At 61.6% G+C, this 56,977-nt stretch carries 53 protein-coding genes (1 of these 53 only partly in view); 21 read left to right on the forward strand and 32 right to left on the reverse strand.

Annotated elements, in window-relative coordinates:
* From NTD80_RS08385 to NTD80_RS08425, 9 genes are all read left to right on the forward strand, one after another.
* A protein-coding gene (locus tag NTD80_RS08385; RefSeq protein WP_262133099.1) for an aldehyde dehydrogenase family protein crosses the window boundary here: on the forward strand, positions 1–1,362 show its 3' portion. The gene continues 129 nt to the left of window position 1, outside the view; the window shows 1,362 of its 1,491 coding nt (coding positions 130–1,491); its start codon lies beyond the left edge, outside the window; it ends in the stop codon at positions 1,360–1,362.
* Between the two features lie 168 nt (positions 1,363–1,530).
* Positions 1,531–2,814, forward strand: coding sequence for an NAD(P)/FAD-dependent oxidoreductase (locus NTD80_RS08390; RefSeq protein WP_262133100.1), 1,284 nt, complete (start codon positions 1,531–1,533; stop codon positions 2,812–2,814).
* Between the two features lie 374 nt (positions 2,815–3,188).
* Positions 3,189–4,325: a branched-chain amino acid ABC transporter substrate-binding protein gene (locus tag NTD80_RS08395; RefSeq protein ID WP_262133102.1), complete on the forward strand. Its 1,137-nt coding sequence runs from the start codon at positions 3,189–3,191 to the stop codon at positions 4,323–4,325.
* Positions 4,326–4,557: 232 nt separating this feature from the next.
* Entirely contained in the window at positions 4,558–5,472 is a 915-nt protein-coding gene (locus NTD80_RS08400; protein ID WP_003236186.1) for an ABC transporter permease subunit, read from the forward strand.
* A gap of 2 nt (positions 5,473–5,474) precedes the next feature.
* A complete protein-coding gene (gene livM, locus NTD80_RS08405; protein ID WP_065900168.1) occupies positions 5,475–6,752 on the forward strand; it encodes a high-affinity branched-chain amino acid ABC transporter permease LivM in 1,278 nt (425 codons plus the stop codon).
* Positions 6,749–7,624: an ABC transporter ATP-binding protein gene (locus NTD80_RS08410; protein WP_065900169.1), complete on the forward strand. Its 876-nt coding sequence runs from the start codon at positions 6,749–6,751 to the stop codon at positions 7,622–7,624. The genes livM and NTD80_RS08410 overlap by 4 nt, the downstream gene beginning before the upstream one ends.
* Positions 7,621–8,337: an ABC transporter ATP-binding protein gene (locus NTD80_RS08415; protein ID WP_065900171.1), complete on the forward strand. Its 717-nt coding sequence runs from the start codon at positions 7,621–7,623 to the stop codon at positions 8,335–8,337. The genes NTD80_RS08410 and NTD80_RS08415 overlap by 4 nt, the downstream gene beginning before the upstream one ends.
* A gap of 823 nt (positions 8,338–9,160) precedes the next feature.
* Positions 9,161–9,925: an SDR family oxidoreductase gene (locus tag NTD80_RS08420; protein WP_065900173.1), complete on the forward strand. Its 765-nt coding sequence runs from the start codon at positions 9,161–9,163 to the stop codon at positions 9,923–9,925.
* 173 nt (positions 9,926–10,098) lie between these two features.
* On the forward strand, positions 10,099–11,004 hold the full coding sequence (locus NTD80_RS08425) for a cation diffusion facilitator family transporter (protein WP_262133107.1): 906 nt from the start codon (positions 10,099–10,101) through the stop codon (positions 11,002–11,004).
* Positions 11,005–11,124: 120 nt separating this feature from the next.
* Here NTD80_RS08425 and NTD80_RS08430 read toward each other — a convergent pair whose 3' ends face one another.
* The 5 genes from NTD80_RS08430 to ureE all read right to left on the reverse strand — a co-directional run bounded on the left by NTD80_RS08430 (position 11,125) and on the right by ureE (position 14,814).
* On the reverse strand, positions 11,125–12,234 hold the full coding sequence (locus NTD80_RS08430) for an AGE family epimerase/isomerase (protein WP_262133109.1): 1,110 nt from the start codon (positions 12,232–12,234) through the stop codon (positions 11,125–11,127).
* A gap of 175 nt (positions 12,235–12,409) precedes the next feature.
* A complete protein-coding gene (locus NTD80_RS08435) occupies positions 12,410–12,982 on the reverse strand; it encodes a HupE/UreJ family protein (protein WP_106805307.1) in 573 nt (190 codons plus the stop codon).
* Positions 12,983–13,004: 22 nt separating this feature from the next.
* Positions 13,005–13,619: an urease accessory protein UreG gene (gene ureG, locus NTD80_RS08440; protein ID WP_065900180.1), complete on the reverse strand. Its 615-nt coding sequence runs from the start codon at positions 13,617–13,619 to the stop codon at positions 13,005–13,007.
* 23 nt (positions 13,620–13,642) lie between these two features.
* On the reverse strand, positions 13,643–14,317 hold the full coding sequence (locus tag NTD80_RS08445) for an urease accessory protein UreF (protein WP_262133111.1): 675 nt from the start codon (positions 14,315–14,317) through the stop codon (positions 13,643–13,645).
* Positions 14,314–14,814 carry an urease accessory protein UreE gene (gene ureE, locus NTD80_RS08450; protein ID WP_065900182.1) on the reverse strand — a complete coding sequence of 167 codons (501 nt, stop codon included), beginning with the start codon at positions 14,812–14,814 and terminating at the stop codon, positions 14,314–14,316. The genes NTD80_RS08445 and ureE overlap by 4 nt, the downstream gene beginning before the upstream one ends.
* Before the next feature lie 276 nt (positions 14,815–15,090).
* Here ureE and NTD80_RS08455 point away from each other — a divergent pair, with 276 nt between their 5' ends.
* On the forward strand, positions 15,091–15,588 hold the full coding sequence (locus NTD80_RS08455; RefSeq protein WP_262133178.1) for a C40 family peptidase: 498 nt from the start codon (positions 15,091–15,093) through the stop codon (positions 15,586–15,588).
* Between the two features lie 5 nt (positions 15,589–15,593).
* On the opposite strand, the gene NTD80_RS08460 is transcribed toward NTD80_RS08455, so the two are convergent.
* Entirely contained in the window at positions 15,594–16,226 is a 633-nt protein-coding gene (locus tag NTD80_RS08460) for a TetR family transcriptional regulator (protein WP_065900186.1), read from the reverse strand.
* Positions 16,227–16,379: 153 nt separating this feature from the next.
* On the reverse strand, positions 16,380–16,751 hold the full coding sequence (locus NTD80_RS08465; protein WP_065900187.1) for a hypothetical protein: 372 nt from the start codon (positions 16,749–16,751) through the stop codon (positions 16,380–16,382).
* Between the two features lie 347 nt (positions 16,752–17,098).
* Between NTD80_RS08465 and NTD80_RS08470 the strand changes: the two genes are divergently transcribed.
* The 3 genes from NTD80_RS08470 to NTD80_RS08480 all read left to right on the forward strand — a co-directional run bounded on the left by NTD80_RS08470 (position 17,099) and on the right by NTD80_RS08480 (position 20,681).
* Positions 17,099–19,168 (forward strand): AsmA family protein, encoded by a 2,070-nt coding sequence (locus NTD80_RS08470; RefSeq protein WP_262133114.1) that lies wholly within the window; start codon positions 17,099–17,101, stop codon positions 19,166–19,168.
* A gap of 178 nt (positions 19,169–19,346) precedes the next feature.
* The gene (locus NTD80_RS08475; protein ID WP_262133115.1) at positions 19,347–20,321 is read left to right on the forward strand and encodes a hypothetical protein; all 975 of its coding nucleotides are present in this window, start codon (positions 19,347–19,349) and stop codon (positions 20,319–20,321) included.
* Positions 20,322–20,324: 3 nt separating this feature from the next.
* Positions 20,325–20,681: a hypothetical protein gene (locus NTD80_RS08480; RefSeq protein WP_262133117.1), complete on the forward strand. Its 357-nt coding sequence runs from the start codon at positions 20,325–20,327 to the stop codon at positions 20,679–20,681.
* 63 nt (positions 20,682–20,744) lie between these two features.
* Here the strand turns inward: NTD80_RS08480 and NTD80_RS08485 are convergent, their stop codons facing one another.
* Positions 20,745–21,275 (reverse strand): bacterioferritin, encoded by a 531-nt coding sequence (locus tag NTD80_RS08485; protein ID WP_034105637.1) that lies wholly within the window; start codon positions 21,273–21,275, stop codon positions 20,745–20,747.
* Between the two features lie 202 nt (positions 21,276–21,477).
* On the opposite strand from NTD80_RS08485, the gene NTD80_RS08490 reads away from it, so the two are divergent.
* On the forward strand, positions 21,478–22,368 hold the full coding sequence (locus NTD80_RS08490) for an esterase/lipase family protein (RefSeq protein WP_262133118.1): 891 nt from the start codon (positions 21,478–21,480) through the stop codon (positions 22,366–22,368).
* Positions 22,369–22,464: 96 nt separating this feature from the next.
* Here NTD80_RS08490 and NTD80_RS08495 read toward each other — a convergent pair whose 3' ends face one another.
* On the reverse strand, positions 22,465–23,352 hold the full coding sequence (locus tag NTD80_RS08495; protein WP_120447511.1) for a DMT family transporter: 888 nt from the start codon (positions 23,350–23,352) through the stop codon (positions 22,465–22,467).
* Positions 23,353–23,450: 98 nt separating this feature from the next.
* Here NTD80_RS08495 and NTD80_RS08500 point away from each other — a divergent pair, with 98 nt between their 5' ends.
* The 4 genes from NTD80_RS08500 (at position 23,451) to NTD80_RS08515 (ending at position 26,432) form a co-directional block, all read left to right on the forward strand.
* Positions 23,451–24,239, forward strand: a complete 789-nt coding sequence (locus tag NTD80_RS08500) for an AraC family transcriptional regulator (protein WP_262133119.1) — start codon at positions 23,451–23,453, stop codon at positions 24,237–24,239.
* A gap of 71 nt (positions 24,240–24,310) precedes the next feature.
* The gene (locus tag NTD80_RS08505) at positions 24,311–24,619 is read left to right on the forward strand and encodes a PsiF family protein (protein WP_262133121.1); all 309 of its coding nucleotides are present in this window, start codon (positions 24,311–24,313) and stop codon (positions 24,617–24,619) included.
* 177 nt (positions 24,620–24,796) lie between these two features.
* Positions 24,797–25,810: an AI-2E family transporter gene (locus NTD80_RS08510; protein WP_065900195.1), complete on the forward strand. Its 1,014-nt coding sequence runs from the start codon at positions 24,797–24,799 to the stop codon at positions 25,808–25,810.
* A gap of 43 nt (positions 25,811–25,853) precedes the next feature.
* A complete protein-coding gene (locus NTD80_RS08515) occupies positions 25,854–26,432 on the forward strand; it encodes a hypothetical protein (protein ID WP_262133124.1) in 579 nt (192 codons plus the stop codon).
* Between the two features lie 358 nt (positions 26,433–26,790).
* Here NTD80_RS08515 and NTD80_RS08520 read toward each other — a convergent pair whose 3' ends face one another.
* On the reverse strand, positions 26,791–28,059 hold the full coding sequence (locus tag NTD80_RS08520; RefSeq protein WP_262133126.1) for an Hsp70 family protein: 1,269 nt from the start codon (positions 28,057–28,059) through the stop codon (positions 26,791–26,793).
* A gap of 238 nt (positions 28,060–28,297) precedes the next feature.
* Here NTD80_RS08520 and NTD80_RS08525 point away from each other — a divergent pair, with 238 nt between their 5' ends.
* Positions 28,298–29,236 carry a DnaJ C-terminal domain-containing protein gene (locus NTD80_RS08525; RefSeq protein ID WP_262133127.1) on the forward strand — a complete coding sequence of 313 codons (939 nt, stop codon included), beginning with the start codon at positions 28,298–28,300 and terminating at the stop codon, positions 29,234–29,236.
* Between the two features lie 334 nt (positions 29,237–29,570).
* Complete coding sequence (locus NTD80_RS08530; RefSeq protein WP_262133129.1) at positions 29,571–34,460, forward strand: NEL-type E3 ubiquitin ligase domain-containing protein; 4,890 nt, start codon at positions 29,571–29,573, stop codon at positions 34,458–34,460.
* On the opposite strand, the gene ureC is transcribed toward NTD80_RS08530, so the two are convergent.
* The 22 genes from ureC to NTD80_RS08640 form a co-directional block, all read right to left on the reverse strand.
* On the reverse strand, positions 34,457–36,157 hold the full coding sequence (gene ureC / locus NTD80_RS08535) for an urease subunit alpha (RefSeq protein ID WP_262133131.1): 1,701 nt from the start codon (positions 36,155–36,157) through the stop codon (positions 34,457–34,459). The genes NTD80_RS08530 and ureC overlap by 4 nt on opposite strands.
* 70 nt (positions 36,158–36,227) lie before the next feature.
* Positions 36,228–36,533, reverse strand: a complete 306-nt coding sequence (locus NTD80_RS08540; RefSeq protein ID WP_065900216.1) for an urease subunit beta — start codon at positions 36,531–36,533, stop codon at positions 36,228–36,230.
* Positions 36,530–37,063 (reverse strand): GNAT family N-acetyltransferase, encoded by a 534-nt coding sequence (locus tag NTD80_RS08545; protein WP_262133133.1) that lies wholly within the window; start codon positions 37,061–37,063, stop codon positions 36,530–36,532. The genes NTD80_RS08540 and NTD80_RS08545 overlap by 4 nt, the downstream gene beginning before the upstream one ends.
* A 5-nt stretch (positions 37,064–37,068) precedes the next feature.
* Complete coding sequence (locus NTD80_RS08550; RefSeq protein WP_065900222.1) at positions 37,069–37,590, reverse strand: GNAT family N-acetyltransferase; 522 nt, start codon at positions 37,588–37,590, stop codon at positions 37,069–37,071.
* Positions 37,591–37,600: 10 nt separating this feature from the next.
* Complete coding sequence (gene ureA / locus NTD80_RS08555; RefSeq protein WP_262133135.1) at positions 37,601–37,903, reverse strand: urease subunit gamma; 303 nt, start codon at positions 37,901–37,903, stop codon at positions 37,601–37,603.
* Positions 37,904–38,049: 146 nt separating this feature from the next.
* Positions 38,050–38,889, reverse strand: coding sequence for an urease accessory protein UreD (locus NTD80_RS08560; protein ID WP_262133137.1), 840 nt, complete (start codon positions 38,887–38,889; stop codon positions 38,050–38,052).
* A gap of 31 nt (positions 38,890–38,920) precedes the next feature.
* Positions 38,921–39,619, reverse strand: coding sequence for an urea ABC transporter ATP-binding subunit UrtE (urtE, locus tag NTD80_RS08565; RefSeq protein WP_262133139.1), 699 nt, complete (start codon positions 39,617–39,619; stop codon positions 38,921–38,923).
* 568 nt (positions 39,620–40,187) lie between these two features.
* Positions 40,188–41,021 (reverse strand): urea ABC transporter ATP-binding protein UrtD, encoded by an 834-nt coding sequence (gene urtD, locus NTD80_RS08570; protein ID WP_162946058.1) that lies wholly within the window; start codon positions 41,019–41,021, stop codon positions 40,188–40,190.
* Positions 41,018–42,085 carry an urea ABC transporter permease subunit UrtC gene (gene urtC / locus NTD80_RS08575; protein ID WP_065900235.1) on the reverse strand — a complete coding sequence of 356 codons (1,068 nt, stop codon included), beginning with the start codon at positions 42,083–42,085 and terminating at the stop codon, positions 41,018–41,020. The genes urtD and urtC overlap by 4 nt, the downstream gene beginning before the upstream one ends.
* A complete protein-coding gene (urtB, locus tag NTD80_RS08580; RefSeq protein WP_065900236.1) occupies positions 42,085–43,587 on the reverse strand; it encodes an urea ABC transporter permease subunit UrtB in 1,503 nt (500 codons plus the stop codon). Before urtB ends, urtC begins: the two co-directional genes overlap by 1 nt.
* Positions 43,588–43,722: 135 nt before the next feature.
* Entirely contained in the window at positions 43,723–44,988 is a 1,266-nt protein-coding gene (gene urtA / locus NTD80_RS08585) for an urea ABC transporter substrate-binding protein (protein ID WP_262133143.1), read from the reverse strand.
* Between the two features lie 274 nt (positions 44,989–45,262).
* The gene (locus tag NTD80_RS08590; protein ID WP_262133144.1) at positions 45,263–46,273 is read right to left on the reverse strand and encodes a FecCD family ABC transporter permease; all 1,011 of its coding nucleotides are present in this window, start codon (positions 46,271–46,273) and stop codon (positions 45,263–45,265) included.
* Positions 46,270–47,217, reverse strand: a complete 948-nt coding sequence (locus NTD80_RS08595; RefSeq protein WP_213550426.1) for an ABC transporter substrate-binding protein — start codon at positions 47,215–47,217, stop codon at positions 46,270–46,272. The genes NTD80_RS08590 and NTD80_RS08595 overlap by 4 nt, the downstream gene beginning before the upstream one ends.
* Positions 47,214–48,002 (reverse strand): ABC transporter ATP-binding protein, encoded by a 789-nt coding sequence (locus NTD80_RS08600; RefSeq protein ID WP_262133145.1) that lies wholly within the window; start codon positions 48,000–48,002, stop codon positions 47,214–47,216. Before NTD80_RS08600 ends, NTD80_RS08595 begins: the two co-directional genes overlap by 4 nt.
* A gap of 128 nt (positions 48,003–48,130) precedes the next feature.
* Complete coding sequence (locus NTD80_RS08605; RefSeq protein ID WP_262133146.1) at positions 48,131–50,239, reverse strand: TonB-dependent receptor; 2,109 nt, start codon at positions 50,237–50,239, stop codon at positions 48,131–48,133.
* A gap of 152 nt (positions 50,240–50,391) precedes the next feature.
* On the reverse strand, positions 50,392–51,774 hold the full coding sequence (locus NTD80_RS08610; protein WP_262133147.1) for a PepSY-associated TM helix domain-containing protein: 1,383 nt from the start codon (positions 51,772–51,774) through the stop codon (positions 50,392–50,394).
* A gap of 85 nt (positions 51,775–51,859) precedes the next feature.
* The gene (locus tag NTD80_RS08615; RefSeq protein WP_065900248.1) at positions 51,860–53,920 is read right to left on the reverse strand and encodes a TonB-dependent copper receptor; all 2,061 of its coding nucleotides are present in this window, start codon (positions 53,918–53,920) and stop codon (positions 51,860–51,862) included.
* A 93-nt stretch (positions 53,921–54,013) separates the two neighbouring features.
* The gene (locus NTD80_RS08620; protein ID WP_262133150.1) at positions 54,014–54,415 is read right to left on the reverse strand and encodes a DUF2946 domain-containing protein; all 402 of its coding nucleotides are present in this window, start codon (positions 54,413–54,415) and stop codon (positions 54,014–54,016) included.
* A gap of 11 nt (positions 54,416–54,426) precedes the next feature.
* On the reverse strand, positions 54,427–54,909 hold the full coding sequence (locus NTD80_RS08625; RefSeq protein ID WP_262133152.1) for a copper chaperone PCu(A)C: 483 nt from the start codon (positions 54,907–54,909) through the stop codon (positions 54,427–54,429).
* Between the two features lie 47 nt (positions 54,910–54,956).
* Entirely contained in the window at positions 54,957–55,352 is a 396-nt protein-coding gene (locus tag NTD80_RS08630) for a DUF2946 domain-containing protein (RefSeq protein ID WP_262133154.1), read from the reverse strand.
* Positions 55,353–55,447: 95 nt separating this feature from the next.
* The gene (locus NTD80_RS08635) at positions 55,448–55,735 is read right to left on the reverse strand and encodes an addiction module antidote protein (RefSeq protein ID WP_120447525.1); all 288 of its coding nucleotides are present in this window, start codon (positions 55,733–55,735) and stop codon (positions 55,448–55,450) included.
* Between the two features lie 3 nt (positions 55,736–55,738).
* Complete coding sequence (locus tag NTD80_RS08640) at positions 55,739–56,041, reverse strand: type II toxin-antitoxin system RelE/ParE family toxin (RefSeq protein ID WP_262133155.1); 303 nt, start codon at positions 56,039–56,041, stop codon at positions 55,739–55,741.
* A 520-nt stretch (positions 56,042–56,561) separates the two neighbouring features.
* On the opposite strand from NTD80_RS08640, the gene NTD80_RS08645 reads away from it, so the two are divergent.
* Positions 56,562–56,813 carry a DUF6124 family protein gene (locus NTD80_RS08645; protein WP_262133156.1) on the forward strand — a complete coding sequence of 84 codons (252 nt, stop codon included), beginning with the start codon at positions 56,562–56,564 and terminating at the stop codon, positions 56,811–56,813.
* Positions 56,814–56,977 lie beyond the last annotated feature (164 nt).

Here is a 56,977-nt window from a genome sequence, read left to right on the forward strand (position 1 = left end):
GAGCAGCAGGTCAGTCGCGCCGAGCATGCATTCGAGGCCTGGCGCAAAGTGCCGGCACCGCGTCGTGGTGAGCTGGTGCGCCAGTTCGGCGACGTGCTGCGCGAATACAAGGCCGACCTTGGCGAACTCGTCTCGTGGGAAGCCGGCAAGATCACCCAGGAAGGCCTGGGCGAAGTGCAGGAAATGATCGACATCTGCGACTTCGCCGTCGGCCTGTCCCGCCAGCTGTATGGCTTGACCATCGCCTCCGAGCGCCCCGGCCATCACATGCGTGAGACCTGGCACCCGCTGGGCGTGGTCGGCGTGATCAGCGCCTTCAACTTCCCGGTGGCGGTGTGGGCGTGGAACACCACCCTGGCGCTGGTGTGCGGCAACGCGGTGATCTGGAAACCTTCGGAAAAGACCCCGCTCACCGCCCTGGCCTGCCAGGCGCTGTTCGAGCGTGTGCTGAAAAAATTCACTGACGCCCCGCAATACCTCAGCCAAGTCATCATCGGCGGCCGCGACGCTGGCGCCGCGCTGGTGGAAGATCCGCGCGTGGCCCTGATCAGCGCCACCGGCAGCACGCGCATGGGCCGTGAAGTCGCCCCGAAAGTCGCCGCGCGTTTCGCGCGCAGCATCCTCGAACTGGGCGGCAACAACGCAATGATCCTCGGCCCGAGCGCCGACCTGGACATGGCCGTACGCGCCATCCTGTTCAGTGCGGTGGGCACCGCCGGCCAGCGTTGCACGACACTGCGCCGCCTGATCGCCCATGAATCGGTCAAGGCAGAAATTGTCACCCGTCTCAAGGCCGCCTATTCCAAGGTGCGCATCGGCCATCCGCTGGAAGGCAACCTGATCGGCCCGTTGATCGACAAGCACGGCTTCGACAACATGCAGGACGCCCTGGAACAAGCCCTGAGCGAAGGCGGCAAGGTATTCGGCGGCACGCGCCAACTGGAAGACACCTTCCCCAACGCCTACTACGTATCGCCGGCGATTGTGGAAATGCCCGAGCAAAGCGACGTGGTGTGCACCGAGACCTTCGCGCCGATTCTGTACGTGATCGGCTACACCGACTTCGCCGAAGCCCTGCGCCTGAACAACGCCGTGCCGCAAGGCTTGTCGTCGTGCATCTTCACCACCGACGTGCGTGAAGCCGAGCAGTTCATGTCGGCGGTCGGCAGTGACTGCGGGATCGCCAACGTCAACATCGGCCCGAGTGGTGCGGAAATCGGCGGCGCGTTTGGCGGTGAGAAAGAGACTGGCGGCGGACGTGAGTCGGGTTCGGATGCGTGGCGCGGGTATATGCGTCGCCAGACCAATACCGTGAACTACTCGTTGGAATTGCCGCTGGCCCAAGGCATTACTTTCGACTAAATACCTGCTTGAAATGAGGTCAATGTGGGAGCTGGCTTGCCTGCGATAGCATCACCCCGGCGTAACTGATGCACCGAGGTGCCTGCATCGCAGGCAAGCCAGCTCCCACATTTGATCGGGTTCGCACAGCAACAATAGTGGTTTGTTAGGTCTCATCGGAGTCTGGCAATGGCATTGCGCGAAACATGTTTGTGGGAACACCTCACCCCCGGCCGGCCGGAGCGTGCGGCGCTGGCGGGCGAGGTCAAGGTGGATGTGTGCGTGATCGGCGCCGGGATCACCGGTTTGTCGGCCGCCATTCACTTGTTGGAACAAGGCAAAAGCGTCGCCGTGCTCGAGGCCCATCGCACCGGCCACGGCGGTTCGGGGCGCAACGTCGGGCTGGTGAATGCCGGCATGTGGATTCCACCGGACGAGATCGAAGCCGGTTTCGGCGAGGCGGTGGGCAGCCAGCTCAACCGCATGTTGGGCGCCGCGCCGTCGCTGGTGTTCAGCCTGATCGACAAATACAACATCGATTGCCAATTGCGCCGCGAGGGCACCTTGCACATGGCGCACAACGCCCGGGGCGAGGCGGATCTGCGCAGTCGCGAAGAGCAGTGGAAGCGCCGTGGGGCGCCGGTCGAATTACTCACCGGCCAGGCCTGCGAGCAAGCCACCGGCACCCAGAAGATCGCCGCCGCCCTGCTGGATAGACGCGCCGGCACCCTCAACCCGATGGCCTACACCAGTGGCCTGGCCACTGCGGCGGCGGGGTTGGGCGGACAACTGTTCGACCATTCCCCCGTCACCCAACTGGAGCGCCAAGGCGCGCACTGGTCGGTGCAGACCGCCAACGGTGCGGTGCAGGCTGCACAGGTGGTGATCGCTTCCAACGCCTACACCGAAGGCGAATGGACCGAACTGCGCCGCAACTTTTTCCCCGGCTATTACTACCAGGTGGCCTCGGCGCCCCTCACCGACGACGCCGCCCAGCAAATCCTGCCCGGCGGCCAGGGTTCCTGGGACACGCGCCAGGTATTGAGCAGCATCCGCCGCGATGCCGATGGCCGCCTGTTGCTCGGCAGCCTGGGCAACGGGAACCAGAAACCGGCCTGGTTCCTCAAGGCGTGGGCCGATCGGGTGCAGCAGCATTACTTCCCGTACCTCAAATCGGTGCAGTGGGAGTACACCTGGACCGGCTGCATCGCCTTCACCCCGGATCACCTGATGCGCCTGTTCGAACCGGCCCCTGGCCTCGTGGCAGTAACGGGCTATAACGGGCGCGGCGTGACCACCGGCAGTGTGGTCGGCAAGGCGTTTGCCGATTACCTGTGTCACCAGAATCCCCAGGCCTTGCCGATTCCGTTCGCGCCCATGCAACCGCTGGCGGGAGTGGGCCTGCGCAGTTGCCTGTATGAAGCCGGATTCTCGCTGTATCACGCCGGACAATGCCTGAGGATCGTGATCTGATCAGCGAAATACTGCTCAGAAGCCTGCATTTTCTTAGCAGGCTACTAATCTGTATTGGTGCAAGTCGTAGCAATCACGCACTGTAAATGTGCAGTTCCGTTACGCACGTTGTTACAGGTGCAGGAACTGTCGTTTATACGTCTGGTTGCAGGTGCGACCTGCCAAGGTTGTACTTTTTCGATCCACCGGTTGCACCTCTTGACGCTAGAGGGTTGCACGTCCTGGCAAAAGGAGTCGAAACGCCAGCAATCCCAATGACACCGTGTCTTTTTGAAGAATAAAAACGTAATGGCACGCGCCTTGCTCTGGGCTTTCAGTGAAAGGTTTGAATGCAAGTTGTCGTGCCAAAAATCAAAAATATCGGAGCACCACTCATGTCCCAGACGTTTTACAAGAAAGGTTTTCTGGCCCTCGCCGTTGCAGCGGCACTGGGTGTTTCTACGTTTGTTCAAGCTGATGTGAAGATTGGCGTGGCGGGGCCGATGACGGGCGCCAACGCCGCTTTCGGTGAGCAGTACATGAAGGGTGCCCAGGCGGCAGCCGATGTGGTCAACAAGGCCGGTGGTATCAACGGCGAGAAAATCGTGCTGGTCGCCGGCGACGACGCCTGCGAACCCAAGCAAGCCGTAGCCGTGGCCAACCGCCTGGCAGACCAGGACAAAGTCATCGGCGTGGTCGGGCACTTCTGCTCGTCCAACACCATCCCGGCGTCCGAGGTGTATGACGAAGCGGGCATCATCGCGATCACCCCAGGCTCCACCAACCCACAAGTGACCGAACGCGGCCTGAGCGCCATGTTCCGTATGTGCGGGCGTGACGACCAGCAAGGCATCGTCGCCGGCGACTACATCGTCGACGTGCTCAAGGGCAAGAAAGTCGCGGTCATCAACGACAAGGACACCTACGGCAAAGGCCTGGCCGACGCCACTGCGGCGCAGCTGACCAAGCGCGGCGTCAAGCCGGTGCTGGAAGAAGGCCTGACCCGTGGCGAGAAAGACTTCAGCGCCCTGGTCACCAAGATCCGCTCCACCGGTGCTGACGTCGTGTACTTCGGCGGCCTGCACCCGGAAGCCGGTCCTCTGGTTCGCCAGATCCGTGAAGCCGGCCTCAAGGACGTGAAGTTCATGTCCGATGACGGCGTGGTTACCGACGAACTGGTCGCGACCGCTGGTGGCAAGCAGTACGTGGATGGCGTCTACATGACCTTCGGCGCCGACCCGCGCCTGCTGCCGGACAGCAAGGCCGTGGTTGAAGAGTTCCGCAAAAACGGCACCGAGCCAGAAGGCTACACCCTGTACGCCTATGCCTCGATCCAGGCCCTGGCCGCTGGTTTCAATGGCGCCAAGTCCAACAAGGGCGAAGACGCCGCCAAGTGGCTCAAGGCGCACCCGGTGAAAACCGTGATGGGTGAAAAAGCCTGGGACGCGAAGGGTGACCTGAAAGTCTCCGACTACGTGGTCTACCAGTGGGACAAAGACGGTAAATACCATCAGCTGGAAAAACAGAAGTAAGAATAAACACGATCGTTTAAGCGCCTCGATCCCCTGTGGGAGCTGGCTTGCCTGCGATAGCGGTTTCACATTCAACACAGGTGTTGGTTGTCAGTCCGTCTTCGCGGGCAAGCCCGGCTCCCACAGGGGGCGTGGTTGCTCGCCCCTTCGTGTAAGGCAACAAGTCTGTCTTTTCCTCCAGAAGCGCCGCACACCCACCCGTGTGCAGGTGCTCACCGCGTGAGATTGCGTTATGGATGGTATTTTCCTGCAGCAACTGGTCAACGGCCTGACCCTCGGGTCGGTCTATGGCCTGATCGCCATCGGCTACACAATGGTCTATGGCATCATTGGCATGATCAACTTCGCCCATGGCGAGGTTTATATGATTTCCGCTTACCTCGCGGCGATCAGTCTGGCACTGCTGGCTTACTTCGGCATCGAATCCTTCCCGCTGCTCATTCTCGGCACCTTGATCTTCACCGTGGTCGTCACCGGCGTGTACGGTTGGGTCATCGAGCGTGTCGCCTACAAACCGCTGCGCAACTCCACCCGACTGGCTCCGCTGATCAGCGCCATCGGGATCTCCCTGATCCTGCAGAACTACGCGCAGATCGCCCAGGGTGCCAAGCAACAAGGTATTCCCACCCTGCTGGCCGGGGCCTGGCGTGTCGACATCGGCAGCGGGTTCGTCCAGCTCACGTACACCAAGGTCTTCATCCTCGTGGCGGCGTTTGCCGGCATGGCGCTGCTCACCTACATCATCAAGTACACCAAGCTCGGCCGCATGTGCCGCGCCACCCAGCAAGACCGCAAGATGGCCTCGATCCTGGGCATCAACACCGACCGCGTGATCTCCTACGTGTTTGTCATCGGTGCCGCCATGGCGGCCCTGGCCGGTGTGCTGATCACCCTCAACTACGGCACGTTCGACTTCTATGCCGGCTTCATCATCGGCATCAAGGCGTTTACCGCAGCGGTACTCGGCGGCATCGGCTCCCTGCCTGGGGCGATGCTGGGCGGGATCATCCTGGGTATTTCCGAGTCGCTGTTCTCGGGGTTGATCAACTCTGACTACAAAGACGTGTTCAGTTTCTCCCTGCTGGTGGTGATTCTGATTTTCCGTCCCCAGGGCCTGCTTGGTCGCCCACTCGTGGCGAAGGTGTAAACATGTCTGCTGCCAAACCCATCGATATCAAGAAAAGTGTGGTCGATACGGTCCTTGCCGGGCTGATTTCGTTGATCGTGTTCGGTCCGATCGTCGGCGTGGTCCTCGACGGCTACAGCTTCAACCTGGAACCGGCCCGCGTGGCCCTGCTGGTCGCCATCGTGATGGTCGGCCGCTTTGCCATGAGCCTGTTCCTGCAAACCCCCAAGGGCCTGAAGATCCTGCAGGGCTTCGAAAGCAGTGGCTCCGGCGTGCACGTGCTGCCACCGGACTACAAATCGCGGCTGCGCTGGATCATCCCGGTGCTGATCGTGATCGCCATCGTGTTCCCGATCTTCGCCAACAAGTACCTGCTGACCGTGGTGATCCTCGGCCTGATCTACGTGCTGCTCGGCCTGGGCCTGAACATCGTGGTCGGCCTGGCCGGCCTGCTCGACCTCGGTTACGTGGCGTTCTACGCCATCGGCGCGTACGGCCTGGCGCTGGGTTATCAATACCTCGGCCTGGGTTTCTGGACGGTGCTGCCGCTGGCGGCCATCTGTGCGGCGCTGGCGGGGTGCATACTCGGGTTCCCGGTGTTGCGAATGCACGGCGATTATCTCGCCATCGTGACCCTGGGCTTCGGTGAAATCATCCGCCTGGTGCTCAACAACTGGTTGTCGTTCACCGGTGGTCCGAACGGTATGCCGGTGCCGTCGCCGACCTTCCTGGGCCTGGAGTTCGGGCGCAAGGCGAAGGACGGTGGGATTCCATTCCACGAATTCTTCGGCATCGACTACAACCCCAATATCAAATTCCTGTTCATCTACATCGTGCTGTTCCTGGTGGTGCTGGCCGTGTTGTACATCAAGCATCGCCTGACCCGCATGCCGGTCGGTCGCGCCTGGGAAGCCTTGCGCGAAGATGAGATCGCCTGCCGCTCCATGGGCTTGAACCACGTGCTGGTCAAACTCTCGGCGTTCACCATCGGCGCTTCCACCGCCGGTCTGGCCGGGGTGTTCTTTGCCAGTTACCAGGGCTTCGTCAACCCGTCCTCGTTCACCTTCTTCGAGTCGGCGCTGATCCTCGCCATCGTGGTGTTGGGCGGCATGGGCTCGACGGTCGGCGTGGTGATTGCGGCGTTCGTCTTGACCGTCGCGCCTGAACTGCTGCGCAGCTTCAGCGAATACCGCGTGCTGCTGTTTGGCGTGTTGATGGTGGTGATGATGATCTGGCGACCGCGCGGCCTGATCCGGATCAGCCGCACTGGTGTGACGCCACGCAAGGGGGTAGCGCCATGAGCAAGGAAGTCGTCCTATCCGTGGAACACCTGATGATGCACTTCGGTGGCATCAAGGCCTTGAGCGACGTGAGCCTCAAGGTCGAACGCAACTCGATCTTCGCCCTGATCGGCCCCAACGGCGCGGGCAAGACCACCGTGTTCAACTGCCTCACCGGCTTCTACAAAGCCAGCGGCGGCAAGATCGAACTGAACATTCGCGGCAAGCAGACCAACGTGATCCAGTTGCTGGGTGAGCGTTTCAAGGCGGTCGACTTCGTGTCGCCGAAAAGCTTCTTCAGCCGGGTGTTCTACAAGATGTTCGGCGGCACCCACCTGGTCAACCGTGCCGGCCTGGCCCGTACCTTCCAGAACATTCGCCTGTTCAAGGAAATGTCGGTGCTGGAAAACCTGCTGGTCGCCCAGCACATGTGGGTCAACCGCAACATGCTCGCGGGCATCCTCAACACCAAGGGCTATCGCAAGGCCGAGAGCGATGCGCTCGACCATGCCTTCTACTGGCTCGAGGTGGTCGACCTGGTGGACTGCGCCAACCGCCTGGCTGGCGAGCTTTCCTACGGCCAGCAGCGCCGCCTGGAAATCGCCCGTGCCATGTGCACCCGGCCGCAGATCATCTGCCTGGACGAACCGGCAGCGGGGCTCAACCCGCAGGAAACCGAAGCCCTCAGCGCGATGATTCGCCTGCTGCGCGACGAACACGACCTCACGGTGGTGCTGATCGAACACGACATGGGCATGGTGATGAGTATTTCCGACCACATCGTGGTGCTGGACCACGGCAACGTGATTGCCGAGGGTGGGCCGGACGCGATCCGCAACGACCCGAAAGTGATTGCCGCCTACCTGGGCGCAGACGAAGAAGAGCTGGTATGAGTACACCTATCCTCGAAATGAAGGACCTGGACGTGTTCTACGGCCCGATCCAGGCCCTGAAAAAAGTCTCGCTGCACATCAATGAAGGCGAAACCGTCAGCCTGATCGGCTCCAACGGCGCGGGTAAATCCACGCTGCTGATGTCGATCTTCGGCCAGCCTCGGGCCGAGTCGGGGCAGATCATCTACAACGGCGTCGACATTACCCACAAGTCGTCCCACTACATCGCTTCCAATGGCATTGCGCAGTCGCCGGAAGGGCGGCGGGTGTTCCCTGACATGACCGTCGAGGAAAACCTGCTGATGGGCACCATCCCGATTGGCGACAAGTTTGCCACGGAGGACATGCAGCGCATGTTCGAGCTGTTCCCACGGCTCAAGGAGCGGCGCAACCAGCGCGCGATGACCATGTCCGGTGGTGAGCAGCAAATGCTCGCCATCGCCCGCGCGCTGATGAGCCGGCCCAAGCTGTTGCTGCTGGACGAACCGAGCCTGGGCCTGGCGCCGATCGTGGTGAAGCAGATCTTCGCCACGCTGCGTGAGCTGGCTTCCACCGGGATGACCATCTTCCTGGTGGAGCAGAACGCCAACCATGCGTTGCGCCTGTCGGACCGTGCGTATGTGATGGTCAACGGCGAGATTCGCCTGACTGGCACCGGTAAGGAATTGCTGGTGAATGAAGAGGTGCGCAACGCCTACCTGGGTGGGCACTGATCTAAAAGCTTGATGCAATAACCCATGTGGGAACCGGCTTTATGTGGGAGCTGGCTTGCCTGCGATGCGAACACCTCGGTCTGTCAGGCAAATCGAGGTGAAGCTATCGCGGGCAAGCCCGGCTCCCACATAAAGCCGGTTCCCACATTTGTTTTTGGGGTGTCCACAGGCTCCCCGCCAAATTGTGGAAAACAAATCTGGCCTCCTCTGAAAGCGCGACATATAGCCGCCGCAAATCCCTGTTTTGTCACAGTTTTGACTTGTCCCCATCCGCTGTGGAACCGGCTGTGGGTAACGTGGGTGTAGCTCGCTGCAGGCCTTTATTTACGTGGCTTGCAGCATGGCGGTTGTTTTTTGACCAGCGGCTTTTTGCTGACCGGACGAGCCCTTTGTCAACCTGTTTAAAGACACAGGTATATGACCGAAATATGTCCCTCCGGCCTGTGGATAAGTCTGTGACTAAACTCTGGAAAGACTGCCGCAGAGGCCGGAATGACTGGCCTGGAGCCATCGTCTGGATTTTCTGCGTAGTCATGGGCCTACATACGCCCCGGCCAAGGTCAAGCAAAAAACTTTCTAAAACCGCCTGCAGGCCTTGTACACAGCGGCTTCGGGTGTTTTGTACTTGCCCCCAAAGACTGTGGGCGCAGTTGTGGATAACCTGCGCGCATATGGCTGCAGGCCACGGTTTATATGGCGTTGCTCGCAATGATCAAAAAATGATCAGCTGTACATGAAGGTGTGTGCATAGCGGTTGCCGCCACCGCGGCGTACGGGCATTCTGCTGGCAACTTTTTTCCCCGATCACCGCAAGGAGAACACCATGTCCAACACGCTGTTTATTACTGGCGCAACCTCAGGTTTTGGCGAGGCCTGTGCCCGTCGTTTTGCCGAAGCCGGCTGGAAACTGGTGCTCACCGGTCGTCGTGCCGACCGTTTGAATGCGTTGGTCGAAGAGCTTTCCAAGCAGACCGAAGTGCATGGCCTGGTGGTGGACGTCCGTGACCGCAAGGGCATGGAAGACGCGATCGCCAATCTGCCAGCGTCGTTCGCCACCTTGCGGGGACTGATCAACAACGCCGGCCTGGCCGTGGGCACCGATCCTGCACCCAAGTGCAGCCTCGACGATTGGGAAACCATGGTCGACACCAACATCAAGGGCCTGCTGACCACCACCAGTCTGCTGCTGCCGCGCCTGATCGCCCATGGCCGTGGCGCCGGGATCATCAACCTGGGCTCCATCGCCGGCAGCTACCCGTACCCGGGCAGCCACGTGTATGGCGGCTCCAAGGCGTTCGTGAAGCAGTTCTCGCTGAACCTGCGTTGCGACCTGCAAGGTACCGGCGTGCGTGTGACCAACATCGAGCCAGGCCTGTGCGAAAGCGAGTTCTCGCTGGTGCGCTTCGGCGGCGACCAGGCGCGCTATGACGCCACCTACGCCGGTGCCGAGCCGATCCAGCCGCAGGACATTGCCGACACCATCTTCTGGGTGCTGAACACGCCTGCGCACGTCAACATCAACCGCCTGGAGCTGATGCCGGTGAGCCAGACCTGGGCTGGGTTTGCCATCGAGCGAGGGGCCAAGTAAGGCATTGGTTCGAATCGCCGGCAGCGCCGGCAAACCGGCTCCTGCAGGTGGTCATATGTAGGCGCCGGTTTGCCGGCGATGGCGGCAAATCGGCCAAAACACGACATAAGGTACACTCCACCCCTGAAAACCCCTCCGCAGTGTGCGGTTTATAGGTTTTGACAGGAGGAAATGTGAGTAACCGAGGTGAGCAGGCACTGCTCAAACAATCGACCATCCTGATGTTCGCCGTGGCGATCGCCGGGATTGTCACGGGTGTGGTATCTGGCGCCCAATCCATTCTATTCGACGGCTTTTTCTCGCTGATCGCCACCGCCATCAAGGTGTTGATGCTGATCACGGCCAAGCTGATCGCCAAGAAAAGCAACGAACGCTTCCAGTTCGGCTATTGGCACCTGGAACCCATGGTGCTGCTGATCGAAGGCAGTTTCCTGTTGCTGATCGCCATCTACGCGTTTCTAAACGGTGTGTTCGGCATCATCAATGGCGGGCGCGAGATCGAGTTGGGCCTGGTGATCATCTACGCAGCGGTGTTTACCGTTGTCGAGTTCGCTTATTTCTTCTACGTGCGCTACCGCAACCGTACGCTCAAATCGTCACTGATCCAGTTCGACAACATCAGTTGGCTGGTGGACGCGATGCTGTCGGTGGGTTTGCTGATCAGCTTCCTGGCTGCACTGCTGCTCAAGTCCCAGGGCTATGGCGAATGGGCGGTGTATGTCGACCCGTTGATCCTGATCCTGCTGGCCCTGAGCATGCTGGCGCCGGCGCTGAAGATTTTGCGCCCGGCATTGCGCGAGGTGCTGGGCATTGCGCCGGATCATCTGGACGACAAAGTGCGTGAAGTGATGGACGCGGCCCAGGCCCGGCATGGTTTCGACGACTACGTGTCCTACGTGCAAAAGCACGGACGCGCACGGTTTATCGAGATTCATGTGGTGTTGCCGGTGGATTACCCGGTGGACAACGTCGCCACGCTGGATGCGCTGCGTGAAGAGATATCCACAGGGCTGGGCAAGCCGGATGCGGCGCGTTGGCTGACGATCAGTTTTACCGGGGATCGCAAGTGGATTGCGTGATAGTCAGGTAGACCGAGGTTAGGCCTTCGCGAGCAAGCCCGCTCCCACATTTGATCGCATTCCAAAGGTAGGAGGCGGTTAAATGTGGGAGCGGGCTTGCTCGCGAAAGGGCCCATGAGGTCAGCCCAAATGCTGGACCAACCCCTGATAGCAGGTCGCCAGATGATAAGGCGTGGTAGACGGCATATCCCGCCGACTGACGTCACCGTGGGCATCCAGGCATTCGTTCCAGCCCTTGGCATGCAGGAATCTTTGCTGCAGCGCCAGCAATTGACGCTGCAGCACGGCTTCACTGTCCGGTCGCAAGGTCAGTGCCCGCAGGTATTCGGCCTGTGCCCAGATACGCTGGGTGCCATCACGCACGCTACCGTCCAGGGCCAGCATGCCGCTGACCGCGCCACTGCTGTTATCCACACCCTTCTGCTCGGCGTAGGCGAATGCGCGCGTCAACGACGCATGCAGCGGCGTGCCGCGCAGCACTGGCGATGACTCCAGCAAAAAGAACCATTCGAACTGGTGGCCGGGTTCAAACCAGTTATCCACAGCACCCAGCGGTTTTTCCAGCATCACGCCGTGCTCGGGGGCAATGAAGCGCTTCTGCATCGCGTTGGCCAAGTCCAGCAGGGCGTCTTGCGTGATCGGGTCTTCACGCACGGCCAGCGTGGCGAGAAAGCCTTCGGCAAGGTGCATCAGCGGGTTTTGCAGTGGGCCGGACTTGAGGGATGACCAGTTGCGCTCCAGCACGGCTTCGTAGAGGCCGTCGCCGCTGGCGAACCGACTGGCGACCACTTCCAGGGCTGCGTCGAGCACCGACTCCACCAGTGGCTCACGCACCTTGGCCCAGTAGTGCGCACAGGCAAAGATGATGAACGCGTGGGTGTAGAGGTCTTTGCGCTTGTCCAGCGGCTGGCCGGCGGGGTCGATGCTGTAGAACCAGCCGCCGTGCTCGGCGTCGTGGAAATGCCGTTGCAGGGAACGGAACAACGCTGCTGCGCGCTCTTCGGCGAAGGCCGCGCCGGGCTCGCCGATCAGGCTGGCAAACAGGTACAGCTGCCGGGCGCAGGCCATGGCGCGGTAGCGTTGCGGGGGCAAGGGGCGGTGATCGGCGTCCAGCGCCTCATAGGGCAATGCCAACTCGGCGTTCCAGCCAGGGCCTTGCCAGAGCGGCACGATCAGGCTGTGGAAGTGCGTGAGCACGGTGTTCAAGGAGGGGTGGGAAGCGCTGGGCATTGGCTGGCGTCGTCACGGCAGGGGTGTTTGCCGCGCATGGTAGCAGGCTTGGGATCTATGGTGTTTGAGCTGGCGCTATCGCGGGCAAGCCCGCTCCCCCATTTGGGTGTGTGAAACCGGTCAAATGTGGGCGGCTGGCTTGCCTGCGATGTGGCCCTTATCGACGCGACGACACTCAGCCCGCCAACAACCACACCCCAGTCGCCGCCGAAGCCGCGCCGGCAATCCGCACCAACGGCGCCGCCGCTGCCGGCAGGAAGCGCACTACCGCATACCCGGCCGCGTGCAACACCGCCGTTGCGCCGACAAAGCCCGCGGCATAAGCCCAAGGGCTGGACATGTCCGGCAACTCCAGGCCGTGGGCCACGCCGTGGAACAGCGCAAACAACGCCGTGGCAGCCACGGCCACGAACAGCGGCGGACGCACCGCCAGCGCCACCGCCAGGCCCAGGGCCAGCACCGAAGCGGCAATCCCGCTTTCCAGGGCCGGCAGTTCCAGCCCTTCAAAGCCCAGCACGCCGCCGATCAGCATGGTGCCGACAAAGGTGCACGGCAGGGCCCAGCGCGCGGCGCCTTTTTGTTGGGCCGCCCACAGCCCGACCGCAACCATCGCCAGCAAGTGGTCGATGCCGCTGAGCGGATGGCTGATACCGGCCACCAGGCCGTTGTCGCCGTGGCCCGGGTGAGCGAAGGCCAGGGCAGGGGCGAGCAGCAGGGCGGCAGCTGCGAGGAGTTTGTTGAGGCTCATGGACAGGTTCCTTGTGGGTTGATCAGGCGGCGGTCAGCAGGCCCTGGCGTTCGATGAAGGCGACGATGTCGGCCAGGCCGACGCCGGTTTTCTGGTTGCTGAACACAAAGGGTTTACCGTTGCGCATGCGCTGGGTGTCGCTGTTCATCAGCTCCAGCGAGGCGCCGACCATCGGCGCGAGGTCGATCTTGTTGATCACCAGCAGGTCGGATTTGCAAATGCCAGGCCCGCCTTTGCGCGGCAGCTTGTCGCCGGCGGACACATCGATCACGTAGATGGTCAGGTCCGACAGTTCCGGGCTGAAGGTGGCCGAGAGGTTGTCGCCACCGGACTCCACCAGGATCAGGTCCAGGCCGGGGAAGCGGCGGTTGAGCTGGTCCACCGCCTCCAGGTTGATCGAGGCGTCTTCACGGATCGCCGTGTGCGGGCAGCCACCGGTTTCCACGCCGATGATGCGCTCCGGCGCGAGCGCCTGGTTGCGCACCAGGAAGTCGGCGTCTTCGCGGGTGTAGATGTCGTTGGTGACGACGGCCAGGTTGTAGCGGTCGCGCAGCGCGAGGCACAGGGCCAGGGTCAGGGCCGTTTTGCCGGAGCCCACCGGGCCGCCGATACCGACGCGCAGGGGTTGTGTGTTCATGTGCTTCTCCACAGTAAAAGGCCTCAGGAACGGAACAGTCGGCTGTACTGGCGCTCATGGGCCATGCACGCCAGGGACAGGCCGAACGCGGCGCTGCCGAAATGGTTGGGGGCGATATGGCTGGCGTCCTGCTGGGCCTGTTGCAGCAGCGGCAGCAGTTTGCTGGTCAAGCGCTGCGCGGCTTGCTGGCCGAGCGGCAGGGTTTTCATCAATACGGCCAACTGATTTTCCAGCCAGCTCCAGAGCCAGGCAGCGAGGGCATCGTCAGGGCTGATAGTCCAGGCCCGCGCCGCCAGCGCCCAGCCCAGGGCCAGGTGCGGCTCTGGCTGGCGGGCGAGGAAATCCTCGGCGGCCTGGTCGAGCTCCGGCAGGCCATTGAGCAGTTGTTGCAGGGAGTAGCCCATCTGCCGGCTCTCCTGATACAGCTCGCGTGTTTCTCGGCTGGCGCGGTGCTCTTCGCACAATTGGGTCAGGCGCGGCCAATCGAGTTCGGCAGCGGCGCGGCAATGGGCGAGCAAGAGGGGCGCTTCAAAGCGTGCCAGGTTGAGCAGCAGTTGGTCGCTGATCCAGCGCCGCGCACTGGCCGCGTCGTTGACGAGACCGTTCTCCACGGCCATTTCCAGGCCCTGGGAATAGCTGTAGCCCCCAATCGGCAATTGCGGACTGGCCAGACGCAGCAGCGCCCAGGCTGGGTTCATGGACGCACGCCGAACTGGTGCAACTTGGGCGGGTAGTTGAAATCTTCATCGCCATGCCGCGAATGGTGGTGGCCGCCGCCGTAAGCACCGTGCTCCGGTTGGAAGGGTGCCTCGATGGTCTCGGTGTGGGCGCCCAGTTGCTCCAGCATGGCCTTGAGCACGTAGTCATCGAGCAGGCGCAACCAACCGTCCCCCACTTGCAACGCCACATGCCGGTTGCCCAGGTGATAGGCGGCGCGGGTCAGTTCAAAGGCGCTGCTGCAGGTGACATGAAGCAGTTGTTCAGGTCGTGCAACGACGCGTACGACGCGTCCGTCTTCGGCCTGCAGGCATTCGCCATCGTGCAGCGGCGGCTGGCCACGCTCCAGGAACAGGCCGACGTCTTCACCGTCGGCACTGAAACAGCGCAGGCGGCTTTTGCTGCGTGCTTCGAAATTCAGCAGCAACTCGGCGGCCCAGAGGGCTTGGGGGGCGATTCGGCGGTGGATCACCAGCATCAGGAAGCTTCCAGCAATGAGCGATGAGAGTGCTAGAGCAAGGGGCTTGCCAACCCCGGTGCAGGGTAGGAATTGCTTGTAGGCAGTGTAGTAGTGCTACTAAACAGGGCGTAGGAAGTTTCTAGTGGTGAACCAAATTGGTGCGCGTGGCGGTAGGGCGCACCTGTCATGGGCGTTTTAGGACTATTCCTACAAGCGACACGGATTTGGCGTTCAAAACGTTACGCGCCGTTTCTTTAGGCTGTGCGCCGTGTTTATCCCATTGCGACGTTCATCATGTTCAAGTCATTTTTTTGTTTAGTAATTGTCAGTCTGTCTCTCGCCATTTCGTCTGCGTCGGCCAATCTACAGCCGCGCCCTTTGTTCAAGGAGTCCTTTAAAGAAGCGTCCATTGAGGATGTGGTTGACCGTGCCCACCAATTGCTCGGCACGCCTTACAAATGGGGCGGTGCCTCGGCGGAGCAGGGCTTCGATTGCAGCAGCTTCCTGGTGTACCTGTTCAAGACCGAAGCCAATATCCAGATTCCGCGCACCACGCTGGCAATGCATCGATCAACGGCGGCGACCATCAAGCGCCATGCGCTCAAGCCTGGCGACGCGGTGTTTTTCAAAGGTAATGGGCGCGGTCAGGTCAGCCATGTGGGGCTGTACATTGGTGATGGCAAGTTCATTCATTCGCCGCGCGCCGGCAAAAACGTGCGTATCGATTCGCTGAGCAATTCGTACTGGAACAAGCACTACACCACCGCGAAGCGTTTTCACCCGGCGGGGTAAGGCGCTTATTCGGTGCTGCCCAGGCCCTGCCAATGCTTCAGGCCGATAAAGATAAAGCGCAATTGCTGGGTGATTTTCGCCTGGGGCGTGAGGTGGGCAGGCAGCGCCTGGGCGGGCGGGTCGATGATGTCGGGGAGGGTGGCGAACACACTTTTGACGATCAGGTCGGCCATCACGTGCAGGCCTTCGGCATCCAGGTGTTGCAGCTTGGGCATCAGTGTCAGGTCAGCCGCCAGGTCGCGGGTGATGTCTTCGCGCAAGGCGCCGATGGCCTGGCGCACGGCAAGGCAGCCGCCGTATTGCTCGCGGGCCAGGAACAGGAATTGCGAACGGTTGGCCGAGACCACGTCGAGAAAGATCCGCACGGAGGCATCAATAATGCCGCCCATCACGAATTCGTTGTGGCGCACCAGGCGAATCGTGGCGCGAAAGGTCTGGCCCACTTCACTGACCAATACCAGTCCGAGCTGGTCCATGTCGGCAAAATGACGATAGAAACCGGTCGGCACGATGCCGGCCGTCTTCGCCACTTCACGCAGGCTCAGGCTGCCGAACCCACGGCCACACTCCATCAGATGGCGGGCTGCGTCCATCAGGGCGAGGCGGGTCTGTTGCTTCTGTTCGGCGCGGGGCAGCATTGGCGGGCGGGCTTTTGTCGACAAGTACAGCGCTGCACTCTAGCAAAACAGCTTCGCTGGCGTCGAACTTGACGGGGCAGGCGGGGTGACAGGTGCTATGAAAAGTCAAAAGCCCGATCGGCTGATCGGGCTTTTTTCAGGGCCACCACGGGGTTAGCTCTGTGCTTGATGCAGTTCTTGCAGACGGTCCGAGCCGCCTTCGGCAACGCCTTCAGTGTAAGCGCGTTTGTTGGCTTGTTCAGAACCACCTTCGACCAGGCCTTTCTGTTCCAGGCGATCACGGCCACCTTCAGCAACACCTTCGGTGTAGGCGCGTTTGTTGGCCTGTTCCGAACCGTTTTCAGCCACGCCGCCTTTGGCGTAGTCACGATTCTCTTCTTCTTGCGAACCGCTGCGAGCCAGGGTCTGGCTGGATTGAACGGCTTGGGCTTTGTTCTGTGGGGTTGCCTGTTCGGCTGCTGGCAGGGCAAAGGCACTGGAAGCAAGGACAGACAGCAGGACGGTAGCGAGTACTTGGCGTTTCATGATGGGTTGCTCCTTGGGAGGGCGATAAAGTGGGTACAGGGCTAATGCTACTCTTGATAAGTCGATATAAAAGTTCATAAACACAATGGTAATAATCAACAGAATTGATTGTTCGCCAGAGCCGCTCTAGAACGGGCCTCTCAAGCACGCGCTTTTGCACCGAGGTGGGTATTTTCGACACGAACATGGGTAACAATGGTGCGCCCGTTGATGATCGAATCTGTCCGGTCGATCAGGAAAATGGCTTTTTGCGACTAAATCCGCGATCGAGTTAAACCCCCGCGCGGTTTGCCAGTCGTAGCCTTATGAGCTGTAGTTCAGCTATTCGTGTTGAGGAGTCCTGTGCAATGACGCGCACTCGTAAAATCGTCGCCTGGAGCTGCGCCAGCTTCGTTCTGTTAATCGCTATCCTGGTGCTGGTCCTAGTGTTTTTTGACTGGAACCGCATCAAGCCGCCCCTCAATGCCAAGGTTTCCGAAGAGTTGCATCGCCCGTTTGCCATCAATGGCAACCTGGCCGTGGTGTGGGCGCGTGAGCCCGACGAAGGCGGCTGGCGTGCCTGGGTGCCATGGCCACACGTGATTGCCGAAGACCTGACCCTGGGCAATCCCGATTGGTCGAAACAGCCGCAAATGGTCACGTTGAAGAAGGTCGAGCTGCGCATTTCGCCGCTGGCGCTGCTGGTGCAGCGCGTGGTGATCCCGCGCATCGACCTCACCGAGCCGAGTGCCCAGTTGCAGCGCCTGGCCGACGGCCGCGCCAACTGGACATTCAAGTTCGACCCCAAGGACCCCAACGCCGAACCCTCAAACTGGGTGGTGGACATTGGTGCCATCGGCTTCGACAAGGGCCACGTCACCCTCGACGACCAGACCCTCAAGACCCAGCTCGACGTGATCATCGACCCTTTGGGCAAGCCGATTCCGTTTGGCGAAATCGTCGGCGACGCCGATGCCAAGAAGGCCCTGGAAAAAGGCTCGGCGCCGCAGGACTACGCGTTCGGCCTCAAGGTCAAAGGCCAGTACCATGGCCAGAAACTCGACGGCAGCGGCAAAATCGGTGGCCTGCTGGCCCTGCAGGACGCGGCCAAGCCATTCCCGCTGCAGGCACAGGTCAAGATCGCCGACACCAGCATCGCGCTGGCCGGCACCCTCACCGACCCACTGAACCTCGGCGCCCTCGACCTGCGCCTGAAACTCTCCGGCACCAGCCTGGGCAACCTGTACCCGCTGACGGGCGTGACCCTGCCGGACTCGCCGGCCTACGCCACTGACGGGCACTTGATCGCCAAACTGCACGAGCCGACGGGGGCGTCTTTCCGGTACGAAAACTTCAACGGCAAGATCGGTGACAGTGACATCCACGGCAACCTCGGCTACGTCGCCAGCCAGCCACGGCCCAAGCTCAGCGGCGCGCTGGTGTCCAATCAACTGCTGATGACCGACCTCGCGCCCCTGATCGGCGCCGACTCCAACGCCAAGCAAAAGGCCCGGGGCGGCGAAAGCAAACAGCCGGCGACCAAAGTACTGCCGGTGGAAGAGTTTCGCACCGAGCGCTGGCGCGACATGGATGCCGATGTGGAATTCACCGGCAAGCGCATCGTGCACAGTGCCGATCTGCCGTTCACCGACCTCTACACCCACCTGATCCTCAACGATGGCGAACTGAGCCTGGAACCCCTGCGTTTCGGCGTGGCCGGCGGCAAGCTGGACGCGCAGATCCGTCTGAATGGCCGCACCACACCGATGGAGGGCCGTGCCCGGCTCACTGCGCGCAACTTCAAGCTCAAGCAGCTGTTCCCGACCTTCGAACCGATGAAAACCAGCTTTGGTGAACTCAACGGCGACGCGGATATTTCCGGACGCGGCAACTCCGTGGCGGCGCTGCTGGGCTCCTCCAACGGTGACCTGAAAATGCTCATCAACGATGGCGCCATCAGCCGCAGCCTGATGGAAATCGCCGGGCTCAACGTCGGCAACTACGTGGTGGGCCGCCTGTTTGGCGACAAGGAAGTGAAGATCAATTGCGCGGCGGCGGACTTTGGCATCAAGACTGGCCTGGCGACTACGCGGCTGTTTGTGTTCGATACCGAGAACGCCATCATCTACATCGATGGCACGGCGAACATGGCCACCGAGCAGCTCGACCTCACGATCACGCCGGAATCCAAGGGCTTCCGCTTGTTCTCCTTGCGTTCCCCGCTGTACGTCAACGGCCCGTTCATCAAGCCGAATGCCGGGGTGAAAGCCATCCCATTGGCGCTGCGTGGTGCGGGCATGGTCGCCCTGGGCGTGATCGCCGGCCCGGCTGCCGGGTTGCTGGCGTTGGTCGCACCCAGCGGCGATGAGCCGAACCAATGCGCACCGTTGCTGCAGCAGATGAAGGAAGGCAAGGCGCCGAAGACCGTGAAAGGCTGATCGTCGAAAATGTCAGAAAGGGCGACCCTCGGGTCGCCTTTTTTATTGTGGCGCGGTAAGTCTAATCCTGATCTTGTGTAGTTCATTTCTGAAATGCTAAATCCGCCCCTGATTCCCCTTACACCTCCTGTATTGCCTTCCTATAGTCGGCCGCCACAGTCACTGGGAGGTGTAATCCATGCAGGGAGCCTACGCATTTATCAATGAGCGGCCACAGCCTTATCCACTGCTCAAGCTCAGTCTTTCTCTTAATTTTCATACGCAGACAAAGTTCGACGTCGTCAACCAACATATCCGCAATGTGGTTGTATTGCCGGGGCAGTTGGTGATCATTCCTGATACGCGCACAGCGTCGTGTACCGCTGAAGAAGCTCAACTGATGCGCTCTGCGCAGAACATAAAACAGGCGTTGTTGGCGCATTCCGCAGCCGATCAGTTTTTGATCAAAAACTACGATCTACTACAGGTCATCATGACCAACGCTTCGATCGGTATCGGGAGTGCCAGCAGTGCCTGGAGTAAGCATCTGGCACAAATCGAAAAGACCCTTAAGGAAATCGATGCTTTACATAAACAGTACTTGAGGCACGGGGCCATGGGGGCAAGGAGTGAGTTTCTGGCTAAGCGCAGGGCGCTGTTTGCGAGGCTGGATCTTCAGCTATCTGGTCTGGCGCGTTTTGGTACGGGGTTGAAAAACCAGGGTTCAATTAAAAAGATGCTGGGCATCTCCAGTAAACGCTATTGGCACCATGGAGAAATTCGGGGGTATGAGGAGACCGTCAAACGCGTAGCCAGGGCGTCAGAGATGTTGAAAAAAGGCACGTATATTGGTATCGCGCTGGATGTCGGTGTGACCGCGTTGGAAATAACGGAGGCCTGTTCCACCGGCCGAGAGCAGGAATGTAAGCGGGCGAAGTTTGTAGAGGGAGGAAAACTGGCGTTCGGGATTGGTGGGGCAGCGTTCGGCACAGAGGTTGGTGCTGCTGTCGGAATGGTTGCCTGCGCAGTGGTCTTCGGCGTCCCTACCGCGGGAGCAGGAGCGCTAGGTTGTGCAGTTGTGGGCGGTATCATCTTAGGGGCGGCGGGAGGCTCGCTAGGAAATACGTATGGAGAACAGGTTGGTACGAGTCTTTATGAAGCTTCAGGGGAGTAGCGAATGACGCTTGAATCCGTTGGGATGATGTCAGCCATTATTATGATGCTGTGTTACCCCATATGTATTTATGCCATCTATACAAAGCTTGAAGAGGCTGAGGACTATTTAAAATCCAGCACATTTATAGTGACGGTCAAATACACATTTCGATTTGGGTTATTTGGAGGGAAACTGAAACGTCTCTTCGTTATCGCGATGGTTATTCTCATCCCAAAGGTTTTTCAATGGCGCCACCTAGTGCTGGCTGAGGATGTAAGGCGTATGCCGAAAAGGCTCAAACTGTGGATGGTCATACCCTTTCTGCTCACTGTGTCTTCCTTCGCTGGAATGGCGCTGTCATGGTTTCTGACTGAGTGATGGGCATAGCAGGTGAAAAAGAGAGGGGGCCGGTTAACCGGCCCCCTCTTTTTATCGTTCGGGTTACAGGCTTTCTAGAATGTCGGCCATATCGTCCGCATGCTCTTCTTCCTGAGCCAGGATCTCTTCAAACAGACGGCGAGTGGTCGGATCCTTGTCGCCGATGTACTGGATGATTTCACGGTAGCTGTCCACCGCGATTCGCTCGGCCACCAGGTCTTCGTAGACCATTTCCTTCAAGCTGTTACCCGCCACGTATTGGGCATGGGAGTTCTTCGACAGCAGGTCCGGGTTGAACTCCGGTTCGCCACCCAGTTGCACGATGCGCTCGGCGAGTTTGTCGGCGTGTTCGGCTTCCTGGGTCGCGTGCTCGAGGAATTCCTCGGCGGCGATCTGGGCTTTGACGCCGCTGGCCATGAAGTAGTGGCGCTTGTAGCGAAGCACGCACACCAGTTCTGTGGCCAACGAGGCGTTGAGCAGGCGAATGATTTCTTCGCGGTCGGCGTCGTAACCCTCGGTCACGGCACCGTTTTCGACGTTCTGGCGGGCGCGGCTGCGCAGGGTCGCAACGTCAGTCAAGTTTGCTTCAGTCATCTCAATCTCCTGGTGCTAATCCGGTTTTACGCCACGCTCTACCGGCGTGATCGCTCCAAGTTGTGAGTCCTGCGTGACGCAAAAAGTTTTATCGGATTTCAATGGGCGTCGAGCATTCGCGAAACGATCGCCTGTTCATGGGGCGGTCATGTCATTTGGTCTAGGATGGATCAATCACCCTTAAGACCAGGATGTCAGCGTCATGCCCCAACCGCTCGCCACGCGTTATCCCCTGGTGCTGGTACCCGGCATGCTCGGCTTCGTGCGCGTGGGGTTGTTCCCTTACTGGTACGGCATCGTCCCGGCGCTGCGGGCCGGTGGCGCGCAGGTGTTTGCCGTGCAGGTGGCGCCGCTGGATTCCAGCGAGGTGCGCGGTGAGCAACTGCTGACGCAAATCGAACAGATTCGCCGTGACACCGGTGCCGACAAGGTCAACCTGATCGGCCATAGCCAGGGCGCGCTTACCGCCCGCTATGCGGCGGCCAAGCGCCCTGACTGGGTGGCGTCGGTGACGTCGGTGGCCGGGCCCAATCAGGGTTCGGAGCTGGCGGACCATATCCACCTTCATTACCCGGCCGAGAGTGTCAAAGGCCGGATCATGAGCGCGCTGTTCCATCTGGTTGCCTGGGTGATGGGCGTGATGGAAACCGGCTATCGCGGGCCGCGCTTCAAGGCTGATCTGCAGGCCTCGCACCATTCCCTGACCAGCGCCGGCGTGGCCCTGTTCAATCGCCAGTATCCCCAGGGGTTGCCCGACACTTGGGGTGGGCACGGCGCCGAGGTGGTCAATGGCGTGCGCTATTACTCGTGGTCCGGCACTTTGCAGCCGGGCAAGACCGATCGCGGGCGCAACCTGCTGGACGGCACGAACCGCAGTTGCCGCTTGTTCGCGCGCAGTTTTGTGCGGGAAAAGGGCCAGTGTGACGGCATGGTCGGGCGCTACAGTTCGCATTTGGGACGGGTGATCGGCGATGACTATGCGTTGGACCACTTCGACATCGTCAACCAGTCCATGGGGCTGGTGGGCAAGGGCGCGGAGCCGATCCGCTTGTTTGTCGAGCATGCGCAGCGATTGAAAGCCGACGGGGTTTAGCCCGGTCAATCGCGCAATCGTTTATCGCGCCAAGCCAGCACCCACCCGGCAACGCGGTCCACTGTGGGAGCGGGCTTGCCCCGCGATAGCGAGGGCTCAGGCCGCGCTGGCCTCACGGCGCACCGGCGTGGTCCAACGCTCCGACAAGATCACCCCGCCCAACGTCAGCAAGCCACCCACCAGGTGATACAGCGCCAACTCCTCCTTCAACACCACGGCTGCAATCAGCGCGGTGATCAGCGGCAGCAGATTAAAAAACAATGTGGTGCGGCTTGGCCCCAGGGTCTTGACCGAATGCATCCACGCCAACGGCGCGAGCATCGACGCCAGCAAGCACGCGTACAGCACCAGCGGGATGTTTGCCCAGCCCAGGCCCGCTTTCGCCGAAAACAGGAACAGCGGAAACAGCACCACCACCGCCACCAGCACCTGCAGATAGAGAAGCACCAACGGTGGCAGGCGCAGCTGCCATTTTTTCAGCAGGGTGCTGTAGACCGCATAGGCCAGGGTGGCCACCAGCATCATGCCGTCGCCGAGGTTCACGCCGTGCTGCAGCAGCGCGCCGAGGCTGCCGGCCGAGACCACCACGACCACGCCGGCAAATGACAGCACGGCACCGGTGAGGGCGCCGAAGGTCAGGCGCTGGCCGAGGCTGATGATGGCGGCGGTCAAAGCCATCAACGGCATCAGCGAGAGGATGATGCCCATGTTGGTGGCGCTGGTCAGCGTGGCGGCGTAATAGGCCAGGCTCTGGTACACGGCCATGCCCAGCACGCCGAGGATGAAAACCTTGCCCAGGTTCGGGCGGATGATCGACCAGTTGGCAATCACCGGCTTGAGCATGAACGGGGTAAACAGCAGCGCTGCGAGCAACCAGCGATAAAAGCCGATTTCTGCGGGGAAGATCGAGCCCACGGCCAACTTGTTGACCACGGTGTTGCCGGCCCAGATAAAGATAGCCAGCAGCGGATACGCGTATTGCATCGAAAGAAACCAGGTGTGTTGATGAGGCAGGATTATCCCCTTGTCTGGATCGCAGCCTATACTGCGATCCAGACAACCTGCGCCTGTATCCAGACAATATGCCCAGACACATCGTCCGCCTCGCCGATTTCGCCCGGCTGCCCAGCCCGGTGTACTTTCGCTATTCTGATTTTGCCCCGGATACCGAGTGCACGCCGCACCAGCACTTGTGGGGTTCGCTGGATTATTCGGCGAGTGGGGTGATGCGCATGGAAGTGGCCGGCAGCCGCTTCATGTCGCCGCCGCAGTATGCGGTCTGGGTGCCGCCGCAGACCGAGCACAGCTCCTACAACGCCCACGCGATCATCTACCACTCGGTGGGTCTGGCCCCGGAGCTGTGCGAACAACTACCGAAGCACCCCTGTACCTTGGCGATCAGCGACATTCTCAAGGCGATCCTCAAGGATTTTGCCCAGCGTGATGTGAATAACCCTCAGAGCGACGCCGACCGCCGTCTGGCTGACGTGGTGGTGGACCAGCTCAGGCAGGCGCCGATTCACGATTGCTTCCTGCCCTACGCGCGTCACTCCGGGCTGCTCGGCGTACTCGAAGGCATGCAGGCCGACCCCGGTGACAATCGTCCCCTGGCGCACTGGGCCGAGCAGGTGCATGTCAGCGAGCGCACCCTGGCGCGGCAATTTGTGCGTGAGTTGGGCATGAGCTTCGGCGAATGGCGCCAGCGCCTGCGTTACCTCGCCGCCATCGAAGCCCTCGACAGCGAGCGCAGCGTGCAACACGTGGCCTTCGACCTGGGCTACAGCACCGCCTCGGCCTTCATCGCCATGTTCCAGCGCCATGCCGGCTGCACGCCGGAGCAGTACCGGCGGACAAATATCCGCGGCCGGTGAAGATGTAACAGGCTTTGACTACACTCCTCGGTAGGCCGTGCCCCCCGGCACGGTAACAGGGAGAAAACTCCATGAAGATGCTGCGTATTCCGCTGTTGATGATGGGCCTGCTGCTGTGTTCCCAAGGGTTTGCCGCCACCGCCGCACAGACCGCCCAGCAACAAAAAATGACCACCTGCAACGCCGAAGCCAAAGGCAAGTCCGGCGACGAGCGCAAAACATTCATGAGCACGTGCCTCAAGGCCGCTCCCGCTGCCAACGACGCCAAGACCCTGACGCCCCAGCAGCAGAAGATGAAAGACTGCAATGCCGACGCCAAGACCAAAGCCTTGACCGGCGACGCGCGCAAAACCTTTATGAGCACCTGCCTGAAGAAATAATAGCCCCAGGCCATAGAAGGCTGCGACACTCGCACACAGCCCCCTGTAGGTGCTGGCTTGCCAGCGAAAAAGCGGGAACGCTCACGCGTTTATCCAGACTAAACGCGGTGCCCTTGCGTTTTTCGCCGGCAAGCCGGCTCCTACAACATCCTTTAACGCCGTTCGTTTTGAGGCTGTATGCCAACGTTTTCTCAGCGTCACGTGTTGTTGCTGGTCAGTTGCGTCATCATTTTCGGTGGATTATTGCTGGTCCTGCCACTGAAGCTGCTGCCCAGCCTGTTGGCCGGCCTGCTGGTGTATGAACTGGTCAACATGCTCACCCCGCAGTTGCAGCGGCTGATCGAAGGCCGGCGCGCGCGCTGGTTGGCCGTGGCCTTGCTCGGCACCTTGATCGTCAGCGTGCTGACCCTGATCTTCGCCGGCGCCATCAGCTTCCTGCTCCACGAAGCAGAAAATCCCGGGGCGTCCCTCGACAAGTTCATGGGCGTGGTCGACCGCGCGCGCGGCCAGCTGCCGCCCTTCCTCGACGCCTACTTGCCCGCCAGCGCCGCCGAGTTCCGCGTGGCCATCGGTGATTGGCTGAGCAAACACCTGAGCGAACTGCAGTTGGTCGGCAAAGATGCCGCGCACATGTTCGTCACCCTGCTGATCGGCATGGTGCTCGGCGCGATCATCGCGCTGCAGCGCGTGCCCGACCTTACCAAGCGCAAACCGCTCGCCGCTGCGCTGTTCGACCGCCTGCACTTGCTGGTCCAGGCCTTTCGCAACATCGTCTTCGCCCAGATCAAAATCGCCGCGCTGAACACGGCCTTTACCGCGATCTTCCTGGCCGTGGTGCTGCCGCTGTGTGGCATTCACCTGCCGCTGACCAAGACCCTGATCGTGCTGACCTTCCTGCTCGGCCTGCTGCCGGTGATCGGCAACCTGATGTCCAACACGCTGATCACCATCGTCGCGCTGTCGTTGTCGATCTGGGTGGCGGTGGCGGCGCTGGGCTACCTGATCGTGATCCACAAGGTCGAGTACTTCCTCAACGCGCGCATCGTCGGCGGGCAGATCAGTGCCAAATCGTGGGAGTTGCTCCTGGCGATGCTGGTGTTTGAAGCCGCGTTTGGCTTGCCGGGCGTGGTGGCGGGGCCGATCTACTACGCGTATTTGAAGAGCGAGTTGAAGCTCGCTGGCATGGTTTGATGCAGTAACGAGAACGTTAAAGGGATTTAAGGGGAAACTAGCAGTGAGCGACAATCTCTATGCTCCGCCAACGGCGGAGCTGACCGACACGGCGCGGCCGTCAGCCGAGTTTTACGTCATCTCCAAAAAGAAATTGCTGATCCTGAGCCTGCTCAGTTTTGGGCTTTACACCTATGTATGGGCGTATAAAAACTGGAGCTTGTACAAGCAGGCCAACCAGGCCGATATGTTGCCAGTGGCGCGCGCGTTCTTTTTTATTTTCTTTATCCACAAGCTCTATCGCCTGGCCTACCGGCGCGTAGTCGAGAGCGGCCGCAAGTTCGACTTCGATTTTGAACAGTGGGCGACGGTTTTCGTGGTGCTGACGGTGGGCGCCAATATGTTCGACGCGGCGGCTGCGCGGATTGAAGCGTGGTCTGCGTATAAGAACCTGATGATGCTGGCGATTCCGATCTGTGCCTACATCCTGCAGCAGTCCCAAGGCCTGATCAATTTTGCCGCGGGGGATCCTGACGGCGAGAGCAATGATCGCTTCAGCCCATGGAACTACCTGGTGATCGTGCCGGGGGTGGTGGTCTGGGGCCTGACGTTTCTGGGGCTGTGGTCGATTTATTTTCGCTAGGGCGGGTGGGTTTGTCCTGCGCTGGGCTGCGCAGCAGCCCCAAAACCATCATCCCAGGCATACCTGAAACAGCGCATTCATCCTTGATGGGGCTGCTTCGCAGCCCAACGCGGGGCAAGCCCGCTCGCCACAAGAAGCCCGGCAGCCACAATAAGGTCATCAGCTACATCAAGCCCGGCAGCCACAATAAGGTCATCAGCTACATCAAGCCCGGCAGCCACAACAAGCCCGGCAGCCACAACAAGCTCATCAGCCATATCAAGCCCTGCAGGCCACAGGAGACTTTGGTTGGCTCATCAAGCCCGGCAGGCCACAAGAGGCTCTGGTTGCCTCAAGCCTCCTCTGGCCAGCGTCTCGCTCAGCTGCCGTAGCGCTTGCTTGCCTCGATCGCCAGGCCGCTGCCGATGCTGCCGAAGATGTTGCCTTCCACGTGCCGTGCATTCGGCAGCATTGCCGAGATGCTGTGGCGCAGGGCCGGGATGCCGCTGGAACCGCCGGTGAAGAACACCGTGTCCACTTGGGCAACGTCCACCGAGGCGTCGGCCAGCAATTGCGTGACGCTGTTGCGCACGCGCTCCAGCAGGCCGTCGATGGCCGACTCGAACAGGCTGCGGCTCAGGTCCACGCTCAAGCCCGGTTCAACCCGGTCGAGCAGTACGTGGCGGCTGTCTTCGTGGGTCAGCTGGATCTTGGTTTCTTCCACTTCCATCGCCAGCCAGTGGCCGGCGCGCTGTTCGATCAGCTTGAACAGGCGGTCAATGCCGCCGGTGTCTTCGATGTCGTAGCGCATGCTGCCCAGGGCCAGTTGGGATTTCTGCGAGTACACCGAGTTGATGGTGTGCCAGGTCGCCAGGTTCATGTGGTGGCTGGTGGGCATGTAGGCTCCGCTTTTCATGCGGCTGCCGTAGCCGAACAGCGGCATCATGCCGGCCAGCGACAGTTGCTTGTCGAAGTCGGTCCCGCCGATGTGCACACCGCCGGTGGCGAGGATATCGTCGTGGCGGTTGTCGTTGTGACGGCGGTCCGGTGACAGGCGCACCAGCGAGAAGTCGGAGGTACCGCCGCCGATGTCGACGATCAGCACCAGCTCTTCCTTCTCGATGGTCGACTCGTAGTCGAAGGCCGCGGCAATCGGTTCGTACTGGAACGAGATGTCCTTAAAGCCGATCTTGCGCGCTACATCCACCAGAGTGTTTTCGGCTTCCTGGTCGGCCATCGGGTCGTCATCGACGAAGAACACCGGACGTCCCAGCACCACTTCCTCGAACTCGCGGCCGGCGGTGGCTTCGGCACGGTTCTTGAGTTGGCCGATAAACAGCGCCAGCAGGTCGGTGAACGGCATGGCCGTGCCCAATACGCTGGTGTCGTGCTTGATCAGCTTGGAACCCAGCAGGCTCTTGAGCGAGCGCATCAGCCGGCCTTCGTAGTTTTCCAGGTACTCGTGCAGGGCCAGGCGACCGTAGACCGGGCGGCGCTCCTCGAAGTTGAAGAACACCACCGACGGCAACGTGATCTTGTCGTCCTCCAGCGCGATAAGCGTCTCCTCGCCGGGGCGGATCCAGCCGACGGTGGAGTTGGACGTGCCAAAGTCGATGCCGCAGGCACGGGCTGGGGATGGGTTTTTCATGTCTATCGGGTTCCGGTTGAAAAACGGCCGCGCAGTGTATGCCAGTCGCAAAGGAATGCGTAGGCCGACTATCCGTTAAATGGTGCTTGAAAGTGCGCGTTTCGCCCCCACATCTTGTGCATACGGCTAGCGCCGATAACACTTTGACGCACCCCCAGGCCACAGCACTCAACAGGTGCAATACAGCGCACGTTGTGCCCCGGGCTGTGCGATCTCGATTAAGGATGGTGAACCGCCGATGGATTTCAAAGACTACTACAAGATTCTGGGTGTCGAGCCGAGCGCCGATGACAAGGAAATCAAGGCCGCCTATCGCAAGCTCGCACGCAAATACCACCCGGATGTCAGCAAGGAAAAAGACGCCGAAGCCAAGTTCAAGGACGCGTCCGAAGCCTATGAAGCGCTTAAAAGCGCGGATAAGCGCGCGGAATACGACGAACTGCGCAAATACGGCCAACATGGCCAGCCATTCCAGGGGCCACCGGGCTGGCAGAGCCGTGGCGGCTTTGGTGGCGGCCAGGACGCGGGCGACTTCTCGGACTTCTTCAGTTCGATCTTCGGCTCGCGGGGCGATGCCTTCGGAGGCGGCCAGCGTCGTCCTGCCGGGCGTAAAGGCCAGGACGTGGAGATGCAGTTGTCGGTGTTCCTCGAGGAGACGCTGTCGACCGAGTCCAAGCAGATCAGCTTCCAGGTGCCGCAATACGACGCCTCGGGCCGGCATGTCAGCAACACCACCAAGAGCCTGAACGTGAAGATCCCTGCCGGCGTGACCGACGGCGAGCGCATCCGCCTCAAGGGCCAGGGCGCACCGGGCATCGGCGGCGGGCCGAATGGCGATCTGTACCTGATCATCAAGTTTGCGCCGCACCCCAAGTTCGAGGTGGATGGCGAGAACCTGATCATCAACCTGCCCCTGGCGCCATGGGAATTGGCGTTGGGCACGGAAGTGACGGTGCCGACCCTGACCGGCAAGATCAACCTCAAGGTGCCAGCCGGCAGCCAGAACGGCCAGCGCATGCGCGCCAAGGGCCATGGCTTGCTGAACAAGGCCGGGGAGCGGGGTTATCTGTTCGTGCAACTCAAGGTCGTGATGCCCAAGCAGGCCGATGACGAGACCATCGCGCTGTGGCAGGAGTTGGCCAGGAAAGCCGCGTTCAACCCTCGCGAGCACTTCTGATCCGACGGGCGTGGGGGCCGTCCGGCCTATGATGAAAGTATCTATGTAGGCTTTCATCGTGTGGGCGTTCGATAGGCTGAGGGCTTTGTAATCAGCCAAGGATGAGCCCCCTATGCCAGACCCACTTACGCCCGTTTTCACCTCAGAGGAGCGCTTCCCCAGCGATTTTCGAGGTGTTCATTACGACTTTCTGAAAAGCCGGATTCCCCACTGGTTCATGCACGCCAGTGCAGCGCGCCAGGCAGAACTTGCCCGTCAAGAACTCCATCTGCCCAGTTGGTACCTGAAGGCAAACCCCTCATCCAGGTCGAGCCTTTCCGCCAGCCACAGTCGTTTGCGCACGACCCTCAATACCGTTGAGACCAAGCTGGGGCGTATCGAGGATGTCCAAGCGTTCGCCCGCCCGCTCCTGACCCAGGCGCTCAAGCAGCAGTTCAACTTGGACCTGGATGTCACGCGGGTGTACTTCGCGCGCAAATACGCCTTCAAGGGGCGCGATGACGTCGGTGGGTTCCTGGTGTTCGAGCCCTCCACACCCCCATCGGTGAACGTCCGCTATCGAGGTATCTCGCTGCTGGAGGCCGCCCTGGCCAACTTTGAGCCGGATGAAGAAAAACCTTCGCCCTGCAACGATTGCCAAATCATCACGACCTGGAGTGTGTATGACGGCGACGTGCTGGCCACATTCGACGCCGTCAACAGCCAGGCGCTGCCCATTGCTCCCCACGAATTTGCAAAACTGTGTCGCACCTTGAACCTGGGCGCGCTGTATCAGGCACACATCACCTCCATCGTCGGGCCTGTAGGCTCAACCGGGCGTACGGCGCTGGGGCGACACTTGCAAGAGCACCTGCGCGAGCAATGGTTGATGAGCATCAGGGTTGCCCGTTTGCAGTCCGCAGCACAGCCAGGCACTGGTATCGGCGAGACCGTTCGCCCGATGCTGTTGCAACTGGCGCGCGACGGCATGGGGATCACCTTGGATGCAAGGCCGGTGACGTGCGCGGCCCTGAAAGTGCTGGATAGTGTGCTGGTGGGCCCGCTGGTGATCGGCCCTGCGCGCGGGGCCAGCGACCGTGTCGAGCGCGTGGTGGTGTACATCCCGGATGATCCACTGCAACCCCTCAAGGAATATGCTTCCAGTGCCGAGTTCATGGTCGATCTCAGGACGCGGCTGCATAGCATTGCCTATCGGCGGTTTTTCAGTCGGTTTGTCCCGCTGCAGGAACAGGGCGCTCTCTTCAAACGGTTCAACGCGTTGTATCAACCGACTGGCATCGATGCGCAGGCCGATTACCCGCTGCGTGCGCGGCTCGCGAGGCTGCCGCTGGAGACCGTCGCGATCACCGGCGCAGTGTGGCCGCACCTGAGCCAGGCCTACCTGAATAAAATCTTCGCCGATGCTCGACATATCGCGGTCCCCACGGGCGATGAGGATCGCAAGGCAAGGCTGAACCGGTTGGATAACTACCTGAGTGCGGTGACCAACGTGTTCAACCTCGCGGCATTTATCGTGCCGGGGTTGGGGCCGATCATGCTGGTGTTGGGGGCTGCGCAAATGATGTCTGACGTGTTCGAAGGGATCGAAGCCTACGAACAAGGCCAGATCCGCGAAATGTGGGCGCACCTTGCGTCGGTGGCGCTCAACAGTGCATTCATCGCCACCGGCGCCACGGTTATTCCCAAGGTGCAGTGGGTGAGCCAGGTGGAACGGATGAAGCTGGTCAGTGTGGCCCCGGACAGGCAGCAATTATGGAGCCCAGACCTTGAGGCCTACGAGCGCACCGATCGAACGCCACTGGCACGGGCCGATGAGAACGGGTTGGCACGGCACGACGGGCACACCTCGTTGACCATCGGTGAGGCCTGCTACAGCATCGTCGAAGACCTTTCTACCGGCCACCATCGCATCCTTCACCCGACCCGTCCCGATGCCTACCAGCCCCACGTCCGGCATAACGGCCAGGGCGCCTGGCTGCACGAGGCGGATCGGCCGCTGACCTGGACCGGCGCGCCCTTGATGCGTCGCCTGGGGCCGCTGATGCAAGGGTTCAGCGACAGTGAACTGGCGCAGATTCGCCGCGTCAGTGGTATTGAGGAAGATCAACTGCGTCGGGTGCATGCCGAAAGCGAACCGACCCCGGCGGTGTTGCTCGAAACCGCCCGGCAGTTTCGCGCCTATGGTGATGCGATGAAAGTCAGCGAGCAGATTGGTCGGGGGCAATTGACTGGTGAACTGTCGAGTTTTGCCGCCGTATTGATGACCGAATTGCCCGGCTGGCCGCAAGGCAAAGTCATCGAAGTCTACGAAGGCTCTTCTGGTGCCGTTGTCCGTTACGGCAGCGAGGTGACGCCCGGTGCTGACGTGTTACGCATCCGGCGCAGTGAGTTGATGCAGGGCCAATTGTCGGTGCGTGTGGTTGAGAACCTTGGCGTGGATCAACTCAAGGCACTGCTCGGTCAGAACCTTTCCGATAAAGCGGTGCTTGTCCGGCAACTGAACGAACGCTTGCAGGCCCATGGCAACAAACATCTTGCCCGATTGTTTCGCAGTGTCCACGCTGATCGTCAGCCGCCCGATAACCCTGCGATACGGCTGATTCAACGAGATTTCAAGCACCTGCCCACTCAAGTGGTGCAAGAACTGTTGGTCGACGCTTCTGCCGCTGAACGTGCGTTTATCGCGAGCAAAGAGCGCATCCCGCTGCGCCTGGCCCAGGCCGCGCGTGCGCTGCAGGCGCGTATGCGCCTGCTGTTTGCATACGAAGGTCTTTACCTGGAAGGCCTGGCCAACGCGGATACCGAGACACTGGTACTCAATACCCTGCCGAAACTGCCGGGTTGGCAAGACGATATACGGCTTGAGGTGCGCGACGATTCATTCGATGGCCCACTGCGCGCGAGCTTCGGTTCCGAAACGGCCAGCCATTGCAAAGTCCTGGCTCGCACCGGGGACGGTCGCTACCAGGCCTTCGATAAAGAAGGCAACCAATTGCATGGGGTCAACGGCCTGTACGGCTCGTTGCAGCATGCCCTCACCGATTCCCATCGCACTGCGATCGGCCTGCCCCACGTCGGCCAGGGCGAGCAACTCAAAGAACTGATTGCCGAAAATGCCTTGCCGCGCGCGCAACTGCGCGAAGTCCTCGGCATGCAGCCGGAAAAAAAGCCGTTCTTTCGGCCTCTGACAACGTGGGTGGATGGTCGACGGGGCTATCCACTGAGTGGCCGTGGGGGAAATATTTGGGATGAGGGTGTTCGAGAACGCATCCTGTCGCTTTACCCGGATTTCACTGAAGAGGAAGTGGTTGCCCTGCGAATCGAAAATGGTTGGTTTGACGTGCAGTGGCTCAGGACCCTGGAGCAAGAGCACAAGGACTTTGAGTCGGCAATGGCTGGGTGGCTGGCGACGAGCTTGGAAAGCGTTGAGCCGTACAGTCTTGAGCGTGACCGAGTCAGGACAGTCACGCGCATCGTTTATGAGGGATTGCGCAACGCGTTGAAAAGAACCGGTCCGCGTCATTACGACGATAACTTTCAATACGTAGGGCAAGAGATTAAATGGGTCGGGCTGACGCTGAAGGAGTATCTGCCGACACTGCCGGACTTGCGGGCCAATTTTGACCATGTCACCCGGCTCGTGCTGAGGTCCTCCGGCGTGACCGATGACGGTGCCCGTCGTTTGCTCGTCAACTTTCGTGGCTTGCGCAGCCTTGAGCTGCAGGGGGGCGAATTGACTGCGCTGCCCCGGGCAATCCGCAATATGCCTCATCTGCATAGCCTGATCCTGAGAGATAATTTAATTGCCCTCAATCCCATGGAGGTGCAAATGCTGAGCAAGGCCACTCGGCTGGAAGAGCTGTCGCTGGGCGATAACCCGTTGACGCAGGCACCGGATGTCAGCGCTATGACGCGCCTGCGTGGCCTTTGGTTGAGCAATACCGGACTTGAGACTTGGCCGGCTGGGGTGTTTCGCCTGCCGCGCCCGCGGGAATTCAGGCTGGACCTGACGGCTAACCCGATCAACCGAATCCCGGTGTTCGCGCCCGGCTCCGACAACGCCTTGATCGTGGCGCGTACCTATCTCAGCCGTGAGCATCTGGAGCCGCAATTGCTGGCGCAGTTCAAACAGTACATCGAGGCCGCTGGTAACGACCCGGAACGTCGGTTCCCTGTTCGGGGGGACTATGAGCGTACTTTGTGGGATACCGGGGTGCCGGAGGACGAATTGCCCTCCAGGCAAGCATTGTGGGACTTCCTTGAGCAGTCATTTGGCTCTGAAGGTTTTTTCGATGAGTTGAGTGCCCTCCGGTACTCGGGGGATGCCACGGTCGATGCCGGGCGGTTACTGCCCGAGTTGACTGCCAAGGTCTGGCGAATGCTGGAAGCCATGGGCGAGGACGCCGAGTTGCGTGAGCAGTTGTTCCTGATGGCGAGAAATCCTAGCGCCTGTGTGGACGCGGGCGCACAGCTGTTCAATGCCATGGGTGTCGAAGTGCTACTGCGCGCCGCGTATTTCAGCGAGGATGCCAGTGTGGTGCGCAGGAGTGTGTTCAATCTGGCCAGGGGCAAGTGGCGACTGGATGAGCTGGGCCGGATCGCCCATGACCGCGTCGAGCAGCTCAAGGACCAAGGGGTGGCGTACCCGCAGTACAACGATGAAGGCGCCCGGATTATTCAGTACAACGCCGAGGGTGAGCAGATTGCCCCCATTGATGAGGTTGAAATCTACCTGTCCTACACGGCGCCTCTGGCCACCCGGCTGGACCTGCCTTGGCAAGCCAAAAGCATGGCGTATAAAGAGGAATATGTCACACCGGAGATGGTCGAGGCGGCGTTCACACGGGTGAAAGCGCTGGAGGAGGGGGAGCTGCTGCAGGGTAATCTGATCGGGCAACCTATGTGGGTCGACTATCTGCACCGCGCCCATGCGCAGGCATTCTCTGCGATAAAAAATCAATTCGAAGCGCTGATTGATTTGGAAACCGCACTGGCAACGTGGCTCGGCACCGATGCTTTGTCCACGCAGGAGCGCGAGACCCTGCGCGCCACCATCCAGCGTACTTCGGCAGTGCTGGGGCGCACAGGGCCAGCAAGCCAGCCCGGGTATGTGATGACCCAAGAGGAATACGACAGGGTATTTGCCCGTATCGATGCTGATTACCAGCGCCTGCTCAGCCGCCTCACCGAGCAGGCGATCAGCGCCCTGTCGCCCGAGAGCTAAAACAGGAAATATCGCTGCGCCATCGGCAACACATCCGCAGGCTCGCACCACAGCAGCACGCCGTCGGCCTTGACCTGATAAGTCTGTGGGTCGACGTCGATGTCTGGCAGGTAGTCATTGTGGATCAGGTCGGTTTTCTGCACGTTTCGGCAACCCTTGACCACCGCGATCTGCTTCTTCAGGCCCAAGGCTTGCGGCAGACCCTCAGCCAGCGCCGCCTGGCTGATAAACGTCAGGCTGGTGGCGTGCAGCGAGCTGCCAAAACTGGCGAACATCGGGCGGTAGTGCACCGGTTGCGGCGTCGGGATCGAGGCGTTGGCGTCGCCCATCAGGCTTGAGGCGATTGCGCCGCCCTTGAGGATCAGGGTCGGCTTGATGCCGAAGAACGCCGGGCGCCAGAGCACCAGGTCAGCCCATTTGCCGACTTCGATGGAGCCGACGATATGGCTGATGCCATGGGTGATCGCCGGGTTGATGGTGTACTTGGCGATATAGCGCTTGGCGCGGAAGTTATCGTTGCCCGGACCGTCGCCGGGCAGGGCGCCGCGCTGTTTTTTCATCTTGTCGGCGGTCTGCCAGGTGCGCGTGATGACCTCGCCGACACGGCCCATGGCCTGGCTGTCGGAGCTGATCATCGAAAAGGCGCCGAGGTCGTGCAGGATGTCTTCGGCGGCGATGGTTTCGCGGCGGATGCGGCTTTCGGCGAAGGCCACGTCTTCGGCAATGCTCGGGTCCAGGTGATGGCAGACCATCAACATGTCCAGGTGTTCGTCGATGGTATTGCGCGTGAACGGCCGCGTCGGGTTGGTGGAACTGGGCAGCACGTTGGCAAAGCCGCAGGCCTTGATGATGTCCGGCGCATGGCCGCCACCGGCACCTTCGGTGTGATAGGTGTGGATGGTGCGGCCCTTCAGCGCGGCCAGGGTGGTTTCGACGAAGCCCGACTCGTTGAGGGTGTCGCTGTGGATCGCCACTTGCACGTCGTACTGGTCGGCGACGCTCAGGCAGTTGTCGATGCTGGCGGGCGTGGTGCCCCAGTCTTCATGCAGCTTCAAGCCGATGGCGCCGGCCTTGACCTGTTCGATCAGCGGCTCCGGCAGGCTGGCGTTGCCCTTGCCCGTCAAGCCGATGTTCATCGGGAACGAGTCGCTGGCCTGCAGCATGCGCGCCAGGTGCCACGGACCCGAAGTGCAGGTGGTGGCGTTGGTGCCGGTGGCCGGGCCGGTGCCGCCGCCGATCATGGTGGTGACGCCGCTGGTCAGCGCTTCTTCGATCTGCTGCGGGCAGATGAAATGCACATGGGAGTCGATGCCGCCGGCAGTGAGGATCATGCCTTCGCCAGCAATCACTTCGGTGCTGGCGCCGATGGCCATGGTCACACCGGGTTGGATATCCGGGTTGCCGGCCTTGCCGATGGCATGGATGCGGCCATTCTTGAGGCCCACATCGGCCTTGACGATGCCCCAGTGGTCGATGATCAGCGCGTTGGTGATCAGGGTATCGACGACCTCGTGGGCGAGCAGTTGGCTCTGGCCCTGGCCATCGCGGATCACTTTGCCGCCGCCGAATTTCACTTCTTCGCCGTAGACGGTGAAGTCCTGCTCCACTTCGACGAACAGCTCGGTGTCGGCCAGGCGGACCTTGTCGCCGACGGTGGGGCCGTACATGTCGGCGTAGGCTTGTCTGGAAATCTTCATGTGATTGCCTTGGGAATTAAGTGAATGTGGGATCGCGCGCTCGCTTTCGCCGGCTTGCCGGCGATGGGGCCTAGAGGTCGCCCATGATCCGCCCGGCAAAACCAAATACCCGGCGTCCGCCGCTCAAATCGACCAGTTCGATTTCACGGCTTTGCCCAGGCTCGAACCGCACCGCCGTGCCCGCTGGAATATTCAGGCGCATGCCGCGACTCAATGCGCGGTCGAAGGTCAGTGCGTCGTTGGTCTCGAAAAAGTGGTAATGCGAACCCACCTGGATCGGGCGGTCGCCGCTGTTGGCCACGCTCAGGGTGACGGTGCGGCGGCCGACATTGAGCTCGATCTCGCCAGGCTGGATCTGATATTCGCCAGGAATCATGCAGGTTGCCCCAAGGTCTTGAAGTAGATGGCGGTCGGGGTGTAGCGCCCGTCCGGGCTTTGGCAGTAGTCGGGTAGTTCGCCGATCTTGGTGTAGCGCAGGGACTGGTAGAAGGCCTCGGCGCCCGAGCCGGCTTCGGTGTCCAGGTACAACAGGCCGCGCTTGTGCTGGCGCGCGGCGAGTTCCAGGGTGTTCATCAACTGTTGGCCCAGGCCATGGCGTCGCGCGCTGCTGTGCACCAGCAGTTTTTGTACCTCGGCGCGGTTCAGGCCGTTGGCTTTCAAACACAGCGCCAATTGCACGCTGGCGATCACCTGTTCGTCGCGCACCACCACCCATAGCAGCAGGCTGGTGTCTTCGATGCTGGCGCGCACGCCTTGCAAATAGTCGCGGGCTTGGGCTTCATCGAAGTCGGCCATGAAACCCACCGACGCGCCGTGCTTGACCGCGTCGAGCAACAGCTCCACCAAGCCCTGGTGGTAGTGGGCAAAACTCTCAGCATTGACTCGACGCAGTTGGGTCGCGCTCATCGATCTCACTCCTTGGGCGGTTGCGCGCCCGGGTTCAATGTCAGTTGCATAAAGGTCAGGTCCAGCCAGCGGCCGAACTTGATGCCCACCTGGGGCATCTGCCCGGTGGTGATGAAGCCCAGGCGTTCATGCAGGCGGATTGAGGCCTGGTTGCCGCTTTCGATGGCGGCGACCATCACGTGTTTGCCACAGGCGCGCGCGCGTTCGATCAGGGCTTGCATCAGCAGGGGGCCAAGGCCTTTGCCACGCTGGTCGTTGCGCACATACACCGAGTGTTCGACGCTGTAGCGAAAGCCTTCGAAGGGACGCCAGTCACCGAACGAGGCGTAGCCGATCACTTCATCATTTTCCACCGCGACCAGGATCGGATAGGCCTGGGCCTGGCGCGAACTGAACCAGGCCTGGCGGTTGCCGAGGTCCACCGGTTGTTCGTTCCAGATCGCCGTGGTGTTGAGCACCGCGTCGTTGTAGATATCGCGAATCGCTGGCAGGTCGGCGTGCACGGCGTCACGCAGGGAGATGGACATGCTCGGTCCCTCAGGCAATCGGTTGGTGGACGGTGACCAGCTTGGTGCCGTCCGGGAACGTGGCTTCCACCTGGATATCCGGGATCATTTCCGGGATGCCTTCCATCACTTGCTCACGGCTCAGCAGGGTGGTGCCGTAGTGCATGAGGTCGGCCACGGCGCGGCCATCGCGGGCGCCTTCCATCAGGGCGGCGGAAATATAGGCGATGGTTTCCGGGTAGTTGAGCTTCACCCCGCGCGCCAGGCGGCGCTCGGCCACCAGGCCGGCGGTAAAGATCAGCAGCTTGTCTTTTTCCCGTGGGGTCAGATCCATGGTTCAAGGTCCTTCAAAACGTCATTCATAAAAACACCGTAGATCCCTGTAGACGCTGGCTTGCCAGCGATGGCGGACTATCAGGCGAAACCTTCGTGACTGAGCCACCGCGATCGCCGGCAAGCCGGCTCCTGCAGTGCGAATCTTCATGTGCTCCAGATTCTTGGTGGAACGGCTTCACGGCCCAGCACCGCCGGGCGTAACAGTTTCCATAAATCAATCAACCAGCCCCGCGCCAACAGCGCTTCACTGGCCAGGCAGCGGGCGACAAGCAAACCGGGCAGTTGGGTCAGGTCGCCGCGCACGGCGTGGGGCAGGGCGCGGCACTGTTCGAGTAATTGCGGTTCGATCTCGGCGGTCAGCAACAGCGTGGCGAACACCGGTTGGCCGTCGAGGCCGATGGGCGAGTCGAGCAAACCGTCGGCGCCCACAATGCGCTGGCGCTCATGCCAGAGCAACTGGCCGTCGCGGCGGATATCCAGGTGCGATTGGAAGTGGCCGAGGTCGAAACGCTCGCCACTGGCCGGGCGACCGAGGGCAATGACGTCCCAGTAAAACAGCCGCGCATCGCCGTGCAGTTGGATGCGCGTGGTGAGCTCGGCCTGGGCGGCGCTGAACACGATGGTTTCCTGGGGCAGCCACTCCAGGGTCGCGCCGGCTTCCACGGTCAAGTCCAGTTGCTGAAACGCCGGGCCGCTGGCGCGGTACCACTTGGCCGCACCGGGGCTGGTCAATTGGGCCCAGGCGCCTGTGCCGACATGCGCGCTGATGTCCAGGCGATCACCACCGGCAATTCCGCCGGGCGGGTGCACGATGATGTGCTGGCACACCTCGGGGCCTTCGGCATACAGGTGCTTCTGCACTCGCAGCGGGCCGAGGTGGCGGCGCATTACCGGGCGCGTGGTGTCGCCGAAACGTGCGTAGCCGAGTTCCAGCTCGGCGTGCCAGCTGGGGGTGAACAGGGCGGGGGAGACGGGCAGGTTCATGGTTGAGTGCTTATCATCAGGACGCTACAGATTAGATGGTAACCAGGCCGCGTACACCTTCACGCTCCATATTTTCGCCACGGCCCTGCTGGACGATTTCACCCCGCGACATCACCAGGTACTGGTCGGCCAGCTCGGCGGCAAAGTCGTAGAACTGCTCCACCAGCAGGATGGCCATGTCGCCGCGTGCGGCAAGTTTCTTGATCACTGCGCCGATCTCCTTGATCACCGACGGCTGGATGCCTTCGGTGGGTTCATCGAGGATCAGCAGGCGCGGACGGCTGGCCAGGGCGCGGCCAATCGCCAACTGTTGCTGCTGGCCGCCGGACAGGTCACCGCCGCGCCGGTGCTTCATTTGCAGCAACACCGGGAACAGTTCGTAGATAAAGGCCGGCACTTCCTTGGCCTCGGCACCGGGAAACCGCGACAAGCCCATCAGCAGGTTTTCTTCCACCGTCAGCCGCCCGAAAATCTCCCGACCCTGCGGCACGTAGGCGATCCCGGCGTGCACGCGCTGGTGCGGCTTGAACCCGGTGATGGGTTTGCCTTCCCAATTCACCGCGCCTTCCTTGGCCGGCAGCAGGCCCATCAGGCATTTGAGCAAGGTGGTCTTGCCCACGCCGTTACGGCCGAGCAGGCAGGTGACCTCGCCGATCTTCACCTCAAAGGAGAGACCGCGCAGGATGTGGCTACCGCCGTAATACTGATGCAGCTTGTCGACGTGCAGCATGTTCAAAACTCCTCAAATCGTGCAGGTGCCTGGCATGCAGGAGCCTGGTGGCAAGTGCCTGGCGTGCAGTACCTGGTGCGCAAGTGCCTGGCGCTCAGGTACCTGGCTTCTGTGGTGAGCAGGCTTGCCCTGCGTTGGGCTGCGCAGCAGCCCTAAAACCAGACAACGCGGTGTGCCTGGCGTAACGCGGCGCTCTTATTGGGGCCGCTTCGCAGCCCAACGCAGGGCAAGCCTGCTCACCACAAAGGTGGTGGTGTGCATACCGCCGTAGTACGGGTGCAGCTTGTCGACGTGCAGCATGTTCAAAAACTCCTCAAATCGTGCAGGTGCCTGGCATGCAGGAGCCTGGTGGCAAGTGCCTGGCGTGCAGTACCTGGTGCACAAGTGCCTGGCGCTCAGGTACCTGGCTTCTGTGGTGAGCAGGCTTGCCCTGCGTTGGGCTGCGCAGCAGCCCCAAACCCAGACAACGCGGTGTGCCTGGCGAAACGCGGCGCTCTTACTGGGGCCGCTGCGCAGCCCAACGCAGGGCAAACCTTCTCACCACAACAGCTTGTCTGCCGCCGATTTTTCAGCGGCCCAGGTACACCTCGATCACCCGTTCATTTTCCTGCACTTGTTCCAGCGATCCTTCCGCCAGCACGCTGCCCTGGTGCAACACGGTCACGTGGTCGGCAATCGAACCGACGAAGCCCATGTCGTGCTCCACCACCATCAACGAGTGCTTGCCCGCCAGGCGTTTGAACAGTTCGGCGGTGAATTCAGTTTCGGCGTCGGTCATACCCGCCACTGGTTCGTCGAGCAGCAACAGCTGCGGGTCCTGCATCAGCAGCATGCCGATTTCCAGGAACTGCTTTTGCCCGTGGGACAGCAATCCCGCCGGGCGATCCAGTGACGCGGTCAGGCGGATAGTGTCGAGCACTTCATCGATACGGTCTTTCTGCTCGCCACTCAGGCGCGCGCGCAGGCTGGCCCATACCGACTTGTCGGTCTTCTGCGCCAGCTCGAGATTTTCAAACACGCTGAGGGCTTCGAACACCGTCGGTTTCTGGAACTTGCGGCCAATGCCGGCCTGGGCGATCTGCACTTCGCTCATGCTGGTCAGGTCCAGGGTCTCGCCGAACCAGGCCTTGCCATGACTGGGACGGGTCTTGCCGGTGATCACGTCCATCAGCGTGGTCTTGCCGGCGCCGTTGGGGCCGATGATGCAGCGCAATTCACCGACGCCGATGTACAGGTTCAAGGCGTTGAGGGCCTTGAAACCGTCGAAGCTGACGCTGATGTCTTCCAGGGTCAGGATCGTGCCGTGGCGGGTGTTCAGGCCGGTGCCGGCGGCCTGGCCAAGGCCGATGGCATCGCGGCCGCTGCCCGCATCGAGAATAGGTTCGAGCATGACGTTCCTCATTTTTTCAGCAGCCCGATCACGCCCTTGGGCAGGTACAGGGTGACGATGATGAACAGCGCGCCGAGGAAGAACAGCCAGTATTCCGGGAAGGCCACGGTGAACCAGCTCTTCATGCCATTGACCACGCCGGCGCCGAGCAACGGCCCGATCAGCGTGCCGCGCCCGCCCAGGGCCACCCACACGGCGGCTTCGATGGAGTTGGTCGGCGACATTTCGCTGGGGTTGATGATGCCCACTTGCGGCACATACAACGCCCCGGCCAGACCGCACAACACCGCGCTCAGCACCCATACGAACAGCTTGAAGCCGCGCGGGTCGTAGCCGCAGAACATCAGGCGGTTCTCGGCGTCACGCAGGGCGGTCAGTACCCGGCCGAACTTGCTGCGCGCCAGCCGCCAGCCGATGAACAGGCTCGCCACCAGCAGCAGGACCGTGGCCACGAACAACACCGCGCGCGTGCCCGGTTCGGTGATGCCGAAACCGAGAATGCTGCGAAAATTGGTGAAGCCGTTGTTGCCGCCAAAGCCCGTCTCGTTGCGAAAGAACAACAGCATCCCGGCGAAGGTCAGGGCCTGGGTCATGATCGAGAAATACACACCCTTGATCCGCGAGCGGAAGGCGAAGAAACCGAACACCAGCGCCAGCACGCCCGGCGCCAGCACCACCAGGCACAGGGCCCACAGGAAGTGCTCGGTGCCAACCCAATACCAGGGCAGTTCGGTCCACGACAGGAAGGTCATGAACGCCGGCAACTCATCGCCGCTGGCCTGGCGCATCAGGTACATGCCCATCGCATAACCGCCGAGGGCGAAGAACAGGCCGTGGCCGAGCGACAGCATTCCCGCGTAGCCCCACACCAGGTCCAGCGCGAGCGCGACGATGGCGTAGCAGAGGATCTTGCCGACCAGTGTCAGGGTGTAGGCGGACACATGCAGCGCACTGTCCGGCGGCAACAACGACAGCAGCGGCAGCGCGAGCAGTACCACAAGGATCAACGCGCCCACTGCAATCGTGACGGTGGGGCCGGCCTTTTGCGTGGCCGTGAGCATCAATGGCTGGTTCATCAGTCGATCACCCGTCCTTTCAGTGCGAAGAGTCCCTGCGGGCGTTTCTGGATAAACAGAATGATCAGCGCGAGGATCAGGATCTTGCCGAGCACGGCACCGATCTGCGGTTCGAGAATCTTGTTGGCGATCCCCAGGCCGAAGGCCGCCATCACGCTACCGGCCAACTGGCCGACACCTCCGAGCACCACCACCAGGAACGAGTCGATGATGTAGCTCTGGCCCAAGTCGGGGCCGACGTTGCCGATCTGGCTCAGCGCCACGCCGCCCAGGCCGGCGATGCCTGAGCCGAGGCCAAACGCGAGCATGTCCACGCGCCCGGTGGGCACGCCACAGCAGGCAGCCATGTTGCGGTTCTGGGTGACGGCGCGCACGTTGAGGCCCAGGCGCGTCTTGTTCAGCAGCAGCCAGGTCAGCACCACCACAAACAGCGCGAAGGCGATGATCACGATGCGGTTGTACGGCAGCACCAGGTTGGGCAGCACCTGGATCCCGCCGGACAGCCACGCGGGATTGGAGACTTCGACGTTCTGCGCGCCAAACACCAGGCGCACCAACTGGATCAGCATCAAGCTGATGCCCCAAGTGGCGAGCAGGGTTTCCAGCGGCCGGCCGTACAGATGGCGAATCACCGTACGCTCCAGCGCCATGCCGATCGCGGCGGTGACGAAGAACGCCACCGGCAAGGCGATCAACGGGTAGAACTCGATGGCCGCGGGCACGTAGCGCTGCATCAGTAACTGCACCACATAGGTCGAGTAGGCGCCGAGCATGAGCATCTCGCCGTGGGCCATGTTGATCACACCGAGCAGGCCGAACGTGATCGCCAGGCCCAGGGCCGCGAGGAGCAGGATCGACCCCAGGGACATGCCGCTGAAGGCCTGGCCGAGGATCTCGCCGAGCATCAGTTTGCGTTTGACCTGGGCCAGGCTGGTTTCGGCTGCGGTGTGCACGGCGGCGTCGGTTTCCACGCCCGGCGCCAGCAATGCTTCGAGGCGGGTGCGCGCCAGCGGATCGCCGGTGCTGCCCAGCAGACGCACCGCAGCGAGGCGCACCAGCGGGTCGGTGTCGACCAGTTGCAGGTTCGCCAGCGCCAGGCTGAGGGCGGTGTGCACGTCCTCGTTGGTCTCGGCGGCGACTTGCTGGTCGAGGAATTTGAGCTGCGCAGGCACAGCGGTTTTTTGCAGGGTTTGTGCTGCGGCCAGGCGCACCTTAGGGTCGGCGGCGAGGAGTTGCTGGCTGGCCTGCACGTTGTCGATCAAACCGCGCAGGCGGTTGTTCAGGCGTACGGTCCTGGTTTCACCGTTGACCGTGAGTTGGCCTTGTTGCAGGGCGTCGACCAGTTCGATGCGGGCTGGATTTGGCTGGGCAGCCCAGTCCTGCAGCAGCTTGGCTTGCTGGGTCGGGTTGGCGGCCAGGAAGTCTTCGGCATCGCCTGCGTGTGCGGCCAGCGGCAGCAACAGCAGGGCGGCGAGGATGAAGCGGTAAAGGGCAGTGGGCATACCAAAATGTCCTGATCATGCGCGGACAGTGTGGGAGCGGGCTTGCTCGCGAATGCGCCGTGTCAGTCGACGCATCCGGAGCTGATCCAGCGCTTTCGCGAGCAAGCCCGCTCCCACATTCAGACCGAGTCGGGCTTAGTTGCTCTTGACGGCGTAATCCGGCTTTTTGTCATTGCCAGGAATGTACGGGCTCCACGGTTGCGCGCGGATCGGCTCCTGGGTCTGCCAGACCACCGAGAACTGCCCGTCCGCCTGGATCTCGCCGATCATCACTGGCTTGTGCAGGTGGTGATTGGTCTTGTCCATGGTCAGGGTGAAGCCCGACGGCGCGGCGAAGGTCTGGCCGGCCAGCGCTTCACGCACTTTGTCGACATCGGTGGACTTGGCTTTCTCGACGGCCTGCGCCCACATATGGATGCCCACGTAGGTGGCTTCCATCGGGTCGTTGGTCACGGCTTTGTCCGCGCCCGGCAGGTTTTGTTTCTTGGCGTAGGCCTTCCAGTCGGCGACGAATTTGGTGTTCACCGGGTTCTCCACCGACTGGAAGTAGTTCCAGGCCGCGAGGTTGCCCACCAGCGGCTTGGTGTCGATGCCGCGCAGCTCTTCTTCACCCACCGAGAACGCCACCACCGGTACGTCGGTGGCCTTCAGGCCCTGGTTGGCCAGCTCTTTGTAGAACGGCACGTTGGAGTCGCCATTCACGGTGGAGATCACTGCCGTCTTGCCGCCGGCGGAGAACTTCTTGATGTTGGCGACGATGGTCTGGTAGTCGGCGTGGCCGAACGGGGTGTAGACCTCTTCGATGTCTTTGTCCGCTACACCTTTGGAATGCAGGAACGAGCGCAGGATCTTGTTGGTGGTGCGTGGGTACACGTAGTCGGTGCCGAGCAGGAAGAAACGCTTGGCGCTGCCGCCTTCTTCGCTCATCAGGTATTCCACCGCCGGGATCGCTTGCTGGTTCGGCGCTGCACCGGTGTAGAACACGTTGGGCGACATCTCCTCACCCTCATATTGCACCGGGTAGAACAGCAGGCCATTGAGCTCTTCGAACACCGGCAACACCGATTTGCGCGACACCGAGGTCCAGCAGCCGAACACCACGGCGACCTTGTCCTGGGTCAGCAGCTGGCGGCCTTTCTCGGCGAACAGCGGCCAGTTGGAAGCCGGGTCGACGACCACCGGTTCAAGCATCTTGCCGTTCACCCCGCCCTTGGCGTTGATCTCGTCAATGGTCATCAGCGCCATGTCCTTGAGCGACGTTTCGGAGATGGCCATGGTCCCGGACAGCGAATGCAGGATGCCGACCTTGATGGTCTCGGCGGCCTGCACGGTCCAGGTCAGGCCCATGGCGGCAATGGATGCCGACAGGGTGAAAGCCTTGATCAAGCTGCGACGCTTCATGGTGCGATCTCCGTAAACGTTGGATTTTTTCTGAGGGCCAGATATGAACGTTAAAACGGTACTAGCAAAGGCTGTGCCCGATGACGCACCGCCCGGTTTTGCGGGGGCATACCTGCAGCTGGAGGGTTGTGCGCACCAAAAACGAGCGACCAGGCGGTGGCGGTGCAGGTGATGCGCCTAAAGAGTGCCGGGAGGCAAAGGCGCCTTGATAACCAAGCGGCGCCCCTCGCGATGAGTTGCAGGCCGCTGTCGCGACAGGGCTGCGTCTTGAGCCCTAGCGCTTGCGCATCAGGCCTATAAAGAACAGCCCGCCGATCGCCGCCGTGGCAATGCCGATCGGCAGGTCTTGTGGGGCGATCAGCGTGCGCGCGGCCACATCCACCCACACCAGGAACAAGCTGCCCAGCAAGGCGCAAACCGGCAGCAACCGGCGATGCTCGGCGCCTACCAGGCGCCGGGCGATGTGCGGCACCATCAGCCCGACAAAACCGATGGAGCCGCTCACCGACACCAGCACGCCGGTCATCAATGAGGCGATCAGGAATACCCGCAGACGCACGTTGCGGGCGTTCAGGCCAAGGGTCACGGCGGTCTGTTCGCCGGCCATCAGCGCATTCAGCGGCCGCGCCACGCCCACCAGCAGCATCAGCCCCAGCACCACCACGGCGGCAGGCACCATCAGCAGTTCCCAACGCGCCAGGCCGAGGCCGCCGAGCATCCAGAACATCACCGCCGACGCGGCGCGATGGTCGCCCATGAACAGCAGCAGGTTGGCCGTCGCCATCATCACGAACGACACCGCCACACCGCACAGCAACAGGCGATCACTCTCCAGCCGGCCATTGCGACTGGCCACGGCCAGCACCACCAGCATGCTCACCAACGCACCGATAAATGCGGCGATGGGCAAGGTCAGCAGGCCGATGATTTCGCCGACATGCAGCACCACGATCACCGCGCCGAGCGTAGCGCCGGAGGTGACGCCCAGCAGGTGCGGATCCGCCAGTGGGTTGCGGGTGACGGCCTGCAATACCGCGCCGATCAACGCCAGGCCGGCGCCCACCAGCGCCCCGAGCAACATGCGCGGCACTCGGATCAGCCAGACGATGTGCTCCTGCCCGACCGGCCAGTTGACCTCGCCGAGTCCGAAGGCCTTGTACAACAAGACGCGCCACACCACGTCCACCGGCACCCGCGCCGGGCCGAAACCCAGGGAGAGCACGCAGGACACCAGCAACACCGCCCCGAGGGCGGCGAGCAGCAAGGCGTAGCGACGAGTGATCATTCGCCGTGGAACCCCTTGGCCAGGGTTTCGACGGCCAGCACGTTATCGATACCGGGCGTGGCTTGCACGTAAGGGATCACGATAAAACGCTGGTTCTTGATCGCATCCACCGCCTGCAGTGCCGGGTTATTGAGCAGGAAGGCCTGCTTCTGGTCGGCGCTGACTTCGCTGTAGTCGACGATCACGATGACCTGCGGGTTGCGCTCGACCACGGTCTCCCAGTTGATGCGCGTCCAGCTGGCGTCGACGTCGTCGAGGATATTGCGCCCGCCGGCAGCCTCGATCAGTGCCTGGGGCATGCCCAGGCGGCCGGAGGTCATGGCGCGGTCTTCGCCGCTGTCATAGAGGAACACGCGGGGTGTGTCGGCGGGCAGGTCCTTGCGCACCTCGGCGACCTGCGCCTGCATCTGGGCGATCAGGGCGTTGGCGCGGTCCTGCACGTCGAAGATCCTGCCCAGGTTGCGCAGGTCATTGTAAGTGTCGTCCAGGGTCGCGGCCGGGCGCTTCATGACAAAAGCGCACGACTCGGTCAGCTCATACACGTTGATGCCCAAGGGTTGCAGGGTTTGCGGCGTGAGGTCGCCGCCCACGCGCATGCCGTAGTCCCAGCCGGCGAAGAAAAAATCCACATTGGCGTTGAGCAGGGTTTCCACCGAGGGATACTTGCTAGCCAGCTCCGGCAGGCCATCGAGGGTCTGGGCCATTTGCGCGCTGACCGACTTCCACCCCGTCACGCCGCTGTAGCCGGCCATGCGTGGCTTGAGGCCCAGGGCGAGCATCATCTGGGTCATGTTGATATCGTGGCTTACCGCATGCTGCGGCGCTTCCTGGAAGGTCACGTCGCGGTTGCAACTCTTGATGGTCACCGGGTAATGTGTCGCTTCGGCGAACGCTTGAGCCGTACCGAGCAGCAGGGCGAGAGACAGCAGGGAGCGCAGGATCATGGTTGAGTTATCCAGGTGATTCGGGGGTAGCCGGACAAGGGATGGGTGTCGATCAGCGCCTCGACGCCGAACACGTCGTGCAGCAACTCGGCGGTGAGTACTTGATGGGGCGTGCCACTGGCGACGATGCGTCCGTGGTCGATCACATAGAGGCGGTCGCAAAAGGCGGCGGCCAGGTTCAGGTCGTGGATGCTGGCCAGGGTGCCGATGTTCAGGCGTTTGACCAGCCTTAAAAGCTCAAGCTGGTAGCGCGGGTCGAGGTGGTTGGTCGGCTCGTCGAGGATCAACAGTTGCGGTTGCTGGGCCAATGCACGGGCCAGGATGACGCGCTGTTTTTCACCGCCCGACAGCGTGCCGAACGCGTGGTCGTCAAAGCCCTGCATGCCCACCGACGCCAGCGCCTGTTGCACCAGTTGCTGGTCCTGCGGCGTGTCGCTGTCAAACAAACCCTTATGGGGTGTGCGGCCCATGGCGACCACTTCATCCACGCGCAGGCCGAAGGCATCCGGAAATTCCTGCAGCACCACGGCAATACGTTGCGCGCACCACTTGGCGCTTTGCTTCCACACGTTCCGATGGTCGAGCCGCACTTCACCCTGTTCCGGTTGGGTGAACCGGTAGGCGCAGCGCAACAGGCTGGTCTTGCCGCTGCCGTTGGGCCCGATCAGCCCGACAAATTCCCCCGCACCGACCTGCAGGCTGGCGTCACGCAGTTGGAACCGGTGATGGCAGCGGTCGTGACCCGGTGGGGTCCAGCCAAGCTGGGCGAGGGTGAGTGAAGTCATCGTTACTCTCTGGATCAACACAATTGAACGGTGGGGGCTGGCTTGCCGGCTATAGCAGTTTGTCTGGTCCAGATGCACTGCCTGAACCGCCGCCATCACAGGCAAGCCAGCTCCCACATGGGGTTCCGCTAAAAGGTGTAGTCCGCCGTGACGAAGAACGAGCGCGGTTCACCGAGGATCCACTGTTGGCCGTCGTTGTACTGGCTGACGGCGTAGGTGCGGTCGAACAGGTTGTTCAACTGCAGGCCCAGGGTGGTGTTGCGCAGTGCTTTCCACGAGACGGTGGCGTCGACCACGGTGTAGCTCGGCAACTCGTTCTGGTTGGCCATGTCGGCATACCGCGCATCGACATAACGCACACCGGCGCCGGCGCGGATATCGTCGGTCACGGCCTTGCTCAGCCACAGGTTGGCGGTGCGGCGCGGTACGTCCACCGGGCGGTTGCCGTCGCGCGATACCTGTACGCCGTCGACGTCCTGCTTGAAGTCGTCGTACTGCGCCCGCACGAAGGCGGCATTGGCTTGCAGTTGCCAGGCGTTCGGCAGTTGCAGGTCGAGGCTGGCTTCCAGGCCATTGGACGATTGCTGGCCGACTTGCTGCTGTTGGTCCGGGTCGCCCGGCACGTCGGTGAGCAGTTTCTTCTTGACGATATGGTAGGCGGCCAGCGTCCATTCACCGCGTTGGTCCCAGAAGGTTTGCTTGATGCCGATCTCGCTTTGCTTGGCCGTCGACAGGTCGAACTGCTGCTGGCTCTTGCTCAGGGAAATCAAGCCGCCGACGCCGTCGGTGCTGGTGGCGTACTGGCCGTAGACCGACGTGTCCGGGGTGATCGCATACACCAGGCCGGCCTTCCAATTGTTGCCGGTGAGGGTCTTGTCGTTCTGGCTGCCGTCGCGCAAATCATCGCGATCAATGTGCGCGTAGTCACGGCGGATGCCGGTGACCAGCGACAGTTGATCGGTGAGTTGCAGGCGGTTTTCAGCGAAGCCGGCGACGGTCTTGGTGGTAGTGGCGAACACCGGTTTGAACGGGGAGTTACTGGCGAACTGTCCAGGCGCCGGGTGGTTCACGTCGATAGGTTGGCCACCGTTGAAGGTGTCTTTAAACGGGGTGTTGCTGGCCAGGCGGAAGCGGATGCGGTTGTACTCCACGCCGGTCACGGTCTGGCTGTCGAGGCCGAACAGGGTGTGCTTGAAGGTGAAGGTCTGGCGATCACCGACCTGTTCCTGGTTGTGCTTGATGCCGAAGTTGCCGCTGCGGGTGAGTTGGCCGTCGGTGAAGTTGTAGTTCTCGGCGTTCTGCCAGCGACGCTGGTTCTTCAGGTAGTACAGCTCGTTGGTGGCGCTGACATGGTCGTTGATCTGCCACTCGCTGGTCAGGCGCGTCCACTGGTCGTTGTAGTGCTGGATGTCGTTGCTGACGTTGTAGTTCTTGTCGCGCAGGCCCTTGTGCAATTGGCCGTTGATCAGCGGGGTGCCGAAGTAGTTTTGCGGGCGCTGGTCGCCGTAGTCGCTGGCCAGGGTAAAGCTCAGGTTGTCTGCCGCCTGCCAGCGCAGCGCGCCGCTGACGAAGTCGCTGCTGGAGTCGCCACGGTCGATGAAACCGTTGCTGCGCAGGCGATTGAGGTTCAAGCGATAGCTCAGGGTATCGGTCAGCGAGCCGCCGCTGTCCAGGGCTTCCTGCTGGCGGTCGTAGGAGCCGTAGCCGAGGCGGATATGGTTTTCGATCTCGCCGCTGAAGGGCTTTTTCGGCACGGTGTTGACCACCGCACCGGTGGCACCTTCGCCGTACAGCACTGATGCCGGGCCGCGCAAAACGTCCACGCGCTCCACCGACCAGGTGTCCACCGGGAAGGTCGAGGTCCCCATGCCCATGTACATACGGTTGCCGTCATACAGCTGCATCACCGAACCCTGGCCGGTAAAGCCACGGGCCGAGAGCGACGTGCCGCCGTCACCCGGCGAGCCGGTGCGGCTGATGCCGGTGGCGCGGGAAATCGCGTCCTGCACGCTGGCGTCGCCGCGTTCGCGGATCTGCGTGCCGGTCTGGCTCTCGACGCTGCCCGGGGTTTGCAGGGCCGTGAGGTTCAGGCGCGAGCCGGCGGTGGTCGGCGTGTTCAGGTCGACGCGTTCGTCATCCACCGCAGGCGCGGTGACGGAGCTGGCGGGCAGGGTCAGGGCCTGGGCGCTGGTGTGCAGGGCGAGCAGGCACAGGCCGGACGCAAGGTACTTGTTCATCAGACGGAAAATCGCTTCTTCGAGGCGGTGCTCGCCGTAGGGGACGGCGAGCCGGGGTATGCAGCAAGTGTTATAAGTTAACACTTACTGCGTCGTGGGCGAAAGCCCGCGTAAGACTACATAACGCCTCTAAGTGGGGCATCTCGTCTATTTCATGCCGAACCTGAGGCGGATTCATGTGGGGCGAACAGCCGCGACAGCACCAGGCGATCCAGCACCCACACGACGATCAACGACGCGCCCACCAACGGGAAAACAATCGCCAGCCCGAGCATGATGACCATCGCGGTTTTCCACTTCGGCAGGTCATGGCGCAACGGCGGAACCCCCAGGCCGCCTGCAGGCCTGCGCTTCCACCAGATCACCACGCCGCTCACGGCGCTGAGCAGGATCATCAGGCAGATCAGCAGGACCACCAATTGGTTGATCCAGCCGAACATCTTGCCTTCGTGCAGCATCACCCCGGTTTCGGTGGCCCGCGCCACGCCGTTGTAGTGGTCCCAGCGCACATCGGCCAGGACCTTGCCGGTGTACTGGTCCACATGCAGGGTGGCGTCGTTGCGCGGGTCGTTGGCGAATACCGCGACGGTGAACACACCCTCGGCGGTGGTAGGAAAAGTAATGCTGTAGCCGGGCTCGACCTGGCGCGCGTTGGCGAGGTCAACCACCTGTTGCAGGCGCAGGGTCGGCGCGGCAGGGCCTGAGTGCTGGCCGGAGTGATTCATGTGTTCGGCATGGTCGCCGGACATCGGCATCGGCGTGTTTTCCATGGCCCAGGGCACGGTCTGCTGGCTGGCGGTGTTGAGCACCCGCGCCTGCTGGTCGGACTGCGGCACGTTGTTCCACATGGCTGCCGGGAACGTGTTCCACAGGTCGGCGTATTGCTTGCCCCAGAAGCCGGTCCAGGTCATGCCGCTGAGCAGCATCACCAGCAAAAACGCCGCGCCCCAGAAGCCTGCGACCGCATGCAGATCACGCCAGAATACGCGGCCGCGGCTATTGAAACGCGGCCACAGCACCCCGGCCGATGACTTGCCGCGCGGCCACCACAGGTACAGGCCCGACACCACCAGCATCACGCCCCAGCCGGCAGCGAGTTCCACCAGGCGATCACCGACGGTGCCGATCATCAACTCGCCATGCAGCGCGCGGGCGATGGCCTGCAGGTTGTTTTTTGCATCTTGTTCGCCGAGCACGGTGCCGCGATAGGGATCGACGAACACCGTGACTTCACGCCCACCGTCGTGCATCACGAATTGTGCGCTGCTGGTGGCGTCGGCCGGGGGCAGGTACTTGCTGATCTTGCCCTGGGGGAAAGCGGCCTGGGCGCGTTGCAGTTGCTCGTCTGCGCTCAACGCGTGCTCGGCGCTCTGGACCTTGAGCAGGTCGCCGTACATCAGCGGGTCGAGCTGGGGTTTGAACAGGTAGATGATGCCGGTCAGCGCCAGCAACACCATGAAGGGGGCGACAAACAGGCCGGCGTAGAAATGCCAGCGCCAGGCCAGGTTGTAGAAGGATATCTTTTGAGTGGTCATCAGGTGCTCCGCACAGGCTCGTTATTTATTGGGTGTAAACGCAGGACCTGCAGGCGCCGGCAAACCGGCGCCTGCAGGGTGTGCGTCAGAAGCTCATGTCCACCTTGGTCCAGAGCGTGCGCCCCGGTTCCTTGATGGCTTGCGGGTCGTTGGCGGGGTAGCCGAAGCCGGCGTTACCCGCCAGGTTCAGATGCTCGGCGTAGGCCTTGCCAAACAGGTTGTCGACGCCGGTACTGACCTTGAAGTTTTTATTGATGCGGTACGCGGCGTTCAGCGAGAACACGCCGAAACCTGCGCTCTTGTCGAAGTCCTTGCCGACCACATTGCCCTTGTTCCGGTCGATGCGGTTCTGCGCCGCAACCACGCGCCACAGGGCACCGGCGCTCCAGTCATCCTCGCTGTAAGTGAGGCCCAGGCGCGCATCCAGGGGCGGCATTTGCGGCAGGGCCTTGCCGTCGCTGCTGTTCTTGCCCCAGGCGTAGGCCAGGGTCGCGTCGGCCTTCCACTGGCGAGTCAGCTTGTAGGCCGCGCCGAGTTCACCGCCCATGATTCGCGCATCCACATTGCGTGCCTGGGAGGTGGTGCCCATCATTCCTGGCTGGTAGTCGAACAAGATGAAATCGCGGACCTGGCCGATGTATCCCGAGGCCCAGGCTTCGAGGTCGGCGGTTTTGTATTGGGCGCCGACGTCGAGCTGGGTGGTCTTCTCCGGCTTTATGCTGTCGAAGGCGTTGACTGAACCGGCCGGGCCGTTGTCCGGGGAAAACAGTTCCCAGTAATCGGCAAAGCGCTCGGCATGGCCCAGGCCTGCGTAGACGGTGGTCGGGCTGTCTGCCAGGTCGTGTTCAAAGCGCACGAAACCTGACGGCAAGGTGTCGGCGCGGGATTTGTCGGCGGTCGGGTTGGGGCTGGGCATCATGCCCGCATCGAGGGTTTGCCGGAAATCCTTGGCTGAGGCGCGATCCAGGCGCGCCCCGGTGATCAGGCGGTCGCGGTCGGCGGCGTACCAGGTCAGTTCGCCGAATGCGCCGTAGTTGTGGAAGTTGGCGTCCTTGACCTTGGGCAAATCCTTGTAGGTATCGATACCCATGCTGCTGCGCTGGCGATGCTCGTTGGTCTGCGCATCCAGGCCGCCGATCAGTTGCACATCGGCCCAGCGCCAGGTGGCCTTGACCCGCGCACCGAGGGTGCGGCGGTCGACGTTGGCGGCCATGGGCCCGGCCATCATCCCGGTGCCCGAGGGCACGCGCAGGCTGTAGTTGTCCATCACATGGTCGGCATAGTTGTAGTAGACCTGGGCCTCGACCTTGTCCAGCACGGCGCCGATGTTGGACTTCTCGAAGCGCAGCCCCAGGCTTTCGCGCAGGAATTGCGAACCGTCCATGCCGCGTCCGGCGTAGCGCGCTTCGCCATCGCCGCGGCCGGCGGTGAGTTCCAGCAGGGTGTCGGCGTCCGGGGTGAAGCCGACCGCGACGTCGCCATTCCACTTGTCGTAGCGCGAGGCGACGGTGTCGTGATTGCCGTCCTTGTAGTCGTCGGCATGCGCCTGGTTGCCGATCACCCGCACATAGCCGAGGGGCCCGCCGGCCGCCGCATCAATGACCTTGTCGAAGCGCCCGTTGGAGCCGGCCAGCACACTCGCGTTGAGGCGTGTACCGAGTGCGCCGAACTGCTCCGGCTCGCGCTCGAACAACACGGTGCCGGCCGATGCGCCGGGGCCCCACAGCACGGTTTGCGGGCCCTTGATCACGGTGAGCTTGTCGTAGGTTTCCGGCGAAATGTAGGAGGTCGGCGCATCCATCCGACCCGGGCAGGCGCCGAGCATCATGCTGCCGTTGGTGAGGATATTCAGGCGCGAGCCGAACATGCCGCGCAGCACCGGGTCGCCATTGGTGCCGCCGTTGCGCACCAGGGCGAAGCCGGGGATGGTCTTGAGGTAGTCGCCGCCGTCGCTGGCGGGCACCGGCTGGCGCGGGTCCTTGGGGTTGGTGACCACGGTCAGCGGCGAGCTGGGGGCAATCGCGGTGATCACGGTGGGGCTCAGTTCATGCTCGTCGGCCTGGGCCTGTGGCGCCAGGAGTGCGCCGCATAAAACGGCGAGCACAGGGGTACATCCCATACGGGTGTCAGCAGAAAACCTGGACATGACAAATTCCATCAATCAATCGTAAACAACACGGCCAGCAGCCTGCGGCTGTCTGTCTAAAGTCGGCCGGGGTGAAGTAACGGTGCTCGGTGCCTACGAGACGATGGGCGGCGCGCGGCTGCGGGCGCCGGGGAAGATGCTCTGCCGGGCATGACCCAGGCGTGGGGTGGGGGTGAGGGCGTTGGCCGGCGGTGGGTTACCGAGGCTGAGGTAGGACACGCTGCCCGGCAGCGCGGGGCAACTGAACAGCAGGCTGCAATAGCCGCATTTTTCCCAGAGGACGTGGTGTTCGTCGGCGGTTCTTTTCGGTTGCGGCTCGCCATGGCAACTCGGCATGTCCATGGACATTTCCATGGACATGCCGACGTGATGGTCCATCGGCATCGCCTGGGAAATCAGCGGACCGATAAAGATCATCAGCATGGCGAACAGGCTGATCCAACTGCCGCGCATCACGCGGTGGCGGGGGGACAACCTGGCGCGAGGGGCGCCCATCGAGTGTCTGCCTACTGGGCGTGCTTATGCGCGTTGGGGGCCGTCGGCGGCACTTTTTGCACCGACACTTCGACTACGACCTTGCCGGCTTTTTCGAAGGTCAGGGTCAGCGGGAACTGTTTGCCATCGGCCAGCAGGCTGCGGTCCTTGAGGCCCAGCAGCATCACGTGATACGCCATCGGCGCGAAGGTCAGGTCGCCCTTGGCCGGCACCGCGACGCTGGGCACTTGCTGCATCTTCATCAAATCGCCCTGCATCACGTGCTCGTGCAACTCGGCTTTTTCCGCCACGGGCGTGTCGACGCTGAGCAGGCGGTCCGGTGTCTCGCCGGTGTTATGAATCACGAAATACGCTGCGACGGTCGGCGCATTCGGCGGCAACTCCTGGGACCAGGGATCGCTGACCAACAGGTCGCCGGCCTTGTAGTCATCGGCATTGGCAGCAACGCACACCGGCAGCAACAACGCAGCCAGAAGCAGGGAAGATTTGAGCATGGCAGTTCTCCAGAACGGTTCTAAACGCAGTTCACTTGCGAAGAAAATCAGACCGTCGGAGAGGCGCGGGGGTTGAGGCTTGGCCATTGCTGGCGCGGGGTAGGGTTACGCAATACCGGCGGCGGCAGGCTCTGCACGGCCTCGAACCGCGTGACATACAACTGCGGCACATGCCCCGGCAACGCCACCCACGGCGCCGAGCCCGAGCAACACCAGCAATGCTGCATGGTGGAGTGATCGTCCTGCTGCGGCGCTGGAATCTCCAGCTTGCCCAGGGCAATCGTCTTCAGGCTGGCGCCGTTGGACGAACAGAAACTGCCCCACAGCAACTGCTGCACCGGGTCCTGGTATTGTTGCATGGCACTGGCCATCGGCATGGCAAAGGCATTGAACAGCACTGCAAGGCAGGCGATCCAGGCAATTGCAAAGCGTTGACGGGCCATGGCGGACAATCCGTAGGGTTAAACGATCAGGGGGTATTTAGCCTGATCGGGGGGGATAAGTAAAAAGGGGCGGTGTGGTTTGGTGTCGCAGTGGGTCAGACCGCCGTAGCGTGAAGCTTCAGGCCCAATGCTTTCATGACTTTCATGATAGTCGCGAACTCGGGATTGCCAGTGCTGGAAAGGGCTTTGTACAAACTTTCTCTTCCGAGTCCGGCGTCGCGGGCTACTTGGGTCATCCCTTGGGCGCGGGCGATGTTGTTGAGGGCTGAACGAATCAGAAGCCCGTCGCCCGCATCTTCTTCGAAGCACGCTTCAAGATATTCGGCCATATCCTCTGGGGTTTTTAGGTGCTCTGCCACGTCGAAGTCAGTGAATTCACTCATGAGTTACTCCGTTTTTTCAAAGTCTTCTGCAATTTGTTTTGCGCGCTGAATGTCACGTTTCTGAGTTGATTTGTCGCCGCCGATCAACAGCAGGTAGACCACCTCGCCTCTGCGAGTGAAATAGACCCTGTAGCCAGGGCCATAGTGGATGCGCATTTCGAAAACACCATTTCCGAGTGCTTCGCAGTCTCCAAAGTTGCCCCATTGCGCGTTGTCCAACCTTGCCAGTACGCGTGCTCGCGCGGGTTTACTGCGTAACGAATCAAGCCATTCTAGAAAGTGTTTTGACTTCTTAAATTGAATCATCTTGGATCGTATTCCTTGGGATACAAGGTGGCAAGATGCGACGCGCTGCAAAAGCAGTGCATCCCCTTCGCGGAGGCTGATGCAAAACCGCGAGAGGGGAGGTTAGGACGGGGGCTTTGGGCTGAACCAGCCAGGCGGCTCGGAAGTGTTTGTAGGGAGATTCTGCTTTTTAAGGGGAGGCAAAATCGGTGACCACCCGGGTGGTTATGCGTACAAACAGAAATTTCCGACAGGTCTTTGAGGTTGTCCCTAGGACACTCAATCTCTAGTCTCCGTACACCGCTGAAAACTCAGCGGACGGGCGTCGCGGCCCGGATTCCTATTGGACACTGAGCGTCATCGTCTGCTTTCAGTTGGCGCTTTTTTATCGTCTACTGTGCGGCGCTATGGCGGCTGTACGCGGGATACCTTCGGGTATGCCGGGTTTCCTGAGGACCGGTCCGCGAACCTGCGTACAGCTGCCACCCCCCTATCGCGTCGCGGCGATCAGTGGCAGCTCCATTTCCTTAGGAGTTCCACAATGATCAAACCCACCCCCAATCCTCCCATCCGGCTATTCACCGTGGCCGATGGAATCAGCACTGAAGACCTTTTGGTCAATCTCAGCGAAACACTCGCTTCAGCCAATGCACTGAGTTGCGACATTGCCTTCAACCTGGAAGGCGCACCGCGCGAGGAATTGCTTGGCGTCGCGCAGTTGATCGAGCTGGCGCAATTGCTCGCTGACCGTGTGCACGATGGTGTCGGACAGGCGACAGCCACGATGAACTGAAGACACGCTGCAATCGGTAGGAGCCGGCTTGCCGGCGATGAGGCCATCGAGGCCGGCGGCGGGTTTTCGGGCGCCATCGCTGGCAAGCCAGCGCCTACAGTGAATGCAGTGTCTGAAAGGTGAGGTACGCGATCAGAAAATTCTGACAGCTCATTAGGGGGGCA

This window comes from Pseudomonas sp. 13B_2.1_Bac1 (genome assembly GCF_025466155.1).
GTDB lineage: Bacteria > Pseudomonadota > Gammaproteobacteria > Pseudomonadales > Pseudomonadaceae > Aquipseudomonas > Aquipseudomonas aylmerensis.

Coding starts and splice junctions, on each gene's coding strand:
- NTD80_RS08390 (WP_262133100.1), top strand. CDS start 1,531: ATGGCATTGCGCGAAACATGTTTGTGGGAACACCTCACCCCCGGCCGG.
- NTD80_RS08395 (WP_262133102.1), top strand. CDS start 3,189: ATGTCCCAGACGTTTTACAAGAAAGGTTTTCTGGCCCTCGCCGTTGCA.
- NTD80_RS08400 (WP_003236186.1), top strand. CDS start 4,558: ATGGATGGTATTTTCCTGCAGCAACTGGTCAACGGCCTGACCCTCGGG.
- livM (WP_065900168.1), top strand. CDS start 5,475: ATGTCTGCTGCCAAACCCATCGATATCAAGAAAAGTGTGGTCGATACG.
- NTD80_RS08410 (WP_065900169.1), top strand. CDS start 6,749: ATGAGCAAGGAAGTCGTCCTATCCGTGGAACACCTGATGATGCACTTC.
- NTD80_RS08415 (WP_065900171.1), top strand. CDS start 7,621: ATGAGTACACCTATCCTCGAAATGAAGGACCTGGACGTGTTCTACGGC.
- NTD80_RS08420 (WP_065900173.1), top strand. CDS start 9,161: ATGTCCAACACGCTGTTTATTACTGGCGCAACCTCAGGTTTTGGCGAG.
- NTD80_RS08430 (WP_262133109.1), bottom strand. CDS start 12,234: ATGCCCAGCGCTTCCCACCCCTCCTTGAACACCGTGCTCACGCACTTC.
- NTD80_RS08435 (WP_106805307.1), bottom strand. CDS start 12,982: ATGAGCCTCAACAAACTCCTCGCAGCTGCCGCCCTGCTGCTCGCCCCT.
- ureG (WP_065900180.1), bottom strand. CDS start 13,619: ATGAACACACAACCCCTGCGCGTCGGTATCGGCGGCCCGGTGGGCTCC.
- NTD80_RS08445 (WP_262133111.1), bottom strand. CDS start 14,317: ATGAACCCAGCCTGGGCGCTGCTGCGTCTGGCCAGTCCGCAATTGCCG.
- ureE (WP_065900182.1), bottom strand. CDS start 14,814: ATGCTGGTGATCCACCGCCGAATCGCCCCCCAAGCCCTCTGGGCCGCC.
- NTD80_RS08455 (WP_262133178.1), top strand. CDS start 15,091: ATGTTCAAGTCATTTTTTTGTTTAGTAATTGTCAGTCTGTCTCTCGCC.
- NTD80_RS08460 (WP_065900186.1), bottom strand. CDS start 16,226: ATGCTGCCCCGCGCCGAACAGAAGCAACAGACCCGCCTCGCCCTGATG.
- NTD80_RS08465 (WP_065900187.1), bottom strand. CDS start 16,751: ATGAAACGCCAAGTACTCGCTACCGTCCTGCTGTCTGTCCTTGCTTCC.
- NTD80_RS08470 (WP_262133114.1), top strand. CDS start 17,099: ATGACGCGCACTCGTAAAATCGTCGCCTGGAGCTGCGCCAGCTTCGTT.
- NTD80_RS08475 (WP_262133115.1), top strand. CDS start 19,347: ATGCAGGGAGCCTACGCATTTATCAATGAGCGGCCACAGCCTTATCCA.
- NTD80_RS08480 (WP_262133117.1), top strand. CDS start 20,325: ATGACGCTTGAATCCGTTGGGATGATGTCAGCCATTATTATGATGCTG.
- NTD80_RS08485 (WP_034105637.1), bottom strand. CDS start 21,275: ATGACTGAAGCAAACTTGACTGACGTTGCGACCCTGCGCAGCCGCGCC.
- NTD80_RS08490 (WP_262133118.1), top strand. CDS start 21,478: ATGCCCCAACCGCTCGCCACGCGTTATCCCCTGGTGCTGGTACCCGGC.
- NTD80_RS08495 (WP_120447511.1), bottom strand. CDS start 23,352: ATGCAATACGCGTATCCGCTGCTGGCTATCTTTATCTGGGCCGGCAAC.
- NTD80_RS08500 (WP_262133119.1), top strand. CDS start 23,451: ATGCCCAGACACATCGTCCGCCTCGCCGATTTCGCCCGGCTGCCCAGC.
- NTD80_RS08505 (WP_262133121.1), top strand. CDS start 24,311: ATGAAGATGCTGCGTATTCCGCTGTTGATGATGGGCCTGCTGCTGTGT.
- NTD80_RS08510 (WP_065900195.1), top strand. CDS start 24,797: ATGCCAACGTTTTCTCAGCGTCACGTGTTGTTGCTGGTCAGTTGCGTC.
- NTD80_RS08520 (WP_262133126.1), bottom strand. CDS start 28,059: ATGAAAAACCCATCCCCAGCCCGTGCCTGCGGCATCGACTTTGGCACG.
- NTD80_RS08525 (WP_262133127.1), top strand. CDS start 28,298: ATGGATTTCAAAGACTACTACAAGATTCTGGGTGTCGAGCCGAGCGCC.
- ureC (WP_262133131.1), bottom strand. CDS start 36,157: ATGAAGATTTCCAGACAAGCCTACGCCGACATGTACGGCCCCACCGTC.
- NTD80_RS08540 (WP_065900216.1), bottom strand. CDS start 36,533: ATGATTCCTGGCGAATATCAGATCCAGCCTGGCGAGATCGAGCTCAAT.
- NTD80_RS08545 (WP_262133133.1), bottom strand. CDS start 37,063: ATGAGCGCGACCCAACTGCGTCGAGTCAATGCTGAGAGTTTTGCCCAC.
- NTD80_RS08550 (WP_065900222.1), bottom strand. CDS start 37,590: ATGTCCATCTCCCTGCGTGACGCCGTGCACGCCGACCTGCCAGCGATT.
- ureA (WP_262133135.1), bottom strand. CDS start 37,903: ATGGATCTGACCCCACGGGAAAAAGACAAGCTGCTGATCTTTACCGCC.
- NTD80_RS08560 (WP_262133137.1), bottom strand. CDS start 38,889: ATGAACCTGCCCGTCTCCCCCGCCCTGTTCACCCCCAGCTGGCACGCC.
- urtE (WP_262133139.1), bottom strand. CDS start 39,619: ATGCTGCACGTCGACAAGCTGCATCAGTATTACGGCGGTAGCCACATC.
- urtD (WP_162946058.1), bottom strand. CDS start 41,021: ATGAGGAACGTCATGCTCGAACCTATTCTCGATGCGGGCAGCGGCCGC.
- urtC (WP_065900235.1), bottom strand. CDS start 42,085: ATGAACCAGCCATTGATGCTCACGGCCACGCAAAAGGCCGGCCCCACC.
- urtB (WP_065900236.1), bottom strand. CDS start 43,587: ATGCCCACTGCCCTTTACCGCTTCATCCTCGCCGCCCTGCTGTTGCTG.
- urtA (WP_262133143.1), bottom strand. CDS start 44,988: ATGAAGCGTCGCAGCTTGATCAAGGCTTTCACCCTGTCGGCATCCATT.
- NTD80_RS08590 (WP_262133144.1), bottom strand. CDS start 46,273: ATGATCACTCGTCGCTACGCCTTGCTGCTCGCCGCCCTCGGGGCGGTG.
- NTD80_RS08595 (WP_213550426.1), bottom strand. CDS start 47,217: ATGATCCTGCGCTCCCTGCTGTCTCTCGCCCTGCTGCTCGGTACGGCT.
- NTD80_RS08600 (WP_262133145.1), bottom strand. CDS start 48,002: ATGACTTCACTCACCCTCGCCCAGCTTGGCTGGACCCCACCGGGTCAC.
- NTD80_RS08605 (WP_262133146.1), bottom strand. CDS start 50,239: ATGAACAAGTACCTTGCGTCCGGCCTGTGCCTGCTCGCCCTGCACACC.
- NTD80_RS08610 (WP_262133147.1), bottom strand. CDS start 51,774: ATGACCACTCAAAAGATATCCTTCTACAACCTGGCCTGGCGCTGGCAT.
- NTD80_RS08615 (WP_065900248.1), bottom strand. CDS start 53,920: ATGTCCAGGTTTTCTGCTGACACCCGTATGGGATGTACCCCTGTGCTC.
- NTD80_RS08620 (WP_262133150.1), bottom strand. CDS start 54,415: ATGGGCGCCCCTCGCGCCAGGTTGTCCCCCCGCCACCGCGTGATGCGC.
- NTD80_RS08625 (WP_262133152.1), bottom strand. CDS start 54,909: ATGCTCAAATCTTCCCTGCTTCTGGCTGCGTTGTTGCTGCCGGTGTGC.
- NTD80_RS08630 (WP_262133154.1), bottom strand. CDS start 55,352: ATGGCCCGTCAACGCTTTGCAATTGCCTGGATCGCCTGCCTTGCAGTG.
- NTD80_RS08635 (WP_120447525.1), bottom strand. CDS start 55,735: ATGAGTGAATTCACTGACTTCGACGTGGCAGAGCACCTAAAAACCCCA.
- NTD80_RS08640 (WP_262133155.1), bottom strand. CDS start 56,041: ATGATTCAATTTAAGAAGTCAAAACACTTTCTAGAATGGCTTGATTCG.
- NTD80_RS08645 (WP_262133156.1), top strand. CDS start 56,562: ATGATCAAACCCACCCCCAATCCTCCCATCCGGCTATTCACCGTGGCC.